Source organism: Acinetobacter baylyi DSM 14961 = CIP 107474 (assembly GCF_000368685.1).
Taxonomy (GTDB): Bacteria; Pseudomonadota; Gammaproteobacteria; order Pseudomonadales; family Moraxellaceae; genus Acinetobacter; species Acinetobacter baylyi.
Genome location: NZ_KB849623.1, coordinates 57672 through 115342, shown reverse-complemented (window position 1 = coordinate 115342; position 57671 = coordinate 57672). Strand labels below are relative to the sequence as shown.

Sequence of the window (57671 nt, the reverse complement as noted above, 5' to 3'; positions counted from 1 at the left end):
CATGGACTACACGGTGTCCAATAGCCTGTGGCTTGTAGTTTGCAAGGCGACCTAGCAGGGTTTCTAATGCTTTTTCATGGTCAGCATACGGGATGGAAAGCTCTAATGGTGCACCGCCAACGGTAATTCCTTTGATGCGCGCATCGGCAGAACCCAGATTTTCTGCCAATCCATAGATCCGATCTTCACGGCGTTCTGAAACCAAGGCATATTTGATTGATGAAGAACCGCAGTTAATAACTAATACTGATGTAGACACGTTATTTTACCCGAATGCTGTTGTAGATTATTTGCTAACTTAAACTTCAAGTCCATGAATGATTAAGACGTTAGATCATAGTTGATGTTTTAGCACGTGTTGTTTTTATGTCCAAGATAGACTTTAGCAGATTAGACTTAAGCACTATCGACCATTACATGATTTGTAACTAATATTTGTTAATTAACCCGAATTTGGGATAAGAAATTGAATTGAAAATAGGGGAATTAAAGCCAAGAGTTGAATTACAACACTAAGCTCACAACGCTAGTCCTGATGTTTAATCCTACCAAACTCTTCTGCTTAATTAATAACGGCTTTCTTGGCTTGAATCGATTTATTCGACATTTATAAAACATAACTTGAGATGCTCAAAATTTCACTTTGCGCGACTCTGTATGTCTAAACTTAATTTTTAATAATTTATTATTAATCAATGTCTTAAATCTAATATTGGTATTGAGATATAGCTTTGTATGAAACAACACTACATCAGTCAAAATAAAAACTCAACCCTTAAAGTCTTAATTTGATAAGCAAGTATCACTCCATAGATCATACAGTCAGTTTAGCTGTGAAAAGAGCATATACATCAATTAAAGCCCTCTAATTAAATTGAAGTATTATTAAGATTATTTAAAATAAAACGTTAAATAATAATACCTAAAATTCAAGAGCGAATAGAATCTTTTATAAGAATTTAGGCATCATTATGGGCAAATCAGCCTTATCATTTTAGTGAAATAAAAAATTAATTAAACATCTGTTGGCTTAAATACAATTTGGATTCGCTTATATCTAATAAATATAAATCCCAATAAAAAGTGATTCTGAAATTGCGTATCGATCATATTTATGTAGTTTATATTTTAATCATTATATTATATTTGTTTTTTCTCATAAATTTATAACCCATGAATTTAAATAATAAATCGTTTCTGGGTTGTATGAATTAAATTCTATTGACTCAGATTGTGATCATCTTGGATTAATTTTATGGAGTATACAGATAAGTATATGCACTATTTAAATTAATAATCTATGAGTATTATAAATATAAAAAATACTAGTATTTCTTTAGGTGTATGATTAGATTTTCTTATTGAATTGTTTGCATAAAATTAAAAAATATTATATTAAATTTTATTTAAATTAATGACTTAATATATTTTTTGATTTTATTTTGTACATTCGTTCAATGATGAAATTTAAATATATTTCTTGGTATTGATATCGAGATAATCTTGCTGTAGTTTTAAAAACCAGTTTTGAGCATAATGATATATAAACTTTATATGAGTCTTTGATTTTAAAAATCTAGTTTCTCTATACCATTTAAAGTATGTGTTTGGGTGATCAAGTTAATATTCATTGAGATTGCACATCACTTTTGCCTCAATAATATTATTTATTTTTTTCAAATGATCATGAAATCATTTGGTCTATTTTGTTTGCCAGCTTATCCAGTTGTAAAAGGAGTGCTTAGCATGGACTTGCTGAATCCGATATTAGTAAAAGTGACCGAACGTGTGACTGCACGTAGTCAAAAAACCCGTGCCGCATATTTAAAGCGTATTGAACATGCGCAAGGTAAATTTCCTGCTCGTGGTGCACTTTCATGTGCCAACTTGGCGCATGGCTTTGCCAGTATGGATAATTCAGAAAAACTAATTATTAAGGTTGGGCGTGAGCCAAATATTGGCATTGTATCTTCTTATAATGAAATGCTTTCCGCGCATGCACCTTATAAATCATTTCCAGATTTAATCAAAACAGCCGCTCGAGAAAATGGCGGTGTGGCACAATTTGCCGGCGGTGTACCCGCCATGTGTGATGGTATTACGCAGGGCAATGCGGGAATGGAACTCTCATTGTTTTCTCGTGAAACGATTGCAATGAGTACCGCAATTGCATTGTCACACAATATGTTTGATGCAGCATTGTGTCTGGGCGTTTGCGACAAGATCGTACCGGGCTTATTGATTGGTGCTTTGCAATTTGGGTATTTACCCACCATTTTTGTACCTGCTGGTCCAATGACCAGTGGTTTGTCGAATGATGACAAGGCCAAGATTCGTCAACAGTTTGCAACTGGTCAGGTGGGACGCGATGTTTTGTTAGAGGCTGAGTCTGCTGCTTATCATGGACAAGGGACTTGTACATTTTACGGTACCGCGAACAGCAACCAAATGCTGATGGAAGTCATGGGCTTGCATTTACCGAGTGCGGCATTTGTTCATCCTCATACGCCACTGCGTGATGCGCTCACCGCAGAAGCAGCCATTCGTGTACTCGATTTAACCGTTGAACGTGGAAACTATACGCCTATTGGTCATGTGGTGGATGAGAAAGCAATTATCAACGGCATTGTCGCTTTGCTCGCTACAGGTGGATCAACCAACCATACCTTGCATTTAATTGCCATAGCCCGTGCCGCTGGCATCTTGATTGACTGGGACGACTTTGATGAATTGTCGGCTGTTGTGCCGCTGCTTGCAAAAATCTATCCAAATGGCAAAGCTGATGTTAATCATTTTCAGGCTGCGGGTGGTGTTGCTTTCCTCATTCGTAATTTGCTTGAGGCTGGATTGTTGCATAACGACGTCAATACGGTAGCGGGCAAAGGTTTGCAGCATTACACCAAAGAACCGAAATTGATTGATGGCAAGCTGATTTGGGTGGATGCGGTCGCTCATAGTTTGGATGAAAAAGTATTACGCAGCATTGAAGCACCATTTCAACCTGATGGTGGCTTGCGTCTAATGCAAGGTCGCCTTGGCCGAGGTGTGATTAAGATTTCTGCTGTTGCGCCAGAACATCGCAAAGTAAAAGCACCTGCAATTGTGTTTGATTCTCAAGAAGCCGTACAGGCGGCGTTTGATCGTGGTGAATTACATCGAGATTTTATTGCAGTTGTTCGTTTCCAGGGTGCACGTGCAAATGGTATGCCTGAATTGCATCGCTTAACTCCTGTATTGGGTGTTTTACAAGATCAAGGTTTTCATGTGGCCTTGGTCACCGATGGGCGCATGTCGGGTGCATCGGGCAAAGTTCCAGCCGTGATTCATTTGTCTCCAGAAGCCTTACTCAATGGTCCGATTGCCAAGGTACAAACCGGCGATATGCTGATCATCGATGCTGAGGCTGGCGTACTTGAGGTAGAGCTTGACGAGCAGGTCTGGCAGGTACGTCCTGTTGCCCAGCCAGCGCATCAGGCGGAAAACGAAGTTGGTTTTGGTCGTGAGTTGTTTGGTGTGTTCCGTGCGGCGGCTGCACCTGCTGAGCATGGCGCTTCTGTATTTGGTGCCTTGGTCGATGAAAACGTTCAAGTTTAGCGTTGAAGAATAAATAATAGGAACATAAAAGTAATGATCAAGATGGAAGATGTTGTTCAATTAGGGCCTGTGATTCCTGTACTGGCATTCGATTCGGCGGAACAAGGGGGACATGTATCCCGCGCGTTGCACGCTGGTGGTGTGAAAGTCCTTGAAATTACCTTACGTACGGCGGCTGGTCTTGCTGCAATTGAGCGTGCGAGCCAGTTGGCTGATGACATTGTGGTCGGTGTCGGTACGATTACCAAACCAGAACACTGTGCTCAAGCCAAAAAAGCAGGTGCACAATTTGGCGTATCTCCTGGTTTAACCAAAGACTTACATTTGGCAGCCCAAGATGCTGGCTTACCACTGTTACCTGGTGTGATGACCCCAAGTGATTTGATTCAGGCAATTGAGCTTGGCTATGAGATTGTCAAGTTTTTCCCAGCTCAGCAAGCGGGCGGTGTCGCGATGCTTCAGGCATTTTATGGGCCATTTCCAAATTTACGTTTTTGCCCAACGGGTGGAATTACAGCAGAGACCGCTCCAGATTTCTTAAAACAACCCAATGTCGTGTGTGTTGGTGGATCGTGGTTAACACCCAAGAAGTTGGTCGCCGCCGAAGAGTGGGCGCAAATTACCCGTTTGGCTCAAATCGCCAGTCAATTACGTAATGAATAACTACAATCTCAAAGAAGTTTTCAGGCGTGGTGTCGACGTGATTAGCGGATGTTAGTCACACTTAAATATAAAAAATAGTGTCTCAACAGCAGGAGTCTAGCTGATTGAAGTCACTCGTTTGGGTGGTTTGCCCAAATTGTACTACTGCAAGGAGAAGTGTCACATGGAGACGGTTCAGGGTGGCATGTTGCTTATTTATACTGTAGTCGCGATTGTTGCTTTGGTCGTGATGATCGCGAAGTTTAGAATTTATCCATTTCTGGTTCTTATTATTGTCTCGCTTGGTTTGGCTTTAGCTGTTGGGATGCCAATGGGTGATATCGTTAAATCATACGAAGCTGGTACTGGTAAAACCTTGGGCCATCTTGCAATTGTAATTGCACTCGGGACCATGCTCGGAAAGATGATGGCAGAGTCGGGCGGGGCAGAACGCATTGCGATTACCTTAATTCAATGGTTTGGAGAGAAAAATATCCATTGGGCCATGATGTTTATTGGTCTTGTGGTTGGGTTACCTGTGTTTTTTGAAGTGGGTTTTGTGCTGCTCATTCCAATTGTATTTAACATTGCTAAACGTACAGGTAAGTCATTATTAATCGTGGGTTTGCCAATGCTGGCAGGCTTGTCGGTAGTGCATGGTTTAATTCCGCCCCATCCAGCAGCGCTGCTCGCTGTACAGGCCTACAATGCTGATATTGGAACAACGATTGCCTACAGCCTCTTGGTGGGGGTGCCAACCGCCGTTGTTGCAGGGCCGTTATATGCACTCTGGATCAATAAATACGTCAAATTGCCTGAAAATAATCCATTAGCAAAGCAGTTTGTTGAAGCAGATACAAACAGAAATCGTGAGCTACCCAGCTTTAGAATTACTTTATTCACGATCATGTTGCCTGTGGTCTTGATGTTGGTGGGGAGCTGGGCAGATTTATTCTTTGCACCCCAAACCTTTGCCAATGATTTGCTGCGTTTTATTGGCACCTCTGATATCGCGTTGTTAATTGCAGTACTGGTGAGCTTTGTTACCTTTGGGACTATGCAAGGTTTTACCCGTGTACAAATTGAAAAATTCTGTGGTGGCTGCTTGGCTTCGATTGCTGGAATCATGCTGATTGTGGGTGCTGGTGGTGGTTTTGGGGGTATTTTACGTGATAGCGGTATTTCTGATGAGATTGTTTCTACAGCCTTAAAGGCCAATCTATCGCCGTTATTGCTGGGCTGGTTTGTTGCAGCATTGATTCGTTTGGCAACAGGTTCGGCAACTGTTGCGATGGCCACAGCCTGTAGTATTGTCGCACCGATTGCGGCGACAGCGGGCGTCGTTGTTAGACCAGAACTCTTGGTACTTGCCACAGGTTCAGGCTCACTGGTGTTTTCGCATGTCAATGATGCAGGCTTTTGGCTGATCAAAGAATATTTCGGTATGACGGTGGGACAAACACTTAAAACCTGGTCTGTACTGGAAACCATTATTTCGGTGCTGGGTTTGTCTTTTACGCTGCTACTGAGCGCTATCTTATAATTAAAGGTGAATATCCATGATTGTGATTGCAATGGGTGTCTGTGGAACAGGTAAATCGCTAATTGGTGAGTTATTGTCAGCGCGTTTGGCTTGTGAGTTTCTTGATGGTGATACGCTGCATTCGGCTGCTAATAAAAGCAAGATGAGTCAGGGTATTCCGCTTACCGATGAAGATCGTTTGCCGTGGTTGCAAGCCATTCGTCAGGCAATCGAAGCGAAACAGAAAATGGGTCAAACGGCGGTTTTTACCTGCTCTTCGCTCAAGAGAATGTATCGCGATATTTTACGTGGTGATGATCAAAATGTGCAGTTTATCTATTTAAAAGGCTCATTTGAGTTATTGCAGCAACGTCTTGCTGAGCGCGCTGGACATTTCTTTGATCCATCATTATTACAAACGCAGCTCGATACATTGGAAGAACCAGATGTGAATGAAGCAATTATTGTTGATATCACGCTGACACCGAAACAGATCATTGAGCAAATTACCCAGAAGTTAGGCATAAGCAACAGTGTCTGTCGCGGTTAATCTCGTTTAAAAACTTTGTAAGTCTTGATGGCTTGTGGCCCGAAGCTGCGAGTCAGGTCAATACCAGTTTTACTACTGGTATCTATAGAAACTGAACCTGAGTCTGAGTAGTCATCAAGGTTTGGACATATAAATAATTGGAGATAACAACAATGGGCTTATCAAATCATTTGCAGCAGAAGTTTCCTACAGTAGATGGCGTGCCTGAAAATATGCGTCTACCCCAGATTCATCAACGCGTCTCGTTAGTGGATGGTGAACTCAAAACATGGGCAGGAGCGACCAAGACCACATTGTCTCCGATCTGGACACGCCAGCCTGATGGTAGCCTAGAGCAAGTTGAACTGGGCAGTTATCCTGTGATGGGTGAAGAAGAAAGTGATGAAGCATTAGAAGCAGCAGTACGGGCTTACAGCAATGGTCGTGGTGAATGGCCAATGATGAAAGTGGCGGAGCGTATTGTGTGCATGCAAAACTTCATCCAGCGTATGGTGAAACAACGCGACCTGATTGTGAAACTGATCATGTGGGAAATTGGCAAAAGTCTGGCCGATTCTGAAAAGGAGTTTGATCGTACCGTCACCTATATGCGTCAAACCATTGATGCCTTAAAAGATCTGGATAATGCCAACTCACGTTTTGTGATGGCTGAAGGCACTATTGGTCAAATTCGTCGTACGCCATTGGGTGTGGTGCTGTGTATGGGGCCATATAACTATCCGCTCAATGAAACCTTTGCGACTTTGATTCCTGCCATGCTGATGGGTAATACCATTGTGTTTAAGCCACCTCAATTTGGAACCTTGTTGTTCGAACCCTTACTAGAGGCGTTTCGTGATTCATTCCCGAAAGGGGTAATCAATACCATCTATGCGCCTGGCTCATTGGTGGTTCCGCATTTGTTGGCATCTGGGAAAATAAATGTACTTGCATTGATCGGTTCAAGTAAAGTTGCCGATTACTTGAAAAAACAACATCCAAAATCACATCGTTTACGCTCAATTTTGGGGCTAGATGCCAAAAACGCAGCGATTATTTTGCCAGATGCGGATTTAGACTTGACGGTCAAAGAGTGCTTGTTGGGCGCGTTATCATTTAATGGTCAGCGTTGTACCGCGCTTAAAATGCTAATGGTGCACCGTTCAATTGCCGACGAATTTGCTCAGCGCTTAACGACTGAACTTGGCAAGCTCAAAGTTGGTATGCCATGGGAGCCAGGCGTATTTATTACGCCATTACCAGGTATGCATCGCACAGCCTATATGACCGAAGTCATCGAAGATGCTGAGGCCAAAGGAGCGAAAGTCATTAATCCAGAGGGTGGTGAACACTGTAAAACCATGTTCTATCCAGCGGTGGTATATCCAGTGACAGAAGAGATGCGACTGTATCGTGAAGAGCAGTTTGGTCCAGTCGTGCCGATCTGTGTATATGATGATGTTGAAACAGTGCTGGACTATGTTACAACATCCGATCATGGTCAGCAGGTGAGTATTTTTGGTAGCGATCCTGAGCAAATTGGTCATTTGGTCGATCCATTGGTGCATCAGGTTTGCCGTGTCAATATTAACAGCCAGTGTCAGCGTGGTCCGGATGTATTCCCGTTCGGCGGTCGTAAAGATTCTGCGGAAGGCACCTTGTCTGTGCATGATGCCTTGCGTGCATTCTCTATTCGCTCAATGATTGCCACCAAACAAACTGATGATAACAAAGGTATGCTGGCTTCTATGGTGTCTGAGCACTACTCTAAATTTGTGAACACCGACTTTATTTTTTAACAAGTAGAGAAGTAAAAAAACCAGCCTTCGGGCTGGTTTCTGATGTGTAGGTATTTGAACAATAATATAAAAGCGCCTGAGATTAATCAGGCGCTTTTATTTAAAGTTATAAATTACTTTCTGACTTAATGGCGAATTTGACCATCGCCAAACACAATCCATTTTTGTGAGGTTAATCCTTCCAAACCGACTGGGCCGCGTGCATGGATTTTATCGGTCGAGATGCCAATTTCCGCACCTAGCCCATACTCAAATCCGTCGGCAAAGCGGGTAGAGGCATTGATCATCACCGAACTTGAATCGACTTCAGCCAAAAACTTGCGTACTTTGCTGTAGTTTTCAGTCACAATTGCATCGGTATGATGAGAACCGTATTTATTGATATGCTCAATCGCCTGATCAATATGTTCGACCACTTTAATGGCTAAAATGGGTGCCAAATATTCGGTGTACCAGTCTTCTTCTGTTGCAGTTTTTACGCTGCTACCCAAAATACGACGGGTTTCCTGACAACCGCGAAGCTCAACATGCTTCTCTGCATATAATTCAGCAATTCGTGGTAAGAACTCTTCTGCAATTTCCTCATGAACCAATAAGGTTTCCATGGCATTACATACCCCATAACGATGGGTTTTTGCATTGAGTGCAATGGGTAATGCTTTGTGAAGATCGGCCTCAACGTCAATAAACACATGGCAATTGCCATCCAGATGCTTGATGACAGGAATGCGTGCTTCGTTACTGATACGCTCAATCAGGCTTTTACCCCCACGTGGTACAATCACATCGACATACTCTGTCATGGTGATGAGCTGTCCAACTGCAGCACGATCTGCTGTTTCTATGACCTGAATGGCATGTTCTGGTAGTCCAGCTACTTTTAGGCCATGCTGAATGGCTGTGGCAATTGCCTTATTCGATTGCAGGGCTTCTGAGCCACCACGTAAAATAATCGCATTACCAGATTTAAGCGCTAAAGACGCAGCTTCAAGTGTTACATTTGGACGTGATTCATAAATCATCCCAATCACACCCAATGGTACGCGCATTTTGCCAAGTTGAATGCCAGATGGTCGATAGGCCAAGTCGGTGATTTCACCAATTGGGTCTGTCAGTGCGATGACATCTTTTAACCCCTGTAACATTCCTTTAAAGCGTGTGGGTGTAAGTTCTAAACGATCTAGCAGGGCACTATCCAGATGGCTGTCACGGCCTTTTTGCATATCGACAGCATTGGCTGCCAAAATTTCGGGCTCATGATTTACCAAAGCAGTATAAATCGCAGAAAGTGCGTTATTTTTAGTATGAGTAGATGCGCTCGAAAGCACGCGCGAAGCCTTGCGGGCTTGCTGACCTACTGCCTGCATGTATTGTTCAATTGAATCTTGCATACGCTTAGAAAGATTGATTCCAGGATCTTCATAGTATCAGGCTATGCAGCAACAATGAATGCTTTAACCGAAAAAACAGATCATTCCTTTAAGATACTTAAATATTTTGAAACTGAATCTGGATGAATGGTCGTTAAACCTATTGCTTAAAAATCCTGCATTTGTTTAGAATGAAAAGTAAAATATGTCACATCTTAATTCACCCAAACAAGTTGCATAAGATTACATCTTTGAGTCAGGATTGAAAAATAGCTTGTACAAATAAAAAATCAACACAAGCAGGAGGAAGGATATGAATTCCATTATCCGCATGGATGAGGAGCTTCATCGAATAGGGACGTCGTCTGTTTTTTTTGATGTGTATCATAAAGACAGTTTTAAGCAGCCTGCACGTGAAACATGGATAGACGGCTGGAAAGTCGAATATATGGCAATTGCCGATCCTCAGACAATCGATCAAACTCCGATTGTGATCGTTGGCGGCGCATTTCAAAATTTTAACTCTTATAAATACTGCGTAGAACAGCTCTTTCATTGTGGCCCAGTTATTTTAATTGATCTGCCTTCGATGGGTGCCAATCAGCAAATTACCAATCGTGACAGTGGTGTGTCTGCTGCAGTACTCGAATTGCCTGATCTTGCAAAGATTCTGGTGGAATGGCTCGATATCATCAAGATTCAAAAAATTTCGATGATGGGTATGTCTTTAGGTTCGGTGGTTGCTTCTTGTTTTGCCGATCTCCGTCCAGACATGATTGATCGACTGGTTTTAATGGGGGTGATGCAAAAAACACGTAAAAGCTGGCGCATGATTCTGGAAGAGTCGCTTAAACTCATGCAGGAAAATCGCATGGAAGAATTTGGGCAAGCGGTCATTTTGTATTTGGTTAATCATGCCAAGCTGGATCAGACCCGTATGTCACCTACAGCGAAGCGTTTGTTTTTTCGTCAAATGGCAGAGTTTAATCCAACTGAACGCTTACGTTATGAAATCAATTGTCAGCGCCTGTTGCGTCTCAAGGATGTGCCTATACCCCAATGTAAAACATTGGTTGCCGCAGGACAATATGACAGCTTTACCTTGCCATTTGAAAATGCCAATTTTGCATTACAATGCCCTGATGTTGAATTCGCCCTGATTGCCAATGCTGATCATGTGCCGCAGCTTCAGCGCCGCAAAGAGACCATGCGATTATTTGAAACATTTTTGAATCATCAATCTATCCAGCATCTGGATGGAATTATTCCCATGACTCGTGAACAGATGCAGGTCATGGAACGCCGTGGTGAAGTCCGTGTCGAAGTGAGTCAGCCAGAGACGATTCTAACGCATCGTTATTTGCAACAGATGATTTCGGTACATATTGCAGATCTGAACTTTTTTGGTGTTTTACTGCATTTAAATTATGCCAATGATCTGACGTTGGTACAGGCTTCACCGCGCGATCTGGCACTTCATCTTCAAGATGAAGAAGGTGATTTTAAAATTGAATGCCTGATTTTTGAGTCAGAACAATCGAGCATTCGTGCGTTGTTTAAGCATGGTGATTTTGGTGTTGCTGATCGCTTGCTCAGATATATTGAGCGGCAAAAGCATCAAGCTCGGCAGTATGCTGCTGTAGTATAAGCAAATAAAATAGCAACGCTAAGTTGCTATTATTTTTGTGCATGTATCATCCAGACCAGATCGCCTAGATGTCGTTTTTGATCGTTAGTAGATGTTGAAGGGGGATTAAAGTACGAAGTCGGTTGAATCACCTGAACTTTAGAAAATTCGTTCTCGTTAAAAAATGTTGTAACTTCCTTCGGTGTCGTAAAGTGAAAGCTAAATGCACTGCGCGAGGCCCATTTTAACAATTTGCTACTGCGCCAGATGATTGTGGCCATTTTATGATGTACAGGTTCTGGATATAGATCGGTCAGATAATGAAGCTGATTGAATTGTTGTGTATAGCTTGCGATAGAGAGTAGTAACTCTGAAAGTAGGGGTTTGCTAAAATAATTAATCAGTCCTTCGCTGATAATTACTAGCGGTTTTTGAGGATCAAACAGCTTAAATATAGATTCAAACTCCTGAGTAAATAAATCGGCAGATAAAACCTCTGGGCTATTCTGCTCGAATTGCTGTAGGGCCGTCTGCTTGATTGCTGCCATATCGGGCAAATCTAGCTCACGGTAATGGATATTGGGATAATGCTGTCGAAACCACCATCCGCGAGGTGAAAGTCCGCAAGCAATTTCGAGTACCTGTAGTTCAGGTGAGAGATTCACGAGTTTTTCAAGGGTTTCATCAAGCATGCTATGACGCTGTTTAAGCGTGCTACGCATACTTCCTCCCACAAATTTTTCTGCCCAGCTTTCTAATGGATGGACCAGAGCAGCCAGTGTTTTGCCTTTTTTTGTGGCAAGTGCCTGATGTGAAATTCCCATGCTGTACCAGATATAGCCAGTATAATGAGCTGTAAATGAAATATGTCGGTGTTTGGAGCGTGTTTGTGTCATGTCGTCCTGAGCTCATTTTTATTTTACTTGATCGATCAGAATATAAATTTCTGTAGAACAGGAAAGTGCGGACACTTTCCATCATGTTTTATCGCATTATTTAATCATGTCCATTCAATTTAGAATGAATCTCGGAAGCATTCAATCGTATTTTGAGTGATTTGCCAAGTTTCGCCTAACGAGAGCTGATCTGTAATTTGAATATTGGGGATTTTTCCGCGCATACGTTCAAGGCGTGACTGATCTGGCAGAGCAAAATTTTCAATACTGTCCAGAGCGAGACAGGCTGCTTCTCGATCATTGCATACCAGTCCCATATCACAGCCTGCGTTAAGTGCAGCTTGCAACCTTGCATCGGCACCACCTGCAACACAAGCAGCCTGCATGGTTAAATCGTCAGAGAAAAGAACACCTTTGAAGTGGAGTTGCTGGCGTAAAACCTGTTGTATCCAAAATGGAGAAAAGCCAGCCGGATGCGCATCAACCTGTTGATAAATCACGTGTGCTGGCATCAGGGCATCCAAATGCGGCATAAGCTGGATAAAAGTTTGCATGTCTTGTTGGTAAATCTCATCGTAACTACGCAGATCAATGGCAGCTGCAACATGCGAGTCAGCTTTGACCGAGCCATGACCAGGGAAGTGTTTACCTGTTGTTGCCATGCCTGCCTGCTTCATGCCTTTCATAAATGCCGCTGCTAAAGGCACGATATCCTGCGGATTCTGGGCAAATCCACGATCTCCGATGACATCGCTGATGGCATTAATATCCAGTACAGGTGCAAAGCTAAAATCGATACCGACCGCCAGTACTTCGCTTGCCATAAGCCAGCCGCACTGTTCGGCAAGTGTAATGGCTTGATCTGGTTGCTGCTGATACAATTCACCAAAACGGCCCATCGCAGGTAAACGTGTGAAACCTGTTTTTAAGCGTTGTACACGACCGCCTTCCTGATCGACAGCAATTAAAATATCGGGACGAATGTCACGCATATGATCTGTCAATTGACGTACCTGAGCGGGTGATTCAATATTTCTTGAAAATAAAATCATGCCGCCGACTTGCGGAACACGCAAGAGTTCAATATCTTCTTGAGTAAGCTCTGTGCCAGCAATATCGAGCATCAATGCGCCAATCATAAGCAAGTCCGTGTTATATTTTTCAGAAAAAGAACGATAACGGAATTTTGCAATGATTTGCTACATTTTGTCAGCACAGAATATGATAAAACTACACGACACAAACAAATTAAGTTGATTAAGATGTTGAATCGGCGATATATAGATCGAAGACTCGGCGTGTGGGGTTCATTGCATTTGAAATCAACATGGCAATTTTCCCTGATATAGGAAAGTTCAGGAAGTATTAAGAATTTATGAAACTTCAAGTTATCGCATGTGCCGTTGCAGTTGCAACTGGCGGTTTTTTTTTCTCCCATGCCATTAATGAGGCGCTTGCTGCTACAGATACTGTTTCTGTTACCCAGTCGATTCAGCCGACCAAAGAGCAGGCATTGGTTTCTCGGCAGCTTGCAACACTGGTCGATCGCCAGCATTATTTGAATATGCGTCTGGATGCAACCACATCCAATCGTATTCTAGATATGTATCTCGATAGTCTTGATCCAGATCATTCTATTTTATTGGCATCAGAAGTCGCCGAATATAAGAAGAAATATGGCCCGACCTTTGGTGCAGCCCTCAAAGCAGGTGATTTGTCTGGTCCATTTGCAATTCATGCACAATACCGCGCCCGCCTTAAGGCGTTTTACGAATATGTACTTGGTGAGTTGAAAAAGCCGCAAAATCTCAAACAATCGAATGTCTATGTCGATACAGATCGTGAGAAGGCGCCTTACTTTAAAACTGTTGCTGAGCAGCAGGATTACTGGCGCAAAATGCTGGTTTCCCAGTTGATTAACCTTACCATCAGTAAAGAAGAAGATCTGGCCAAGCAAAAAGCCTTGAAAGACAATCCTGCTCTAGCCAATGGTCAAGACCTTGCCAGCGCAGAAGATCTCACGCCAGTTCAAACCCTGACCAAGCGTTATACACGTCAGCTCGAACGAATTAATCGTGTGAAAAGTGATGATGTGCTGGATAAGACATTGAATGCCATGATGGCAACTTACGATCCACACAGTAATTATTATCCACCAATCGATGCAATGGAGTTGAATCGTCAGACCACTTTGCAACTTGAAGGTATTGGGGTGTCGATTCGTCCTGAGCGCGGTAATGAAGATTACACCAAAATTGAAACCATCGTTGAAGGTGGGCCTGCGAGTAAATCAGGACAGATCAAATCGGGTGATCGCATTATCGGTGTTGCGCAAGATGGCGACAAAATGGTGGATGTGATTGGCTGGCCTAGCTCTGAAATTGTCGGCTTGATTCGCGGTAAACGTGGGACAAAAGTGACTATCAAGTTACTTGGACCAGGTGCTCAAATGAGTCAGGCACGTACTGTTACATTGGTACGTGATGTAATTCAAGAAGATGATGCAGGGGTGCGTTCACGTACTGTTGAGATTACCCGCGATGGTAAGAAACATGTATTTGGTGTGATTGAAATCCCATCATTCTATTTGAATTATCGCGCGCGTCGAGCAGGCACAGAGTATCGTTCTGTTTCTGAAGATACCAATAATGCATTGAAAGCACTTTCTGCAAAAAATGTGGAAGGCATCATCATAGACTTGCGGAATAATCCAGGTGGTTCTTTAGAAGAAGTTGCTCGTATGCTCGGGCAAGTGATTAAGTCGGGGCCTGTTGTACAAATCCGTGACGGCAATGGCAATGTCAGCGTTTTTGAAGACAATGACGGCGGTGCTCAAACCTATGCAGGTCCATTGGCTGTATTGATTAATCTGGCATCGGCATCGGCCAGTGAGATTTATTCGGCAGCCATTCAAGATTATGAGCGTGGTGTAGTGATTGGAAGTACCACCACGGGTAAAGGGACTGCTCAGGTACAGCTGGATAGTTTGGCCTATGGTCAGGCAACCCTCACGCAGCGTAAATTCTACCGTGTGACAGGCGGCAGTACTCAGAATAAAGGCGTCATTCCAGACGTTAAGCTGGTCGATATTTATGATGAAGAGTTTGGTGAGCGTAAAGCCAAGAATGCTTTGAAATGGGATACTATTCCAACAGCACCGTTCAAACGTGAAGGTTCAATCCAGCCGTATGTAACTAAGTTATCTCAGCTTTCTTTACAGCGTGTTGATAAAGATCCTCAGTTTACTTATCTGGAAACACGTAAGTCGATTGCACAGGAAACCAAAGATCAGAAACGTGTTGTACTCGATATCGACCAGCGTAAGGCTGAAATTTTGTCACTTGAAAAGCAGACATTAGATGCCGAAAACAAACGTCGTCTTGCGACAGGTTTAAAACCGTATGCAAACTGGGAAAGTTATCAGGCCTCTCTGGATGCTCTTAGTGAGTCTAGAGCCAAAATGAAAGCCACGCAGCGTCCTGCACTTCCAGAAGAAGAAGCATTTGTGACAGAAGCGGGTAATGTGTTATTAGACTATTCAAAATTGCAGGGTCATTAATCTGGTCTAGCAAACGCAGTATTTTAAAATAGCTGTAAATTTTTCAAGGCCCGTTTTGTTCTGAGATGATTTGATAGAACGAAACGGGCTTTTTAATGCTCGGGATTGTCAGAAAAGTGTCATGTAAAGATCATGAAAATGTCAAATCTTGTGGCTAAACTTTGAGCTATGACAATAAATCGATGGATGGTTGTATGCCAGGTATATCCGCTACAACACTGCTAAAACAACAAAATATACCAGAAAGCTTTAAGTTTTATTTCAAACGCCGCTTTGCTCCGCTTGTAACTGATGGACCTCATTTAAATGAGCTGGTACGTCCCCGTTTAAAAATTGCAATCGTAACTGAAACTTGGCCACCAGAAATTAATGGCGTGGCGATGTCACTTTTACAATTATGTAAGGGCCTGCAAGAGCAAGGGCATAAAATTTTGTTGGTTCGTCCACAACAAAAGCGAGAATGTTATGAATTTTCGCCTCACAAAGAATGTTTGGTGCATGCACAAAGAATTCCAAAATACCCAGAATTACAATTTGGCTGGCCGCAGTATTTGAAGGTTGCAAAAGCATTTGAAGATTTTACTCCAGATGTTGTGCATGTGGTGACTGAGGGGCCACTGGGTTTGACGGCCTTGTATGCTGCACGTGCCAAACAAATTCCAGTATCCAGTGGCTTTCATTCGCCATTTCAGGATTTCAGCCGATTTTTTGATTTGGCATTTTTACTGAAACCTATTCAAGGATATTTGCGCTGGTTCCATAACCATACCCAAATCACTTGTGTACCAAGTCAGGATACAGAAAAGGCGCTACGCGCTTTTGGTGTGACCTGCCCGCTGAGTATTGTGGGGAGAGGCGTCGATCCTAAGTTCTTTTCACCAGATTTTCGTAACGAAGCGTTACGTGAACGATGGAAAGCTGCATCGGACACCGTCGTCATGTTATATGTTGGACGGCTTTCTCCAGAAAAAGAAATTCATATTCTGATTCAGAACTATGCTGCGATGCGGCGTGTTGAACCCAGGAATGTGAAACTGGTTATTGTGGGCAGTGGCCCAGACCGTGCCAGACTAGAAGCACTGGATGAAACGCAAGAAGTCATTTTTATGGGGAGTTTAAGTGGCAAGAATCTTGCAGAAGCTTATGCAAGTGCCGATGTTTTTGTATTTGCAAGTCAAGTCGAGACATTCGGTAACGTGGTTTTGGAAGCGATGGCAAGTGGTTTGCCTGTTGTAGCTTATGATTACGCGTGTGCACACCAGTATATACAACATGGTGTGACAGGGTGGTTGAGTCCTTTGGGGCAGCCAGCGACATTCATTCAGGCCATGCGACAACTTTCTGGTGTAAAACAACTGAGGCAAATGGGACAGCGTGCTCGTCAATGTGTTGAGCATGATGGATGGCAGTATCCCGTACAACAAATGGAACAGGCCTTATATCGGGTGGTAAAGGAGCCCTACATGAAATGAATCTAAGCGCAAGGCGTGAGGAGTAGTAAACATGATGAATTTTAAAAATGCGAAAATAAGAATGCTTGACCTTGATTTGAGAGGTTGTGTTTACCTGAATCATTTTTCACACTCTCAGCGAGTCGCCTGGTTTTTTAAAGGAATCAGCCGTTTGGGCGATGGTTTTTTTTGGTATGTCATGTTGGCATTGGTCTGGATCAATCAGGGTTTGATGTATGGCTTACAAATCCTGTATTTGGTAGTGGGTGGTTCAGTTGGAACAGGTATTTATAAGTTTCTCAAAAACAAGACCACTCGACCTCGGCCTTATCAGGTGCATCAAGTAATTGTGTTGGGTGAGCGACCATTGGATCATTTTAGTTTTCCTTCAGGTCATACGCTACATGCAGTCATGGCAACCATTACATTAGGTTACGTCCAACCGATATTGGTTGTTTTGATGTTGCCATTTACTTTACTGGTTGCACTGTCCCGGATGATTTTGGGGCTACATTACCCAAGTGATGTTCTGGTTGGTGCATTTATTGGTGCAATTGTAGCCTGTGGAATCGTATTCTGTGCGCCATTGGCGGGCATTGTTCTTTAATAAAGACATTCTCTCGGTTTTAGAAATTTGTTAGAGTAGCTTTAAGTTAAATCATGAAACAGGAAGTAAGAATGGGCTTACGTTGGACAGATACAATAGATATCGCCATAGAGCTTTCAGAAGCACATACAGACGTAGATCCTCAATGGATTCGTTTCACCGACTTACATGCATGGGTGTGTGCTTTGCCTGATTTTAGTGATGACCCATCCAAATCCACAGAAGGGCTGTTAGAGGCCATTCAAATGGCTTGGATTGACGAAGTTAGATAAAAAAATCATAAAAATCGTAACTTTTACATATTCAAAGCTGATTATTACCAGTGACATCGGTATAATGCGGCAAATTTTTTTCACGTTTGAAAGAGTTATAGGAGCCAATCATGGCAGTTGAACGTACTTTGTCTATCATCAAGCCAGATGCTGTAGGTAAAAATCACATTGGTGAAATCATTGCTCGCTTTGAAAAAGCAGGTTTAAAACCAGTTGCGATGAAATATAAACACCTTTCTCAAGCTGAAGCTGAAGGCTTTTATGCAGAGCACAAAGAACGCGGTTTCTTTGCTGACCTTGTTGCATTCATGACTTCTGGTCCAGTGGTTGTATCTGCACTTGAAGGTGAAAATGCAGTACTTGCTCACCGTGAAATCCTTGGTGCAACCAATCCAAAAGAAGCTGCGCCTGGTACAATCCGCGCTGACTTTGCAACAAGCATTGACGAAAATGCTGCGCACGGTTCTGACTCTGTAGCATCTGCTGAGCGTGAAATCGCTTACTTCTTTGCTGCGGACGAAATCTTCCCGCGCACTCGTTAATTAAAAGCATTTAAACCAGATAAGTGTTATTATACTTATCTGGTTTTTTTATTCTCTCTTGATGTGATTGCTTGTTTTTTAGGCAGTCTGATTTCATCTCAATTTTTGGTTTAGGTAATTACATGACTTCTGCAGTGGGCATTTCAGTGCCAAATACAGACGCACAATCCTCTCAATCTGCATCTCAAACGACTGTAGAGCAGGAAGTCTTGAAAAGTAAAGTTAACCTGTTGGGAATGTCGCGGATAGAGCTTGAACAATTTTTTGAGCAAATTGGAGAGAAAAAATTTCGTGCTGGCCAGATCATGAAATGGATCCATCAATATTTTGTGACTGACCTTGCTGAAATGACCAACATATCAGGTAAGTTGCGTACAAAACTTGAGCAAGTTTGCGAAATTAAAGCGCCTGAAGTTGTACATCGTCATTATTCAAAAGATGGTACACGTAAATGGGTTTTTCGGGTCGGTGAAGGAAGTGGTTCTTTGGTAGAAACCGTTTTGATTCCTGCCGAAGACAAAACAGGTTCACGCAAAACGCTATGCATTTCTTCGCAAGTCGGTTGTGCTTTGGATTGCTCATTTTGTTCGACAGGCAAGCAAGGTTTTCAGCGTGACTTGACACCTGCCGAAATTATCGGGCAGTTGTGGGTGGCTAACCAGTCTTATGTTGAAGATGTACCTGTGGCAGAACGTACCCGTGCAGTGACCAATGTGGTGATGATGGGGATGGGTGAGCCTCTACTTAATTTCAAACCAGTCGTACATTCCATGTCAATTATGCTCGATGATTATGCTTATGGCATGTCGAAACGTCGTGTGACGTTATCAACATCGGGTGTGGTGCCTATGATTGATAAACTTGCAGAAGAGTTAGATGTCGCCCTCGCAATTTCATTACATGCACCGAATAATCCTTTACGTGATGAACTGGTGCCAATCAATAAGAAATATCCGCTTGAGCAGTTGATTGCAGCAGCGCAGCGTTACATTACCAAAGATGGTAATGAGAGTGCCCGTAAGCATGTCACGATTGAGTATGTCATGTTAGATGGCGTGAATGATCATCCAGAACATGCTCAACAGCTCGTCAAATTATTAAAAAATTTACCAAGTAAAATTAACTTGATTCCATTTAATCCATTTCCGCATGCACCTTATGGACGTTCAAGCCGTAATCGTATCATGGCATTTCAAAAGACTTTGTCTGATGCTGGATTTGTGTGTACGATTCGTCAGACACGTGGTGATGATATCGATGCAGCCTGTGGACAGTTGGTGGGTCAAGTCGCAGATCGGACACGTCGTGCAGAACAATGGAAAAAGAAAGTTGCTGAGCGACAAGAGATTATTCGCTCGCAAGGATAATTATCTGGGGGTGGTGGGTTGAGCAAGTGGACAATAAACAAAACGTTGGGTTGTGCCGCCATTGTAGGGGCGTTTATTTTGTCTGGATGTCAGACTGTTCCAACCACCAAAGACCCTGAAAAGGGTGTAAAAGTACGTACTCAACTTGCTGCCGAATATATTAAATCTGGTGATCTTGATTCGGCTAAACGTGCTTTAGATCAAGCCTTAAAAGTAAATCCCAAAGATAGCAGTGCCAACATGATGATGGGTGTGCTGCTGCAACAAGAAGGTAGTCGCCCTAACCTTGAAAAAGCAGATGCTTATTTTGAGCGAGCTGTACAGCTTGATCCAGAAAATGCACAAGCGCATAACAACTATGGTACCTATTTGTATCAGATGAAACGTTATCATGATGCAATTCAACAATTGACACTGGCTGGTAGTTCATTAGGATATGACCAGCGCTATCGTGCATTGGAAAATATTGGGCGAATTTATTTGCATCTGGGTGGAGTCGCAAATGCTGAAAAAATGTTCAGTCAGGCGCTTCAGGCAAATCGTGATTCTTCCGTTTCGATGTTAGAGTTAGCAGAGATTTATTATTTGCAACAAAGAATTCCTGCCGCAACAGGTATGTACGAACAATATGTGCGTACAGTTGGGCAGAAAAATCAGGGTGCGCGAGCACTCTGGATTGGTATTCGTGTGGCGAGAGCCAATGCCGATCGGACTGGGGTACAGGTGTTAGTTAATCAGCTTCGTATTTTTTACCCAGATAGTTCAGAATATCAACGTTATTTGAAATTACAGTACAGTACTGAGGCCGTATGGAAATAAATCCTAATTCACAGCAGCCAACTGGCTCAAGTTTACCCACTTCTGCATTAGGAAATGTACAACGTCCCGGTGAGTATTTACGTCAAATTCGTATTGCGAAAAAGCTGGAGCTGGAAAGTGTTGCCGCAGATTTGAAAATGCCAGTTAAAACCTTAACTGCATTGGAAAATGACGATTATAAGGCGCTTCCAGAAGCAACCTTTATCAAGGGGTATTATCGTTCTTATGCCAAGTATCTAAGCGCAGATGCTTCGGTGATTACCCAGCGTTTTGATGAAATTTATGCCAACGATACCGGCTTGCTACCTAATCACGCCTTGACCAACTCACCGATTAAAATCATGGGCAAATTGCCAGGGTCTAACAGTGAGCGTAATCGTAAATGGTTAAAAAGAGGTGTTCTGATTGTTCTAGCCATCGCGTTGATTGCGCTGGTCGTTACAGTAATTCAGAACTGGTCAAATAAAAAGAGTGGGGCAACTGCACCAGCTGCATCTAATGTAGAAGTATTGCCACTCAATTCGGCATCTTCCACGTCGGGTGACCATCTTGTGCTAAACTTTACCCATCCCACTTCTGTACATATCGTGGACTCGACAGGCAAAGTTTTGGCAACAGGTCGTCAGGCTTCAACTTTAGAGTTAACGGGTCAATCACCGTTCCAGATTCGCCTTGATGATGCGACTGCTGTGTCATTAAGCCTGAATCAAGAGCAGATTTCATTGTCTCCTTATACCGTAAACGGTAAAGCAGAATTCCGTTTATCGCGTTAAGACAGAGAAAGTAGAGCAATACGATGATCGAAAATCCAATTAAACGCCGCCCCACTCGCAAAATTCGTGTTGGCTCTGTTTATGTGGGCGGAGATGCGCCAATCAGTATACAAAGCATGACCAATACCGAAACCTGCGATGTCGATGCAACAGTTGCACAGATTCAGCGCTGTGCTGACGCAGGGGTGGATATCATGCGTGTTTCTGTACCTTCTATGGAAGCTGCTGAGGCATTTGGCAAAATTCGCCAGCGTGTATCTGTGCCATTGGTGGCGGATATTCACTTTGATCACCGGATTGCACTTGCTGTTGCAGATTATGGCGCAGATTGTCTGCGTATTAACCCAGGTAATATTGGTTCTGATCAAAAAGTCCGTGAAGTGGTTGCAGCAGCGCGCCATCATGGAATTTCGATTCGCATTGGTGTCAATGCGGGATCACTTGAAAAAGATTTGCAGAAAAAATATGGTGAACCGACAGGTGCGGCTCTGTTGGAGTCGGCCATGCGTCATATTGATATTTTGGATCGTCTTGATTTTCACGAGTTTAAAGTGAGTGTGAAAGCATCGAATGTGTTTTTGACCATGGATGCTTATCGTTTATTATCTCAACAGATTGATAATCCATTGCACTTGGGTGTAACAGAGGCTGGTATTTATCGTACGGGTACGGTTAAATCTGCGATTGCACTGGGTGGCTTGCTGATGGAAGGTATAGGCGATACTATGCGTATCTCGCTTGCTGCTGAACCTGAAGACGAAGTCAAAATTGGTTTTGATATTTTGAAATCACTTGGATTGCGTTCTAACGGGATTAATTTTATTGCCTGCCCGAGTTGTTCGCGTCAGGAATTTAATGTCATTAAAGTGATGCAGGCACTCGAAGAGCGTCTTGAAGATATTCGAACACCGATGGATTTGTCGGTGATTGGTTGTAAAGTAAATGGTCCGGGTGAAGCCAAGGAAGCTGATATCGGTATTGTGGGGGCTTCTCCTCGTTCTTTGGTGTATCGTAATGGTGAAAAAAGTCACTTGATTGATACAGACCAACTGGTTGATGAAATTGAAGATATGGTTCGTCAGCGTGTTAAAGAAATTGAAGAAGCTAAATCTAAAGAAATTATTCGTAGTTCATCATGAGTTCAATTGTCGCAATAAAAGGTTTTAATGACGTTCTTCCTACTCAAACAGCAGCATGGAGACGTCTTGAGCAACATCTCGCATCCTTGATGGATGCTTACGGTTATCAGCAAATTCGTTTGCCAATCGTGGAGCAGACAGGACTTTTCAAGCGTGCCATTGGTGATGCGACAGATATTGTTGAAAAAGAAATGTATACCTTTTTTGACAAAGGAACACCTCCCGAATCACTTACACTACGTCCCGAAGGGACTGCAGGCTGTGTGCGCGCAATGTTGGAACATAACCTTCTGCGTGGCGCAACACCGCGTGTCTGGTATGTGGGGCCAATGTTTCGCTATGAAAAACCACAAAAAGGTCGCTATCGTCAGTTTCATCAGTTTGGTGTAGAAACTTTTGGTGTGGCAACGCCAGACATCGATGCAGAATTGATTTTGATGACAGCACGCCTCTGGAAACGTATGGGTGTTTCAGAGAAGGTTCAACTCGAACTCAACACGCTAGGTGAAATAGATGAACGTGCAGCCTATCGTACGGCGTTGGTTGAATTCTTAACTCAGCATAAAGAGGCTTTAGATGAGGATTCACAGCGCCGTCTTGGCACCAACCCTCTGCGTATTCTGGATTCTAAAGTTGAGTCTACTCAAAAAATTTTAGAAAATGCACCCAAGCTGCATGATTTTCTTCAAGAAGATTCGTTAGCGCATTTTAATCAGTTGCAAGAATACCTAACCCATGCAGGCGTATCATTTGTAATTAATCAAAAACTGGTTCGAGGTCTTGATTATTACAACAAAACTGTATTTGAATGGACCACCACTGCACTGGGTTCTCAAGGTACGGTGTGTGCTGGCGGTCGCTATGATGGTTTGGTCGGACAGCTCAAGGGTAAAGCGGATCAATCGGTTCCTGCTGTCGGTTTTGCGATGGGTATGGAGCGTTTATTATTGCTGCTTGAGCAAGTTGAACAGGCAGAAGTAGTTCGTGATTGTGATGTGTTTTTAGTCGCAGAGTCTGCTTTTCAAGGACATGCACTGGTTTTGGCTGAACAGATTCGTGATCAGTTCGAAGGATTAGCAAGTACAATCCGAGTTAAAACAGGTTCGCAAGGTAGTATGAAAAGCCAGATGAAAAAAGCGGATCAGTCGGGTGCGCATTATGCTGTAATTTTGGGTGAGAGAGAGTGGACTACCCAAGAATTGACAGTAAAAGAGCTAGCAACGTCTGAGCAATCTCAAGTCGCTATTTCGGAACTTGTACCGTTTTTAGTTAAAAAATTTGAAAAATAAGCTGAAGAATTGAAGGATAAAGGACACTCACATGAGCGCATTAAGTGAAGAAGAACAACTCGATAACTTGAAGTCGTTCACGAAAAAATATGGTTCGGCCATTATTAGCGGTATCCTTATTGCGCTCATTGCCTTTTTTGGTTGGCAGTACTGGCAAAAGAAGACCTTGGCTGAAAACCAGACGCGTACAGCAAAAGTTCAACAACTGATTGATCAGGCACAAGCAGCCGAAGCCAATCCTGATGCTTTGAATAATTTATATGCTGCAGCAGACAAAATCGTGAAGGATGCACCTGATTCGATTCAGGCTGTGCAAACCGAATTTTTACTTGCCAAGATCGCTTATGACAAAGGTGATTATGCAACTGCTGAAAAATCATTGAAAAAAATCGAAAATTCAAAAATAAATGATGAAGGGCTTGTGCAACTGATCAAATTACGATTAGCTAATGCGCAACTTGCACAAAAGAAGTATGATGAGGCGTTAAAAACGCTATCACTGGTCACCGATCCAGCATTTAAAGCCACTGCTGAAGAAGCACGTGGCGATGTCTATGTCGCAAAAAATGATATTGCTTCAGCACGCAAAGCATATCAAAGTGCATGGAATGTATTGCTTGAACGTAAACAAGAGCGTCAAATTTTACAAATTAAACTCGAAAGTGTAGGCGTTTTAGTAGATGATCCTGAGATCGAGCGCCCGATTCTAGACACACAGGTGGATGAGTCTTAATGGATATAAAGTATAAATTCCCGTTTGCACTAATCATTGCATCAGCTGCATTAGTTGGCTGTACGAGTAATCAGGTTAAAAAGGAAGAGGCTAAGCCAAATCCATTACCTAAACTTGCTCAAACGCAAACGCAAGCACTCGTTCCTATTTTTTCACAAAGTGTTTCGTCGATGCCAAAGGCAGATCCGCTGCGTTTGCAACTCGACACGCTGAATGGCGTCATTTTTGTACCAGATCCGAAAGGCAAAGTTTCTGCTTATCGTGGAAAAGAACGTCTATGGACGACACGTGTCACGAAGCACCGTTTGACTGCGGGTACGGTTGCGGGTGAAGGTATTGTTGTTGTAGGCAATATCAAAGGCGAATTGATTGCACTTGATCAGCAAACAGGTCAACAAAAGTGGAAAGCACAATTGACGGGTGCCGTGTTGAGTCCATCTCTGATTTATCAGGGGCGTGTGACGACTATTGCGAACGATGGTACTGTGTTTGCACATGATGCGGAAACGGGTCAGCAGGTTTGGACCTATAAAATGCCGACCATTCAGTTTAGCTTGCGTGGTCAGCCATCACCTGTGATGTTAGATGACCGTACTGTGGTTGTGGCAAGTGCCAATGGTTATGTCTATGGTATTGACGTGATTAGTGGTGTGCCTCGCTTCCAGCGCCGTGTTGCGGTAAGCGAAGGACGTTCGGATATTCAGCGCCTGATTGATATTGATGGTGACCCAGTCGTTTCTGGTCAATATCTGGTGACGGTGAGCTATCAAGGCCAAGTGACGGTAACCGACTTGACCAACTTAAGTGTGGTCTGGAATCAGGATGCGAGCAGTAATAAGCGTCCAGCCGTTTATGATAATAAAGTTTTTGTCGCACAAGCCGATGGCAAGCTGACCGCTTATGATTTAGGAACAGGTTCTAAGTTATGGGAAAGTGACGTATTGCTGAATCGTCAATTGAGTAACCCAGTCATGCTTGGAAAAGACTTGGTGGTGGGTGATCTGGATGGTGTGATCCATCTGATTAATCCAGATTCTGGTCAATTGATTGGTCGTGCCAAGACCCGTGGAGAAGTGAGTTCGCTGCGTGTGGTTGATGGTCATTTATATACATCGACCAGAAAAGGTGCCTTAACCATCTGGGAAGTGCGTTAATTTTTCCTCAGCTTGTGTTAAACTAGCCGCTTGGCGAAACGCTTATCAAATTCATCGGGGTATTTTGAATATCTAGACATTCAAAACCCCGTATTTTTATTTGGGCCTCTGGCCTTTTATCTTCCTTAAATTTTTCGTTTCTGATGCAGATGCCATGAGAGATGGCAGATCTTGAAAAAGGTTACTCTATGAAACCCGTTATTGCGCTCATTGGTCGTCCGAACGTCGGAAAATCAACATTGTTTAACCAGATTACCAAGAGTCGTGATGCACTCGTGGCTGATTTTGCAGGGCTTACCCGTGACCGTAAGTATGGTGATGCGGTTTACCAAAATAAATCATTTATTGTGGTTGATACTGGTGGTATTGGTGAGGGTGAAGCGGGCATTGACGCTTACATGGCTGAACAATCTAAAACAGCCATTCATGAAGCAGACATCATTATTTTTGTGGTTGATGCACGTGCAGGCTTGCTGGCATCGGATGAACAGATCGCGCGTGAAATCCGTAGCTTAGGTAAAAAAGTCTACCTCGTGGCCAACAAAGTAGACGGTGTTCATGCAGAAGCTGCTGTGGTGGAATTTTACAAGCTTGGCTTTGGTGAGCCGTTACATGTAGCGGCGAGTCATGGTCGTGGCGTGGCGCAAATGCTTGAAGATGTGCTGGTAGATGTACCAGAAGATGAAAATCCTGAAGACCACGATAAAGCTACAGGCCTGAGACTGGCAATTATTGGTCGTCCAAATGTGGGTAAATCAACCTTAGTCAATCGCCTGTTGGGCGAAGAACGTGTGGTGGCGTTTGACCAGCCAGGCACAACGCGTGACTCGATTTATATTCCATTTGAGCGTGATGGGCGTCAATACACGCTGATCGATACTGCGGGTGTGCGTCGTAAAGGTAAAGTCGATGAAATGATTGAGAAATTCTCGGTCGTTAAGACGCTACAAGCCATGAAAGATGCACATGTGGTCGTGGTGGTGGTCGATGCGCGTGAAGGAATTGTTGAGCAAGACTTGCACTTGATCGGTTATGCACTCGAAGCTGGCCGTGCCATGGTGATCGCCATTAATAAATGGGACAACATGACCGAGTATGATCGTAAACAATGTAAACTTGATGTTGAACGTCGCTTTGACTTTATTCCTTGGGCGAAGATTCACTTGATTTCTGCGCTGCATGGTACGGGTGTAGGTGAGCTTTATCCGTCCATTCATCGTGCATATGAGTCGGCTAATCTCAAAGTTTCACCAGCCAAGCTGACCCAGATTTTAAATGATGCAACAGAGGCGCATCAGCCTCCAATGATCAGTGGTCGTCGTATCAAAATGCGTTATGCGCATATGGGTGGACAAAATCCACCAACGATTGTGATTCATGGCAATAAGGTTGATAAAACGCCAGCGGATTACCGCCGTTACCTCGAAAATGTATTCCGTAAAGTCTATAAGCTTGAAGGTACGCCTGTACGTATCGACTTTAAAACGTCTGAAAATCCATTTGAAGGTCGTAAGTCTCAAGTCGATGAGCGTGTGGCTGCACGTCGTCGTCGTTATGTGCAAAAATTTAAGAAAGCAGAGAAAAAGTTTAAGCGTTAATTACCAAATTGCTAAGCCCCGAAAATGTTCGGGGCTTTTTTATACACTGTATTTATTTTTATTAAATAATATCTTAAAGAAAATAAAACGTAATTTTTTGTTAATTTAAGTACTAGTGGTATAATTTCGCTCCAAATTTTTATGTTTTGTTCATTTGATTATTCAAGGCACGGTCGAGCATGCTGCAACTTCATCTTTCTAACTTAAGAGTTTATGATGCTCAACAAGGCCTACCTGTGCTTGAACATATTCCAGCCATCCAACGACGTCGGCTTTCTGCTTTAGCCAAGTTAGCATTGAGTGCTGCCTCTGAGGCAAAGCAACAGCAATCTGTTGATTATATCGTTTGGGCTTCCCGTTATGGTGATGAAGCCAAAACCTTAAATATTTTAAAGGATGTGCTAACGGAGCAGACCCCATCACCCACCCAGTTTTCGACTTCTGTACATAACGCAATTGCTGGCTTGTATTCCATCTTGTGTAAGGATGAAACGGTATCGACGAGTCTGAGCTGTTCATGGACTCAGGCAATGATTGAAGCCTATGCGATTTTAAAAGCACAGCCTGACATTCAACAGGTGTTACTGGTATATTACGAGGCAGCTTTACCTGATATTTATCAGGATCGGGAAGATTTTGAACCATTTGCCCTATCTACAGTATTAAGTTTAAACCAGGCCAATATTAAACTGTTGTCAATTGAGCAAACTGATCAACTCGATGTCATCGATTTTTATCATTTTTGGCAAGATAAAAATCGATCAAAATTGCTAGGATGGCAAAAATGCTCAAGTTAAAAACAATAAAGCAAAAAGCAAATTACGTCTGGCGTGTCGGTGCGACAGGCTTGAGCTTTGCCAGTTTTGGCATTGGAGGAATGACGATAGCAACCGTGATTGCTCCGCTCGTCAATATCTCCACACGGGATCCTCATACGCGTCAGCAACGTGCCCAAAAAGTCATTAAAACCAGCTTTAAAGGCTTTACCGAGATGATGGTTAAGCTCGGTATTATGACGTATTCGGTAGAAGGTCTGGAAAAGTTACAGCAGAGCCGTCAGGAATTGGTGATTGCAAATCATCCGACGCTCATTGATGTGGTGATTTTGATTGGATTGATGCAACAGGCCAACTGTGTCGTGAAAGAGTCTCTCTGGTCTAATCCTTTTACAAGTGGGCCTGTACGTAGCGCAGGTTACATTTTAAATGCAGGATCTAATCAATTTATTCATGATTGCGTGACACGTTTACAGCAAAATAATGCCGCTTCTCTGTTAATTTTTCCAGAAGGAACTCGAACCCAGAAAGATGAACAGATTAATGAGTTTCAGCGAGGTGCTGCCAACATTGCGATTCGAGCCAATGTGCCGATTCGACCAGTGCTGATTCGCTGTACACCCACCACATTAACCAAAAACGAAAAATGGTATCACATTCCATCAAAACCTTTTCATATTGAAATAAAGGTGTTAGATGCAATTTCCATTTCAGATGCCTTAACTGATTTGAGCGTAAATCCTAAAAATGTACGACTATTAAATCAGTATTTACAACACTTTTTTAAGCATGAGTTATCCCAATGAGCAATCTTGCTGATGAAATAAAACAGATGATTATTGATGTTTTGGCCCTTGAAGATATCCAGATTCAGGATATCGATGAGACCGCACCTCTATTTGGTGATGGACTTGGCCTTGATTCGATTGATGCCCTTGAGTTGGGACTTGCGCTGAAGAAGCGTTATCACATTCATTTAAATGCGGAATCGGATGAAACCAAGCAGCATTTTCGTTCAATCCAAAGTTTGGTGACTTTGGTTGAAGCACAACAAAAAGCATAAGAGGTCGCTATGTTAAGTCAAGAACACATTCTTTCTACTTTGCGTGAATGGATGGAAGATTTATTCGAGATTGAACCAGAAACGATTCAACTCGATTCAAATCTTTATTCTGATCTGGATGTTGATAGTATTGATGCTGTTGATTTGATTGTAAAAATTAAAGAGTTAACAGGTAAGCAAGTCAAACCTGAAGATTTTAAAAATGTTCGTACAGTACATGATGTCGTGACTGTCATTCAAAATATGACGGCCTAATGAACAGCCTATTCAAATGGATCATCGCGATATGCTTTATCGCGTATCCATTTATTGTAGGGTGGAGTCTGGCGCATGGACATTTCTATGTGGCGAGTTTGCTATTGATTGGGATAGGACTGATTCGATTCCTCAGCAAATCTAATTCATTATTGTGGCCATTAACTGCATTTGCTGTGTTGTGCGGCAGCTTAAGTTTAATCCTCAATGATCATGCTTGGTTGAAGGTCTATCCTGTATTGATGAGTTTAGGTGCATTTTGCATTTTTGCTTCTACATTATGGCGACCACCCTCTATGATTGAACGCTTTGCACGGATTATGGAACCCGATTTACCTGAGTCGGGTGTGCAGTGGACGCGAAAAGTCACCATGATATGGTGCGGTTTTTTTCTGATCAATGCCAGTATTGCATGGTGTACGGTCATATGGATGTCGACCCAAATCTGGGTCATTTATAATGGTTTTATCTCCTATGTGTTGATGGGGATTCTTTTACTTGGCGAATTTATATTAAGAAAACGTTATCGACGTTTACACCATAATGATGAACAATCACTTGAATGATTTTATTCGGTCACCCCGAACCTTGGCGATCAATGCTCAACTAAAAGCAATTTCTTTTGCAGAGTTTTGGCAGGATGTTGCAGCACAGGCGGCCTGGATTCAACCATCCCCCCAATCTGTCTGGGCGTTATGGGAACAGGACAGTTATGATTTTTTAGTCCTGTTATTTGCAGGGCTGGTCGCCAAGAAACGTATCCTTCTTCCACCAAATCGTGTCGCACAGCTAGAACAAGACTTTCGTAGGCAGGACATTCACTTTCTCTCACGTCAGTTGAGTATTTCACCAGTACAGATGATACCAATTCCTGAATGGAACACTGAAACACTCAATCAGGCACATATCGATTTTTATACATCAGGTTCGACAGGACAGCCCAAACGTATTGAGCGAAATTTGGCGCAATTACTCTCTGAAGTACAGGGACTAGACCAGACTTTTGGTTTAGCCGAGAACAGCATTGCGCTGGCAACTGTGAGTCACCAGCATATCTATGGTTTACTGTTTAAAGTGCTCTGGCCACTTGCCACGGGACGATGTTTTTACAGTCCACAATTGGGATTCCCGGAAGATGTGGTGATCATGCAACAGCGCTTCACTACGTCTAATAGGCAAAATTATGTGATCTCCAGTCCAGCATTATTAAAACGCTGGAATAAAGATATGGTATTGCAAGCGTGTGAAGCTGTGTTTTCTTCAGGTGGCAAGCTGGAGTCTGGAATCCGACCTCAACTGAATGATGCCATTACTGAAATTCTGGGAAGCTCCGAGACGGGTGGTATTGCTTATCGACATCAGGATCATGCCGCATGGCAGGCTTTTGCTGATGTTGATATCCAGATTGAGCAAGCACATTTGCAGGTTAAAACGGCGCATGCTTATACCGAGCAATGGATTGAAACAGGCGATTTGGCACAATGGCAGCAATTAGACAATACCACACTCGGCTTTGAACTTTTAGGTCGTGCAGATCGTTTAATCAAGCTTGAAGAAAAGCGGCTGAGTCTGGATGCAATTGAGCAGGGGATTCAGTCACAACCTCAGGTTGAGCAGTGTCATGCCTTGGTGGTTGAGCATGAGCAACGGCAGCTTCTCGCCTGCATCGTGGTACTCAACGCTGATGCACGTGCATCTTTAAAGCAGTTGGGCAAGCGCCAGTTTGTATCGCAGTTAAAACACCAGTTATCCCATGGTCTTGAGCGCATTGCGATTCCGCGTCTTTGGCGTTTTCTCACGGATATTCCGCACAATAGTCAGTCCAAGCGAGATAAACATTATTTAAAAAGTTTGTTTCAGCCGATGCTATATCCCGTTGTTTTACAACGTACAGCACTTGAAAACGAGCATTGCTGGACACTTGAATTTTCACCAGAACTGGAATGTTTTAAAGGGCATTTCCCAACACAACCGATTTATCCTGGTGTCGGGCAGATTGGTTTTGTTGAGGCTTTTGCCAAACAGATTTGGGCCGATCTGGACTGGTGTAGTGGCTATGAGCAACTTAAGTTTCAGCATGTGATTGTGCCTTATAGTGTGATCGCGATGAAATTGACACGTAAGCAACATAAAATCAGTTTCGAGCTGCACCAGCAAGATCAAACCATGGCATCTGGACGCTTGCTATTTGCGCTAAAGATTGCAGGTGAGGAGCGTTCGACATGACAGCTTATGGTTTTATTATTCCAGTGTTTAATCATCCGCACTATCTGGATCAGTTGGTGGAAACTTTAAGCCGTTATCAATTGCCTATGATTTTGGTTAATGATGGCAGTAATGAAGAATGTAGCACTAAGCTTAGAGTGCTGGATCAGAGCTATACTCAAGTACATCTGGTTGAGCATGCTTATAATCAAGGTAAAGGACAGGCGGTGATCACTGGGCTACACTATGCTGATCAGCTTGGACTCAGTCATGCCTTGCAAATCGATTGTGATGGTCAGCACCAGTGGGCGGATGTCGAGCAGTTTTTACAGTTGTCGCAGCAATACCCAGAAAAAGTCATTATTGGACAACCCATTTTTGATGCATCGATTCCTAAAAAGAGATTGTATGGACGTTATTTAACTCACGTCTGGGTCTGGATCAATAGCCTGTCTTTTGAGATTAAGGACAGTATGTGTGGCTTTCGAGTTTATCCGCTCGGACCCACTTTAAAGGTCATCAAGCAGGCCAAGTTTCAGCCACGTATGGGCTTTGATAGTGAAATTCTGGTCCGTCTGAAATGGGAAAATCTCGCATTTATAAATGTGCCGACAGCTGTGATCTATCCAGAACATGGTATTTCTCATTTTCATGCATGGCGTGACAATGTCGGAATGAGTCAGGCGCATGCCCGTTTGTTCGCGGGGATGCTATGGCGATTCCCCAAACTCTTAAAACAAAAGATTAAGGCCTAAACATGCAACGCCAGACCCAACACTGGAACCAGACCAAAGAGCGTGGTGGCCTAGGCTTACTCACCCTGGTTCTGTATTTCTATCGTTTGGGTGGGCGCTGGCTGTGTAAGGCGATTTTGTATTTTATTATTTTGTGGTACTGGATGTTTGCGGTGACAGCGCGTGAAGCATCGCTGACTTATTTACGTCAATTGCATGATTTCGCAGGTCAGCAATCTCCTTTTTCTGCAACGCCCACCTGGATCAATAGTTATCAACATTTTATGCAGTTTGGACTCAGTATTCTGGATAAGATGGAGGGCTGGCTTGGTCAGATCCCCGAGCAGCAATTACAATTGTTGGGGCATGAGCATTTTCAGCAAGCCTATCAAAAGGGCACACTGCTGGTGGTCTCTCATTTTGGTAATATTGAATTATTGCGTGCTATCAAAGCTGAACATCCACAGAAAATTAATGTGTTGGTGTATCAAAAGCATGCCACACAATTTAATGCATTTTTAAAAAAGCTCAATGATCAGGTGGATGTTAATTTAATCTCGGTCGATGAACTCGGGCTAGAAACCGCGATTTTACTTGAAGAAAAAATGCAGCAAGGTGAATGGGTCATTGTGGCAGCAGATCGGGCACCTGTGCATTCAGATCGCGTCCAACATATTGAATTTTTGGGTAAAGAAGCAATATGGCCACAAGGCGCTTGGATTCTGGCAAATTTGCTGAAAGTGCCTGTGCTGGCCGTGTTTTGTTATCGTGAGCAGCAACAGTTTCAGGTACATATTCATAAACTTGCTGATGTGGTGAATTTGCCCCGTCAGACACGACAACATGCCATGCAAGAGATCACCAAACGATATGTGCATTTATTAGAACAACATTGCCTGCGTGCGCCTTATCAGTGGTTTAACTTTTATCATTTTTGGACGAAGTAGCGTGAATACGACTTTGAATATCACCCAGCCGCAGACACTGACGGTTGGCTTAGAGCCTTTGAGTATTGAAGATGTTGTTCGTGTGGCTCAGGCAAAGTGCCGTGTTGCATTACCTGAACAACAAGACTGGCGCGATTTGATTCAGAAAGGTGCAGATTTTCTGGATACTTTGCTTCAAGAAGAAGGCGTCATTTATGGGGTGACCACAGGTTATGGAGATTCTTGTCTGGTCGAAGTGCCGACTCATCAAGTGCATGAACTGCCGCTACAGCTTTCACGCTTTCATGGTTGTGGACTTGGGCAAAATCTGGATCTGGTGACTGCACGCGCTGTGGTCATTACACGACTCTGTTCGCTGGCACGTGGTTATTCTGGTGTTTCATTGGCATTGCTGGAACGTCTAGTGTGGTTGCTCAATGAAAATGTGATTCCTGTAATTCCTTCCGAGGGCTCGGTAGGGGCAAGTGGTGATCTGACACCGTTATCTTATATCGCTGGAGTATTGGTCGGTGAGCGAGAGGTGTATTACCAAGGCAAGATTATTCCTGTGCAACAGGTGTATCAGCAAAAAGCTATCCAGCCTTTAACCTTGCGTCCTAAAGAAGGTTTGGCCTTGATGAATGGCACTGCGGTGATGACCGCAATCGCTTGTTTAAATTATAAGCGGGCTGAACAGATTGCACAGACAGCCACATTAGTCACAGCAATCAATGTACTGGCACTCGAAGGTAATCCGACACATTTTGATGAGGTGTTGTTTGCTCAGAAGCCGCATACAGGTCAGCAAAAAATTGCAGCCCAATTGCGTGACTGGCTTAACAGCGAGGTACAAACCGCACATCAAAGCCCACGATTACAAGATCGTTATTCGCTGCGCTGTGCGCCGCATGTGATTGGTGTATTTGAAGATTCAAAAGTCTGGCTACGTCAGTTTATCGAAAATGAATTGAATTCTAGCAATGACAACCCGCTGATTGATCCTGTGAATTTGAGAGTGCTGCATGGTGGACATTTCTATGGCGGGCATATTGCACAGGCGATGGACAGTTTGAAAATCATGATCGCAAATATTGCAGACCTGATGGATCGTCAGTTGGCACAATTGGTCGATCACAAAATGAATCATGGTCTGCCGCGCAACCTGACAGGTGCAACCGCGGAACGTTTACCGCTGAATCATGGATTCAAGGCGGTACAGATTGGCGTATCTGCATGGACGGCTGAGGCATTAAAACAGACTTTGTCGGCATCGATCTTCTCACGATCTACCGAGTGTCATAATCAGGATAAAGTCAGTATGGGCACCATTGCTGCGCGTGATGCGACACGAATTATTGTATTGACTGAACAAGTGATGGCTGCACTGTGCTGTGCCAGTATACAGGCAATACATTTGAAGCAGTTGGCACAACAATTAAGTCCAACCCTCCGTGCATTTAGTGCATGGACCTTACACAGTCTTGCACTGGTGATCGAAGACCGACCATTACAAACCGAATTGCAACAGATTGTTGATCGTTTTGCCCATTTTGAGCTGTCTAATGCAGATTGGATGCAGCAACAGGAGCAGCTTTATGCAGGCTGAAGTCGTTATTGAAGTTCCGTTTCATGATGTGGATACCATGAATGTGGTCTGGCATGGACATTATTTAAAATATTTTGAAATTGCGCGCTGTAAGCTGCTGGACCAGTTTCATTACAACTATAACCAGATGTTGGCTTCTGGCTATGCATGGCCAGTGATAGAAAGTCATGTCCGTTATGCACAAGGCATTCAGTTTGAACAAAAAATTCGGGTACGTGCCATATTAAAAGAATGGGAAAATCGTCTCAAAATCGATTATCTGATTTTTGATGATGCAACGGGTAAGCGTCTGACCAAAGGCTATACCATTCAGGTCGCCGTCGAAATTGCGACGCGTGAAATGTGTTTTCAGTCTCCACAGGTTTTATTTGATTGTTTAAACCAGTGGCCTGCATTTCAAGCGCTGAAAGGAGGGGAGTCGGCATGTTAAGTCATCGTGTATTCACCCGATCAGCTTTAAATCGATGGATGAACATCTTCATCAGTGTTTTTGCAGTGCTGTGGTTTATTTTGCCTGCACACGCAGTGACGCCACAAAGTGAACAGATATTCAAACAACTTTCGCAAACATCTCTGGTACGCGCTCAGTTTGAACAGCAAAAGAAACTGGCCTCACTCAATAAAACGTTTGTGTCGAATGGAACGGTGGTATTTTCAAAAACCAATGGCGTGTTGTGGCAATTACAACGACCTGTACAGGCCGATCTGATTGTCACACCCAAAAAACTGGTTCAAAAAACCGCAAAAACCATGAGTCAACTGGATGTGAGTAAATCACCTTATGGATCTGTAGCAACATTATTTTTGCAATTGATGTCGGGCAATCAGGCTGTACTTGATCAGCATTTTAGTATTGCTCAAAGTCGTATCACGCCACAGGGCTGGTCAATCCGTTTGATGCCGAAAAGTACATTATTCAAGAAACTATTTGTACAGGTCGATATTCAAGGACAGCAATACGTCAACCAGATTGTTATCCTTGAACAGGGCAATAACAGTACCACCATTAATTTTAGTCAACAACGCTCACAGCCTGTAACACTCTCTGCAAATGAACAAGCACTTTTCCAGTTGGCAAAATAAACTGAGCGCACTTTGGCTCATCATTTTAATCGTGATTGGTTTAGTGATGGGCGTGGCATGGCTTAAAAAAGACATTCACATTCAAACCAATATTTTTGCGTTGTTACCTGAGCTGAGTCAGGATGCCGATTTGGTCAAGACGCAGCAGTATGTCAGTGAGCAACTGAATAGTCGGGTATTTTTAGTCATAGATGCCAAAAATGCAGCGCAACTACAGCAAGCCACGATGTATTTACGGCAAGCAGTTGCTCAAAGTACGCTGTTTGAGCCATTACAGCCAGAAGTTAATACCGAACAATTAGGGCAAACGCTGTATCAGCATCGTGCTGGTCTGATCAGTCCAGAAGATCAGCAATTACTGGATGATCATGACTATCAAAGCCTGACTGAAAAAAGCCTGATGCAACTGTTTACGCCTGGACTACCTGTCAATGCTGAAAGTCTCAAGCATGATCCCTTGATGTTGTTTAGTCGCTATGTACTTGCCAGTTCGCAACATTTACAGAATAGTCAGGTGGAACTGGAAAATGGTTTTGCCACGATTCATGACGCAGATAAAATCTCGCGTTTGTTTACGCTTAAATTGAAGCAAAGTCCGTATAACATTGATTATCAAGAGAAGGCAACAGCCTGGATTGAGCAGAGCAAACAGCAACTTCATGCGATGCAGGTCACGAGCCATTGGACAGGTACTTTACTATTTTCGAACTACGGCACACAGTCGGCTCAAAAAGAGATTTCGACCATTGGTTTGGGGTCGACTTTAGGACTAATTTTATTGGTCTGGTTCGGTTTTCGTTCCTTCCGCCCATTACTCACAGAGTTTATTGCGGTTTCTACGGGCTCTTTGGTGGCTTTCGCTGTAACACATTGGGTCTTTGGTGAAATCCATCTGATGACGCTGGTCTTTGGTGCGAGCCTGATAGGTGTATGTGTCGATTTTTCTTTTTATTTTATGGCAATGCAATCACAGCATCGCAACATTACAGGATTTGAGGTATTAAAACCGTTATTACCCAGCTTGTTTATGGGCTTGATGACCACAGTCGTGGCTTATGTGTTTTTAAGTTTTACGCCTTTTCCTGGCTTTAAGCAGATTGCAGTGTTTTCGATTGTTGGACTGGTATCTGCTTGGATCACCAGTATTTTATTGCTTCCGCGTTTACCTGCACTCAATGCAGAGCCTGCAATCCGCCGTCTGAAATGGATTGGAACATTTCGAGTCTGGTTTCAGTCAAAGCGATTGCTGGGTTATGTTTCGGTCATCTGTATTTTGGTGGCGGGTCTGAGCAGTCTTTTCTTCTTAAACAGCAATGATGATATTCGAAATCTGCAAAGTATGGATCGTGGCCTAAAACAGGAAGATCAGTATGTACGTGAGCGTTTTATGGGGGAGCAAGGCAGTGACTATTTTGTGGTGCGCGGCGCAACCCCAGCGCAAATGCAGCGCAATGAGCAGACTCTCATTCAGCATTTACAAAATTTGCAGCAACAAGGCAAGCTGGGGAGTTTTCAGGCTTTAGGACAGTGGATTCCGACACAAGACCAGCAACAACAGAATATACAGCGTTTAAAAGCAATTCCTGTTCAGGTTTTACAGCAATATGCCCAGAATATTGGGTTGACCTCATCGGATGTCATGGCTTGGCAGCAACAACTTGATCATTTACCGCTACTAAAATTACAGGATTTTCAACAACATCCACTTGCATTTTTACAGGTTAATCCTGAAGAACGTTTGGTGATGCTCAGTGGGGTTAAAGACAATACAGATGTGCTGGCGATGCAAAATAAGCAAGTGACGTTGCAACAGCCGATCCATGATTTGTCAATGCTGTTTAAGCAGCATCGTATACAGGCACAAAGCTTGTTTATGTATGCTTTACTGGCTTTAGCTGTAGGGTTAGGGCTGATTTATGGTTGGCGTTCAGTATTTCCGCTGGTTTTACCTGTGAGTCTGGCACTTTTAACCACCTTTGCCATTCAGGCGTGGTTAGGTGTAGAAATCAATTTGTTTAGTATTATGGGGACGTTCCTGATTGTAGGGATTGGGGTGGATTATGCGATCTTTTATCGACATGGTCATGATCATCCTCAAGTGGTGGGTATGGCATTATTCTTATGTATGATGTCGACCTTGCTGGGCTTTGGTTTATTATCGCTCAGTCATACTTACGCCATACATTGCTTTGGTTTAACGGTATTGTTTGGTGTTATTTTTTCGTTTATCTATGCCACATTGTTTACCCGAGCGGATGAACAGCATGGGGTTATTTCACACTATCAGTCAAAGAACTGAGATTTTAAGGTCATTTTGATCATGCAACAGATTCAAGACAATAACTTACAACAAACCGATGTCATTATTATTGGGGCAGGACCGTCAGGAAGCTCAGCCGCAGCGCTGTTACGACACAAGGGCATACAGGTCACCATCATTGAAAAACAACATTTTCCACGTTTTTCAATTGGAGAATCCTTGTTGCCTCAGTCGATGGTGTTTTTAGAAGAAGCGGGTTTATTAGAAATTGTAAAAGATCATGTTGAACGCTGTGCTTTCCAGTTTAAAAATGGTGCTGCTTTTTTAAGGGGGCAGCAACGTAGTTTTTATGATTTTACCCAGAAATTTAGTGATGGGCCGGGGACCACATGGCAGGTGCGCCGAGGGGACTTCGACCATCTCTTGGCCAAGCAGGCACAAAAATATGGGGCAGATATTCGCTTTGGTCATGAAGTCTTGGATGTCAATGTTGAGCTAGCTCATCCTGTTGTCACTGTAAAATCTGAGCAAGGTGGGGTTTATCAGCTGCAAGGCAAGTTTTTACTGGATGCCAGTGGTTTTGGTCGAATTTTACCAAAGTTTCTAAATTTAGAATCGCCATCAAACTTTCCAGTACGTCGTGCCTTGTTTACTCATATTGAAGATGGGATAGCTAACGATGCCTCATTTGACCGTAATAAGATTTTGATCACGGTACATGAAAAAGATCATCGTGCATGGTACTGGCTCATTCCATTCGCAGATGGTCGAAGCTCGTTTGGTGTCGTGGCAGAACAGGACTTTTTCGATGCTTATCTGACAGGCAATGCAGATCTCGATCAACATGAGCAATTACTTAAGCGCATACTGGCAGATGATCCGAGCTTATCCCATGTTTTAAATGCTGCCAAGTTTGACACACCTGTGAGAACACTGGTTGGCTACTCGGCCAACGTCAAACATTTGGCACAATCCAATTATGCGTTGCTAGGCAATGCGGGTGAATTTCTAGATCCTGTATTTTCATCGGGTGTAACCATTGCGCTTAAGTCTTCAAGTTTGGCGATTCCTTTGGTTGAGCGTACCCTGAATGGTGAACAGATCGATTGGCTGACCGAATACGAGCAACCCTTGAGACAGGGAATCCAGATCTTTCGTGCTTATGTTGAAGCATGGTATTCGGGGGAGTTTCAGGATGTGGTATTTTCTACGCTGAAAAATCCTGAAATTGAACGTATGATTGCATCATTACTGGCAGGCTACGCATGGGATATGAATAATCCAATGCATAAAAATGCCAAACGACGTTTAGCAACGCTGGCTGAATATTGTCGTGATGATCAACCCCAAGCAAAAGTACTGGATGTTTAAAATGGCATGGATGCGCTTATTATTAATGACAAGTTTAGCTTTTGGAATCAGTGCTTGCCAAAGTATCATTCCGAAAGCATCGGGATTGTCACAGTCAAATTGGTCAGCATGGTCACATTCCGATTATCAACGTCAAGATCAAGTCGATGTGCAGTGGCGAAAGCAAAGTTTTAGTTTTCTGCTTTATCAGCAACAGCAGGGCCAGGTGCTTGAATTAGTAGCATTAAGTTTGACTGGACAACAACTGTTTCAGGTCGATTATGATGGACAACAAGTTTTAGTTAAACAGCGGATTGAGCAAATGCGGTTATTGCCATTTGAATTTGTAGTTCGAGATATTCTGCTTGCAACTTATCCAAATTTTGCCGAGCAACAACATACAGCAATTTATACTCAACCCACGGTCAATGGTCAGAATATTTATATTAAACAACAACTGGCTTTAAAAATAAGCGCATTAGAACAACACATTGAGTTGGATAATGTACAAGTGCCGTATCAAATGACGTTTTCACCGATTGAAAATACATTGCAACCTAATTAAAAAAATCTGGTGAGAAAAACCGTGACGCATCAACAACAACATTCTGCCGCAGTGGGTATTCAGTTAAGTGCAAGTCTTTCTGCTTTGGGCAGTTCATCTCAGCAAGTGCGCCAGAATTTAACCCAGCCCAACTCGACTCAACAAACTACATTATCATTACAACAGCATTGGCTTTCAGAGCACGCAGTCTGGGTGGGGGCCTATCAAGAGAACTTCATTGAACAATTGCCTGAGCGCTGTGCGCCGTGGCAATCCCGTAATTTACGCTTTGCTGTCACTGCACTTTCGCAAATCGAAACAGAGCTAAGACAACGTACAGCCCATATAAATCCATCACGCTTAGCGATTGTGGTGGGGACATCGACATCAGGCATTGCTGATAATGAGTCATTATTGGCAGAATATTTTCAAGGTAAAACTGAGGTGGTGATTGATCATCACAAACAGGAAATGAATGCGCTGGCCAAAGGCTTGCAAGCGTATTTGGGCTGGTGTGGCGCTGCATATACGATTTCAACAGCCTGCTCATCCAGTGCCAAAGCGTTTATCGCGGGACAGCGTTTACTCAATGCGGGTTTAGCAGATGCCGTACTGGTCGGTGGTGTCGATACACTTTGCCGCTTAACCTTAAATGGATTTAACAGTCTGGAGAGCTTATCGGCGAGTATCTGTCAGCCTTGTGGTGCAGAACGTGATGGAATTAATATTGGTGAAGCTGCCAGTTTGTTTTTATTGACCCGTGATATCGCACCTGTCATGTTTTTGGGTGGGGGGGAGGCCATGGATGCATGGCATATTTCGGCACCTCATCCTGATGGGCTGGGTGCTGCACAAGCCATGCAGCGCGCATTAAAGGCTGCAAATCTTGAAGCTGCACAGATTGATTATTTAAATTTGCACGGTACTGCCACACCGCAAAATGATGCCATGGAAATTAAGGCCGTACGACAAGTGTTTGCAGGTCATCCGATCAAACTCAGTAGTACCAAGCATCAAACTGGGCATTGTCTGGGAGCAGCAGGCGCGGTTGAAGCATTTATCTGTCAGCAGGCTTTACTCGATCAGAGCTGGTTACCCTGGCATCAACAGGGACAACTGGATCATGAGCTTGCGGATCAGACCTATGTCAATGCCAGTACCAAAATCGAATCACTTCATTATATGATGAGCAATTCATTTGCGTTTGGTGGTAGCAATGTGAGTCTGATTTTTGGCCGAAACTTTGAACAAAACCTCTTGGGGACAGCATCGACATGAACATCAATGAAAATGCCAGCCAATATATTCCACATGAAGCACCCATGGTGTTTGTGGATGATCTCATTGAAATCTTTGATCAAGGGGCTTTGGCCAGTTTAACCATCCGTCCAGAACTTTTATTTTGTACAGCGCAAGGCTTACCGAGCTGGACCAGTATTGAATTGATGGCACAGACCATTAGTGCATATTCGGGACGTAATGGACGTCAGCGAGGCCATACGCCCAGAATTGGATTTTTATTGGGAACACGCAAGTTAAATTTGCCTGTTGCATTTTTTGAATTGGGTTCAACACTAATCATTCGTATCGAGCAGCAATACTTACATGAAGGTTTGGGACAATTTGCCTGCGAGATTGAGTATCAAGCGCATAAAATTTCAGCGTTGTTAAGTGTTTATGAGCCTACAGTAGATCAAGATAATAAGGAAAATACGTGAGTAGACGAATTTTAGTCACAGGTTCAAGTCGCGGAATTGGTAAAGCCATTGCTTTGCAATTGGCCCAGGCGGGTTTTGATATTACGGTACATGCGCGTTCACGTTTGGACGAGGCCCAAGCGGTGGCAGAGCAAATTAAACAGCTTGGAAGAAACAGCCATGTATTGATGTTTGATGTCAATGCACGAGATACCGTACGCGAAATGCTTGAGCAGGACATTGAAGTCCATGGTGCATTTTATGGGGTGGTATTAAATGCAGGCTTAACCCATGATGCCGCGTTTCCAGCATTGAGTGATCATGAGTGGGATGACGTGATTTCAACCTCACTGGATGGTTTTTATAATGTATTAAAACCACTCATTATGCCGATGATTCACCTGAAACAGGGCGGGCGTATTGTGACCTTATCTTCGGTGTCTGGCATCATGGGAAATCGTGGGCAGGTCAATTACAGTGCGGCCAAAGCCGGTCTGATCGGCGCAACCAAAGCGTTATCGCTGGAACTTGCCAAGCGTAAAATCACGGTGAACTGTGTGGCGCCAGGTCTGATCGAAACTGAAATGGTCACAGAAGAAGTCAAACAGCATGCATTAAAGATGATCCCCTTACAACGTATGGGACACGTAGATGAAGTTGCCAGTGTGGTGAAATTTTTGTGTTCAGATGAAGCCTCGTACATTACCCGTCAGGTCATCTCCGTCAATGGAGGACTGATTTAATGAAACGCGTAGTGGTTACAGGAATGTCGGGGATTACCTCACTGGGTGAAACTGCAGATGCAATTTTTGAAAAGTTTGCTCAGGGCAAAAGTGGCATTCGCTACATGGCCGATTGGGAACAATATACGGACTTACGTACCAAACTGGGTGGGCCTGTTGAAAGTTTTAGTATTCCTAAGCATTTTAACCGTAAAGTAACACGTGGCATGGGACGTGTGGCGCTGATGTCGGTCATTGCTGCCGAGGCTGCGCTTAAAGATGCAAAACTGTTCGATGATCCGATATTGAAAAGTGGTGATACAGGTGTTGCATTCGGTTCATCTGCGGGGAGTGTTGATGCGGTACGAGAGTTTGGTTGTATGCTCATTGACAACGATATGACCAAAATGAATGCCACCACGTATATCCGTATGATGTCACACACCAGTGCAGTCAATATGACCGTATATTTTGGTTTAAAAGGCCTCACCTTACCAACCTCAAGTGCTTGCACATCGGGTTCGATGGCAATCGGACAGGCTTATGAGGCGATTAAATATGGCAAGCAAACTGTAATGCTGGCAGGTGGAGCTGAAGAAATTAGTGCGGCTGGCGCAGCGGTATTTGATGTGTTACTTGCAACCAGTGGTATGAATGACCATCCTGAGCAGTCACCGCGTCCTTTTGATGCAAAGCGCGATGGCTTGGTTATTGGTGAAGGCGCAGGATGTTTAGTTTTAGAAGAATATGAGCATGCGCAAGCACGTGGTGCCACCATTTATGCCGAAATTGTTGGCTATGGTAGCAATACCGATGGACAGCATGTCACCCGTCCTGATCAAGCCATGATGGCGCGCTGTATGCAACTCTCGTTAAAAGATGCAGGCTTGAGCGCAGAGCAGATAGGATATGTCAACGCACATGGCACTTCTACCGATCAGGGTGATATTGCCGAAACTCAGGCCACTGCTCAAGTACTTGGTAAGAAACCGATTAGCTCATTAAAAAGCTATTTTGGACATACCTTAGGTGCTTGTGGTGCCATTGAGGCTTGGCTTAGCATTGAGATGATGCAGCGTAACCAGTATATTCCAACCTTGAATCTGGATGACGTAGATCCATTATGTGGGGATTTGGATTACATTACAGGGCAGTCGCGTGCGTTGGGTGCCGATATCGTAATGAGTAATAATTTTGCTTTTGGAGGGATTAATACCTCCCTGATTTTTAAACGTGTTGAATAAGAGGAAAACAACAATGTTATTGAAACAACAACTCACGATCGCTGTACTTTGCCTTGGGGCAATGGGTGCGGCACAAGCAGCAGACAATGTCCATAACCTTGATTTTAAATCTGCTGTTGAGCGTGCAGTGGCAGATGGAACACTGGATGGCTCAGTAAAGTTTTATCTGAATGGTACTAAATCGGGTGGAAAGGTTATCCAGCCAGGTATTGTCACCAATAAAAAAACCAATGGCTTTGGTAAGTCGGCAGAAAATGCATGTGACTGGGTACTGCGTTCAGCGCTGATTCAGTTACAAAATGCAGCCAAAGCGAAAGGTGCTAATGCGGTGACCAATATTGTGAGTTACTACAAATCGAATGAAACCAAAAGCACCACAACTTACGAATGCCACAAAGGCACGGCTGTGGCTGGCGTTGCTCTAAAAGGCGATATTGTTAAATTTTAAATCGAGATACAAGGTGAGTCAGTGTTCATGAAAAGCATACAGGTTTATGTACGATCATTGGCTCAGCTTGTGGATATGACGATTCAGGATTTCCCGAGTCGTCGTGATTATAACCATTACCAAAAACAAAAGATTCATCAGTATCGTGATGAGTTGATTGCACAGTGCTTAAATGTTCCTGTAAATAGCTTGAGGTATATCATTGCAGAGCAGGGCAAACCCTATCTGGCAAATTCAGGACTTCAGTTTAATCACTCACATAGTCAGCAAAACTACGCGCTGGCCATCAGTCAAAACTTACAAGATATTGGTGTAGACATTGAAAGTCTGGATCGAAAGATTCGTTTTGAAGCGCTGGCACAGCATGCATTTCATCCCGATGAATACCAATGCTGGAAAGCCTTAGATGAAGATGTCCGATACTGGTTTAAAGTCTGGACCACCAAAGAAGCGATTTTAAAAGCGCACGGGATGGGGATTCGACTCGATTTAAATACACTCAATACGCATATGCATCCTGTACATGATCAGGGACAAATTTTAGATGATCGATTGGGTGTTTTTGCCTATCAGTGCTTTGATATGAAAGATTCGATGTTAAGTGTTGCGTGGCGTTCAGATATCGGATGCGGTCAATTTATCCTGCCACAGATACAAATTTTTCATACTCAAAATTAAATTTTTTCGTCGCATTAAAACATTGGATCATAACAATGAAATTAAAATTACGTGATAAAGATATCCGATTTCTCTATTATTTCTTTGCAACAATGATGATCATTTCATTACTTGCTGCGTGTTATGCAAGACTTTTTCAGAATGGCGAAACACTTGATCTATCTGCATTTTATACCTTTTTTGTCATGATGTTATTTGCCCGATTTTACTATGCGATTCAGTATGGACTCGAAAAGATTGAGCAGATTAATCGGCGAGAGCGCCAGCGTCAGCTCGATCTAGAGGCAAAAACCAAAACACAATCTTAAATGTGTTGATTAAAAAAATGCCAGCAGATTGCTGGCATTTTGAATAACATTCAAATTTAAAGATTATGGAATATCATCTTCAAATTCAGGTTTGACTTGAACCACAAAGTCTTGACGGTTCAGACCACGCCACAATGCAAATGCTGTTCCGATATAAATCGAAGAGTAGGTCCCGACAAAGACACCTACAAACATCGCAACAGAGAACCATTTCAAACCATCACCACCCAAGAACATCATGGCAAGAACCACGAGTAATAGGGTCATGGAGGTATGAATGGTACGTCGTAAGGTTTCGGTCAATGCAATGTCGACAATTTCACGTGGTGTTGCACCGCGAATCTTACGGAAATTTTCACGGATACGGTCTGATACCACGATGTTATCGTTGAGTGAGAAGCCAATGACCGCCAATACAGCCGCAAGCACGGTTAAATCGAACTGCCATTGAAACAGCGCGAAAGCACCAATGATAATAATGATGTCGTGAAATAACGACATCACGGCGCCCATCGCAAGCTTGAATTCAAAACGAATGGTCACGTAGACTAGCATCAGAATCAATGCCAAAGCCACAGCGCCAGCAGAGCGAATATAAAGCTCGTTACCGACCTGACCGCCAACAGCATCGACCTTATGCACTACTGCCGTATTATTTGGCAATTGCACGGCCTTGGTCAGCGCGTTACTAAGATCATCGACTTTGAGATCGTCTTGTACAGGCATACGCACGATCAGATCTTTATTACTGCCGAGTGTTTGCACCACAGCATCTTTAAAGCCGGCTTTATCAAGCGCTTGTGAAACAGCGGACTGATTCACCGGTTGCGAATAATTCAGCTCTGCCGAAACGCCGCCAGTAAAGTCCAAACCGAGGTTAAGGCCCTTGGTTACAATAAAGAAGATACTGGCCAAAGTCAGCAAGACCGAGAAAATTGCCGCTGGTTTGGCAATTTTCATAAACGGAATCACCCGCTCGTTGTCTGGACGGCCATACTGCTTGGGTTTAGGTTGAGTCATATCAGTCATCATCGATCTCCTTATATGCTCAACTTTTTCAAGTTACGACGTTTGCCATAAATGAGCTGTACAATTGCACGGGTCACGGTAATGGCAGTAAACATCGAGCAGACAATACCAATCATCAGCGTCACTGCGAAACCTTTGATTGGACCTGTACCAATTGCAAACAAAATGAACGCCACCAAGAATGTGGTTAAGTTCGAGTCAAAAATGGTGTTGTAGGCACGATCATAGCCGGCCACAATGGCCTGCTTGGGCGAAGCCCCCCATTTGATTTCTTCACGTATTCGTTCACAAATCAGTACGTTCGCATCGACCGCCATCCCGATGGTAATGACGATACCGGCAATCCCCGGTAGGGTGAGCGATGCACCAATCCACGACATTACAGTAAGAATCATTGCCAAGTTAAACACGAGAGCAAAGTTTGCAATCAAACCGAACAAGCGGAAGAACACGATCATCCAGATCGCGACCAGAATAAAGCCGACTTCAGTAGACAGAATCCCTTTGTCGATATTTTCCTGACCAAGACTTGGACCAACCACGCGTTCTTCAACAAAGTACATCGGTGCTGCAAGTGCACCCGCACGAAGCATCAACGCCAGTTCAGCCGCTTCTTGAGGAGAATCCAGACCGGTAATTCGGAACTGTGAGCCCAAAACAGCTTGGACAGTCGCGGCGTTGATAATGACCGATTCCGTAAATGGTGTACGCACTTCAGTTTGTGCACCAGTTGCCGGATCCGTCACATAACTGACGCGTTGTTTATTTTCGATAAACAACACCGCCATACGTTTACCCACTGCATTTCGTGTCGCATCTGCCATGAGCTTACCGCCAGCGCTGTCGAGCGTGATATTCACTTCGGCACCGCCTGTATCCTGACTAAAGCCAGAACTTGCGTTTTGCACGCGTTCACCGGTCAAGATGCGGTTGCGATTGAGCAACAACTGACGACCACTGTCGAGTGACTCATAGGCAAACAACTCTGTGCCCGGTGGCAATGGCTGACCATTATATTTACCGGTATATGGGTCGATATATTGATCATTTTGATCGGCAACCAAACGGAACTCAAGATTGGCCGTACGACCCAGAACACGCTTGGCTTCAGCAGTATCCTGAACGCCCGGCAATTCCACCACAATACGGTTGCTGCCTTGGGTTTGAACCAAAGCTTCAGCCACGCCCAACTCGTTAATACGATTACGCAATGTGGTTAAGTTTTGGTTAACCGCATACGACTCGATTTCCTGACGACGAGCATCGGTATAGCTCAGACGCAGTGATGCACCAGTTGCCGTTGCGACCGCCTGTTGTGTGTATTCGTTGCCATTACGACGTAAAAAGTCCATCGCCGTGTCGCGATCTGCGTTATTTGCAAATTGCAGCACAATCGCATTGTTGTTAAGCGATAAGCTATTGAACTTGATATTGTTGTCGCGGAATTGGCGGCGAATATCACTGACCGACGTTTCCATGCGCTGCGCAATCGCCTTGTTCATGTCCACTTCGAGCAAGAAGTGTACGCCACCACGTAAGTCGAGGCCCAGTTTCATTGGTTTGGCACCAATTTTCTGAAGCCATTCTGGCGTGGTTGGGGCAAGGTTTAACGCCACCACATAGTTGTCGCCTAAATCACGACGCAATACATCCTGTGCCTTGAGCTGATCTTCCGATGAGTTAAGACGTAACAGGGCAGCATTATTGGCAAAGCTGTTGTCATGACTGGTGATGTTGGCAGTTTTTAAAATTTGCTCTGCTTTTTGCACCATGCTCTGGTCGATTTGAGTACCGGCTTTGGCACCAGAAATCTGAACAGCAGGCTCGTCTGGATACAAACTTGGCAGTGCGTATAAAGTGCTGATAATCAAGACAACAATGATCAGCACATATTTCCATGCAGGGTAACGCATTCGCTTTCTTCTTAAAATGAAAAAGTCGTGCGGGGTGCACGACTGTCTTTTTGATTAAAGGTTATTGAGTGTGCCTTCAGGTAACACTGAAATCACACTAGCGCGTTGAATTTTAACTTCTACGCCACGGCTCAATTCAACCACAGCATAATCGCCTTCGATTTTGGTGATACGGCCCATTAAGCCACCAGCAAAAACAACTTCGCTGCCTACACCTAGGCTCTCAACCAAAGTACGATGTTCTTTGGCACGTTTCGATTGAGGACGCCAGATCAAGAAATAGAAGATTGCAACAAATACAACAATCATCAATATGTTAGCCATCATGCCTGGACCTTGCGGCGCCGCATCTGCAGCGTGAGCAGTAGAAATTAAAAAGCTCATTTTGGTTTCCTAAAGTTAAAAAATGGGCGTCAAATCATGACAAAAATACCAGTTCGCTCTGCAATTTACCTTGTCTTTTTGTTGAGCGCAAATTCTGATGAATTAATCCACCGGTGCGGGTGGTACATCTAAACCACGACGCGTGTAGAAGTCGGTGACAAACTCATCAAAGGTACCCTGCTCAAGTGCATCACGAATGCCTTGAGTCAGGCGTTGATAATACCGTAAGTTGTGAATTGTACCGAGCATTGATGCCAACATTTCACCACATTTTTCAAGATGGTAAAGGTAGGCACGGGTAAAGTTTTTGCAAGTATAGCAATCGCAATGTGGATCGAGCGGGCTTTGATCATGACGATATTTACTGTTGCGGATACGTACTAAACCGTCTGTCACAAAGTAATGACCGTTACGTGCATTACGGGTCGGCATCACGCAGTCAAACATATCGACACCACGGCGCACCGCTTCGACGATATCTTCTGGTTTACCCACACCCATCAGGTAACGCGGCTTATCTTCAGGCATTTTAGCCGGCAGATAATCGAGTACCTTGATCATTTCTTCTTTCGGTTCGCCTACCGATAACCCACCGATGGCATAGCCATCAAATCCAATTTCGAGCAAACCATTGAGGGATTCATCACGAAGATCTTCATACATACCGCCCTGAATAATTCCAAATAGCGCATTGGTATTATTGAGTTGCTCATGATGATGGGTTTTACAACGTTTGGCCCAGCGCAAAGACAACTGCAACGATTTTTGCGCTTCTTCGTGAGTGGCTGGGTAGGGCGTGCATTCGTCAAAAATCATCACGATGTCGGAATTGAGCACTTGCTGGATTTCCATAGAAATCTCAGGTGACAAAAACACTTTTGAACCGTCAATCGGTGAGCGGAAGGTCACACCTTCTTCTTTGATTTTACGCATCGCGCCAAGGCTAAACACCTGAAAGCCGCCTGAATCGGTCAGAATCGGTTTATCCCACTTGATGAATTCATGTAATCCACCATGCTCTTTAATCACCTCAAGGCCCGGACGCAAGTACAGGTGAAAGGTGTTGCCTAAAATAATTTGCGCTTGAATTTCTTCGATATCGCGCGGTAACATACCTTTTACAGTGCCGTATGTGCCAACGGGCATAAACACAGGTGTTTCGACCACACCGTGTGCAAGGGTTAAACGACCACGGCGGGCGCGGCCAGATTGACCTAATTTTTCAAACTTCATGCAACTTTCCAAATCAAGGCGAAAAAACAGTTCGCTGATTAACCTATTTAAAGGCGGCTATTTTCCTTGATTTGGACGTGTAGCGCTACTACTAAATGTAGTGTGTTTGATAAATGGCAAATGAAGCTAAAAGAGGACGGGATAAATGATTTACCGTTTACCAGCTTGATTGGTATAAATGGCCTTGATTCATTCAATTTCGGGCAGATCGGATAACCAAATCCGATCTGACTAAAAGACATCAGATTTTCACAAACTAGCGGGCTGTGTTTCCTACAAAAACAACGACACTATAATTAAAGAGGCAAGCCTCATAATTTAGACCGCTTGATCAATCAGCATCGCATCGCCGTAACTAAAGAACCGATATTTTGATTGAACTGCATGTTCGTAAGCAGACAAGATATTGTTACGATTAGAGAGCGCCGAAACTAGCATAAGCAGGGTGGATTCTGGTAAATGGAAGTTGGTAATCAAACGATCAACTACACAGAACTGATAACCTGGATAAATAAAAATTTGAGTATCACCAGTCCATGCATCAATTTTACCACCATTTGCTTGTGCGGCACTTTCAAGTGCACGTGTAGCTGTTGTACCTACAGCAATCACTTTATTGCCACGTGCCTTGGTCTGACGGATCAGCTCGGCGGTCGATTCTGGTACATCACACCATTCGCTGTGCATAATATGGTTTTTAATGTCATCTGTTCTTACAGGCATGAATGTACCTGCCCCCACATGTAGCGTGACAAAGGTTTTTTGGATATTTTTAGCTGCGAGTTTTTCTAGTAAATCCTGATCAAAATGCAGGCTGGCTGTGGGAGCAGCAACACTGGCAATTTTTTGAGGATCGTGAAAAACAGTTTGATAACGTTCGGTATCAATTTCTTCTGCTTCACGATTAAAATAAGGTGGAATTGGCAGTTGGCCATAACGATCCAATACCGATAAAATGGGTTCCGAAAACTCCACTACAAACAAATTTTCATGACGGCCCTGAACCGTAACTTTAATGCCGTTTTCCCCTACAAATAATTCTGCACCTGCTTTGGGAGTATTACTGGCCTTAATATGACAATGTGCAATCTGATTGTCCAACATCCGCTCGACTAAAATTTCAATGGCACCACCTGAAGCGCGTTTTCCTTTGAGCCGTGCTTTCATTACTTTGGTGTCATTAAGCACCAGCAAATCGCCGTCATTGATCAAATCTAGAATATCGGTAAAAGCATGATCGTGATAATGACCATGCGCATCTAAATGCAGTAAGCGAGAAGCAGAACGTGTGTCGAGTGGATAGCGAGCAATCAGCTCATCAGGCAGATCAAAATTAAAGTCGGAAAGTTGCATAACTCAAGTACAGGCCAAAACTTGGCGATAGTATAGTGCTTTTCAAAGTGATTGGGCAGCGACCTTTTTTTATTGAAACTTATTGTTTGTATTAAAAGTGAGCAAAAGTCAATATGTTAGCATTGACAAGTTTTGGAATTCATATAATATACGCATCACAAAGCAAACATCATGCTCTTCCCGAGGTGGTGAAATTGGTAGACGCGGTGGACTCAAAATCCACTGTTCGAGAGAACGTGTCGGTTCGAGTCCGACCCTCGGGACCACAGTTTAGACTGTACAGAATTCTAGAACCCTGAAACTATATGAATGTTTCGGGGTTTTTTATTTTTTATACTTTTAAAAAATCATAGTCTAAATATCTTTAAATATGACTTCGATATATCTTATTCAATAATGTTGACTTTAATTTTTGTCACGCCATGATCTAGGCAGCTTATAAAGAATAGACTGATCAAAAAATTAAAACTTCGATAAGACAGCTTCTGTTTGAATACTGACCAACAATAATCTGAATATCTTTAAAAATGCCGCGAATGTTTTAATAAAGAATTTGATTAAAAAATATATGGCTTAATCTGACAGTGATCTTTTCAATTTAAATTCAACTTTTCGAGTAAACAAATTTTACATTCTTAATTCACTTTATCTTAATGAAACTAAGATGAATAATTGAGCTATGTCTATATGGATGTAGATACAGTTATTGCGCAAAATATTTTTATAAGTAGCTGTATTCTACGATCAAAATTGGTTATTACATACAGAAACAATGCCATAAAATTTAACAACTTAACAATTATTTTGAATAAAAAATATGCTATACAAAAGATCAAGCACAAATTGAGGTATGGAAACATGAATGTTATTCAGGTTAGGGTAAAAGATCAATTTGATAAAACGTATTTGGCTAAGGCACGTTTGAATGAACAGCTTAAGTCCACATCAGGTGCGGATTTGAGTTTGTATCAGCGTGTTCAGGAAATTCAGGTAGAGGATGAGATTCTACTTCCATCAACAGAGCTATTATTTGAAAGTCAGGAAACAAATCGGATTTACCGAATTATTGGTCAGTAGATATTTCAATTAATTTTTCAACTTTTAGAAAAACCACTTTGATTTGGCTCAAAGTGGTTTTTTATTATGATTCATTGAGTTGTTACATTAATGGATGAGTTAGAAGATCATTCATTTGAACTTGGGGTGTTTAATGATTGCTTTTTTAAGGAAAATTTGCTAAATGTATTAAATAAATTCTTGTTTTGTTGTTCTGTTGTTTCCATTTATTAATTTTTCTTAATAATAATCAAAATCACTGCGAGGCGAGCATGGAAATGCAAGTGTTACGACTTGATCAAGTTGATCAACTGAGTGCGTGTCGTTTATCCCTCATGCTTGGCCTAAATAGCGATAATGATTTGATAAAACGCTATCTTGATTTTACAACAAAGTTGTTAAAATCTGGAAAAGCCTTATTAAGTTTTCATGAAGAACCTTATTTCTGGTATAGCGATACTCAAAGTATTTGTGCAATTCCCAAAGTAGAAGGTATTGATATTGCTGCTTTTCATCATTGCGATCATATCAATTTGAATGAACACGCTTTTAATTCTTTATCTGGCTTGCCAGGATTTATCAATACAGCCCATAAGCGTATTTTAGCAATCAATCTACAAAAAACGGATCAAGAGTCAATCGGCTTTGCCTTGTTTTTTGATGATGAAATCAATGCATTTGATTCGAATTTAATTGATCTGGTTAAGGACTATACTGCTGGTTTTGTTCGACATATTGAACTGAAATTTAACTTTGAAGAGCTAAACGAGCTATATGAGCAACAAGCCGCATTAAATTTTAGTAAAACCAAGTTTTTCTCCATTATTTCACATGATTTGCGCGCACCTTTTCACGGTTTGCTCGGCTTTTCTGAGGTTTTGGCAAAAGAACGAGAAACACTTGATGATTCAAGTATTCAAAATATTGCCGATTACCTATATGAGACGTCTCAATCGACCTATAATTTGCTGGAAAGCTTGCTGAATTGGGCAATGGCTGAGGGTGGTCGCTTTGTATATCATCCAATCAGTTTTAATTTGAAACAAGTCACGACCATCGTAAAAAATATTCTAAATACCTTTGCCCTGAAAAAAAATATTGAGTTGATTGATCACGTAGCTGATGACATCAAGATCTACGCTGATATCAATATGATTACTTCCTTGATTCAGAACCTAGTATCCAATGCCTTAAAGTTTACTCAGACAGATGGCACGGGTAAGGTGATTATTGATGCGATAAAGGTTGCTGATCATGTTGAAATTACGATACGTGATACAGGTATGGGAATGTCCGAGTCTAAAATACGGGATATTTTTCAACCAAGAATCACAGTGAGTTTTCGAGGGACAAGTGGTGAGAAAGGGGCTGGTCTTGGTCTTGTCCTGTGTAAGCGTTTTGTCGATCTTAATCTCGGTGCAATTTCAGTCACCTCCAAAGAAGGTGAAGGTACTGTATTTACGGTGACCTTACCTATTGCCCAGAATGTTGCAGAGATTTATGCGGAAAAGCAGGTGAGTGAAGAAAAATTGGTTTAAATAGAACTCCCTAAACATGCCTGCAACTGCTATAACTATGCAAACAAAAGGTTGCAGGTTTTTTATGAATACTGAGCAGTTGCAAAAAACATTAAGATCAAGTCAGTACGCAGAACAGGTTTTAGGATTACATCAGCTTTATTTAGAACAAGATTATCAAATTGATCAGTTTGCTGCTCCGCTTTCGAGAGAGAATATTTTCCAGTCAGTTGAAAATGAATTAAAAGACATTCAGGATGAAAGTCAGTGGATGCGAGTAGTTCGTATTCTGCGTGCGCGTTTAATGTTCCGTTGGATCTGGCAAGATGCCAATCGACTCACCAATGTGGTGAGTTTGACGCGAGAGCTTTCAGATTTTGCAGATGCCTGCATTTGTGCAGCCAAGCAGTTTGCACGTGCTCCTTTGGTTGCCAAACATGGAGAGCCTGTAGGATATGATGGTCAGATTCAAGATTTGATCGTCATTGGTATGGGTAAGCTAGGGGCACAAGAGCTGAACTTATCCAGTGATATTGATCTGATTTTTGCCTATGATGAGCAGGGCGAAACAAATGGTCGTAAATCAATTGATGTGCAGCAGTTTTGTATTTTGTGGGGACAAAAGCTGATTTATTTGCTGGATCATATTACCGCAGATGGTTTTGTATTTCGTGTGGATATGCGATTACGTCCCTGGGGTGATGGTTCAGCTTTGGCAATTAGCCATATGGCATTAGAGAAATATCTGATCCAGCATGGACGCGAATGGGAGCGTTATGCGTGGATCAAAGCGCGTATCATCAGTGGTGGAAAGCACGGCGATGACCTGCTGGAAATGACCCGACCATTTGTGTTTCGGCGCTATGTCGATTATTCCGCTTTCGCAGCCATGCGTGAAATGAAAAGTATGATCGAACGTGAAGTGGCACGTCGTAATATCGCAGATGATATTAAGCTAGGCGCGGGAGGAATACGTGAAGTTGAATTCATTGTTCAGGTATTTCAGCTTATCTATGGTGGATCGAAACGTGAGTTGCAAGATCGCCAATGTTTGGTCAGCCTAAATCATTTAGGTCAGGCTGGCTTACTTCAGTCACAAGATGTGATTGAGTTAGAAGATGCCTATTTGTTTTTAAGACGTGTAGAACATGCCATTCAAGCCTTGAATGATCAGCAAACCCAGATGTTACCGATGGAGCCTGAGCTACGCCAACGTATACTAGATACGCTTGAATACCCAACTTGGGACAATTTTATTGAGGCTTTAAACGAAAAACGTCATAAAGTGAGTGAACAGTTTAAAAAACTGATTCAGGAAGAAGTCACTTCACCAGACGAAACCGATACAGAGCTAGAACAACAACTTAATGCTATCTTGGATGAGACAGCCCAAAATTTAGTGCATGAATTTTGGCAGAGTAATGCATTAAAACGGCTTCCTTCTAAAGCGGTACAGCGTCTAAAAGATTTCTGGCCTCATTTTATTGAAGCTATTTTACAGTCTGAACATCCACAAATGGCATTTATGCGTTTGATGCCCTTGATTGAATCTGTCATGCGCCGCACTGTATATCTGGTGATGCTGATGGAAAGTCGAGGTGCCATGCAGCGACTGGTCAAAATGGCCACCGTGAGCCCCTGGATTTGTGAGGAGCTAACGCAATATCCTGTGTTACTGGATGAATTTCTTTCTATGGATTTTGAACTGCCACAGCGTAAGGATCTGGAAGATTCTTTACGTCAGCAGCTTCTTCGGATTGAAATTGATCAGGTCGAAGACCAGATGCGTGTACTGCGGCTGTTTAAGAAAAGTAATGTCCTTACCGTTGCTGCAAGTGATGTTTTAGCCGAAAGTCCTCTCATGAAAGTTTCAGATGCATTGACCGATATTGCTGAAGTCAGTGTCGCAGCAACCTTAAATTTGGCCTATCAGGCTGTTGTTAAAAAACATGGTTATCCCAAAGATGCCAGTGGTGAACGTTGCTCACTGGAGCATACAGGTTTTGCAGTGATTGGTTATGGGAAGCTGGGGGGGATTGAGCTGGGTTATGGTTCTGATCTGGACCTGGTTTTTATTCACTATTTTGATGAACAGGCCGAAACAGATGGATCAAAATCCATCACAGGTTTTGAATTTGCCATGCGTGTGGCACAAAAGTTTTTATCACTCATGACAACTCAAACCTTGGATGGTCGTGTGTATGAAATTGATACTCGACTTCGACCATCTGGAGAAGCAGGACTACTGGTAACAAGTTTAAAAGCATTTGAACAATACCAACTCAAAAGTGCATGGCTTTGGGAGCATCAGGCCTTGGTGCGTGCTCGTTCAATCGCAGGTGAAGCACAGTTACGTCAGAAATTCGAAAGTTTACGCTGCCAGATCTTGACGCAGAGCAGAGATGAAAATGAAGTACGTGATGAAGTATTAAAAATGCGCCAGAAGATGAAAGATCATCTGGGATCATCCAATGAGCAAAAAAAACATGGCATTTTTCATTTAAAACAGGATGCAGGTGGTATCGTTGACATCGAATTTATGGCACAGTATATGGTGCTTGCATGGAGTGGAGCGAATCCTGATCTCGCCCATTTTTCCGACAATGTAAGAATTCTAGAAGATGCTGCTCAAGCAGGCTGCTTATCCAGTGAAGATGCCACAGCATTAATGCATGCTTATCTACGTGAACGAGCCGAAAGCCACCGTTTAGCCCTTGCAAATCAATCCATGCAAGTGAATGCTGCACAGTGGCGCCATACCCGAGAGGTCGTTTGCAAGTTATGGCAAAGATTAATAGATCCAGCGTCTACAATGGCGTTGGAGAGTGAATGATTGTGTAAAAATTTGGAGTGTGTGCCATGAATTTGGCTGATCGTGATGGTTTTATTTGGCAAGATGGACAATTGGTTGACTGGCGTGATGCAAAAATTCACGTTTTAACTCATACGCTACACTACAGTATGGGTGTCTTTGAAGGTGTCCGTGCCTATGAAACTCCTAAAGGCACTGCAATTTTTCGTCTCCAAGATCACACTAAGCGTTTGTTAAACTCTGCAAAAATTTATCAAATGAAAGTTCCATTTGATCAAGCGACACTTGAGCAAGCTCAAATTGATGTGGTTCGTGAAAATAAATTAGCATCTTGTTACTTGCGTCCATTGATCTGGATCGGTTCTGAAAAATTAGGTATTGCTGCCACTGAAAATAGTATTCATGCTGCCGTTGCGGCATGGGGCTGGGGTGCTTACCTTGGTGAAGAGGCAATGGCACGTGGTATTCGTGTAAAAACATCTTCGTTTACGCATCATCATCCAAACGTGACGATGTGTAAGGCAAAAGCATGTGGCAACTATACTGTGTCGATCTTGGCACATCAGGAAGTAGCGCGTTCAGGTTATGATGAAGCGATGTTGCTAGATCCACAAGGCTTTGTGTGTCAAGGTGCAGGCGAGAACGTGTTCTTGATTAAAGATGGCGTGTTGCATACCCCTGATTTGGCTGGTGGTGCATTAGAAGGGATTACCCGTCAAACAGTTATTACCATTGCAAAAGATTTAGGATACGAAGTGGTTGAGCGTCGTATTACCCGTGATGAATTCTACATTGCAGATGAAGCATTCTTTACTGGTACTGCCGCAGAAGTGACGCCAATTCGTGAATACGATGACCGTGAAATTGGTGAAGGATGCCGTGGCCCAATTACCACAGAAATCCAGAAAACCTTTTTCGATGCGGTTCAGGGCAAAAATGCAAAATATGAACACTGGTTAACTTACGTGAAGTAAGCGAATCCGTTAAGATCAAGGCGAAACACATGTTTCGCCTTTTTTATTGATGTTTTTAGGAAAAAATATGCATGTTGTGTATGTGAGTGATGGAAAAGCAGGACACCGATCACAAGCTTTAGGCCTGTATCAGGCAATGCATAAACTCGTTATCCATAGCCGTTTTGAGGAAATTCCTCTACAGCAGTTGCCATTATTAACGATCTTGAAGGGGCTGTT

54 protein-coding genes and 1 tRNA gene (2 of these 55 cut by a window edge) are annotated in these 57671 nt (G+C 43.0%); 46 read left to right on the top strand and 9 right to left on the bottom strand.

The genetic code is table 11. From position 1 onward, the window contains the following. On the bottom strand, positions 1-259 hold the beginning of the coding sequence (locus F952_RS00560; protein ID WP_004920049.1) for an acetate/propionate family kinase. It extends 947 nt beyond the left edge of the window; the window shows 259 of its 1206 coding nt (coding positions 1-259); it begins with the start codon at positions 257-259; the stop codon falls past the left edge of the window. Positions 260-1746: 1487 nt separating this feature from the next. Between F952_RS00560 and edd the strand changes: the two genes are divergently transcribed. The 5 genes from edd to F952_RS00535 all read left to right on the top strand — a co-directional run bounded on the left by edd (position 1747) and on the right by F952_RS00535 (position 8086). After that, on the top strand, positions 1747-3594 hold the full coding sequence (gene edd / locus F952_RS00555) for a phosphogluconate dehydratase (RefSeq protein ID WP_004920045.1): 1848 nt from the start codon (positions 1747-1749) through the stop codon (positions 3592-3594). A 33-nt stretch (positions 3595-3627) separates the two neighbouring features. After that, on the top strand, positions 3628-4257 hold the full coding sequence (gene eda, locus F952_RS00550) for a bifunctional 4-hydroxy-2-oxoglutarate aldolase/2-dehydro-3-deoxy-phosphogluconate aldolase (RefSeq protein WP_004920042.1): 630 nt from the start codon (positions 3628-3630) through the stop codon (positions 4255-4257). 163 nt (positions 4258-4420) lie between these two features. Then, the gene (locus tag F952_RS00545) at positions 4421-5779 is read left to right on the top strand and encodes a GntT/GntP/DsdX family permease (protein WP_004920040.1); all 1359 of its coding nucleotides are present in this window, start codon (positions 4421-4423) and stop codon (positions 5777-5779) included. A 16-nt stretch (positions 5780-5795) separates the two neighbouring features. Continuing rightward, the gene (locus tag F952_RS00540; RefSeq protein WP_004920035.1) at positions 5796-6308 is read left to right on the top strand and encodes a gluconokinase; all 513 of its coding nucleotides are present in this window, start codon (positions 5796-5798) and stop codon (positions 6306-6308) included. A 152-nt stretch (positions 6309-6460) separates the two neighbouring features. Continuing rightward, positions 6461-8086, top strand: coding sequence for an NADP-dependent glyceraldehyde-3-phosphate dehydrogenase (locus F952_RS00535; RefSeq protein WP_004920032.1), 1626 nt, complete (start codon positions 6461-6463; stop codon positions 8084-8086). A gap of 125 nt (positions 8087-8211) precedes the next feature. Here the strand turns inward: F952_RS00535 and F952_RS00530 are convergent, their stop codons facing one another. Continuing rightward, positions 8212-9477 carry a glutamate-5-semialdehyde dehydrogenase gene (locus F952_RS00530; protein WP_004920029.1) on the bottom strand — a complete coding sequence of 422 codons (1266 nt, stop codon included), beginning with the start codon at positions 9475-9477 and terminating at the stop codon, positions 8212-8214. A gap of 292 nt (positions 9478-9769) precedes the next feature. On the opposite strand from F952_RS00530, the gene F952_RS00525 reads away from it, so the two are divergent. Further along, a complete protein-coding gene (locus F952_RS00525) occupies positions 9770-11104 on the top strand; it encodes an alpha/beta fold hydrolase (RefSeq protein WP_004920026.1) in 1335 nt (444 codons plus the stop codon). 29 nt (positions 11105-11133) lie between these two features. Here the strand turns inward: F952_RS00525 and F952_RS00520 are convergent, their stop codons facing one another. Next, positions 11134-11979 carry a class I SAM-dependent methyltransferase gene (locus F952_RS00520; RefSeq protein WP_004920024.1) on the bottom strand — a complete coding sequence of 282 codons (846 nt, stop codon included), beginning with the start codon at positions 11977-11979 and terminating at the stop codon, positions 11134-11136. Positions 11980-12098: 119 nt separating this feature from the next. After that, positions 12099-13118: a beta-N-acetylhexosaminidase gene (nagZ, locus tag F952_RS00515; protein ID WP_004920023.1), complete on the bottom strand. Its 1020-nt coding sequence runs from the start codon at positions 13116-13118 to the stop codon at positions 12099-12101. Positions 13119-13354: 236 nt separating this feature from the next. Here nagZ and F952_RS00510 point away from each other — a divergent pair, with 236 nt between their 5' ends. From F952_RS00510 to F952_RS00345, 34 genes are all read left to right on the top strand, one after another. Next, positions 13355-15538 (top strand): carboxy terminal-processing peptidase, encoded by a 2184-nt coding sequence (locus F952_RS00510; protein ID WP_004920021.1) that lies wholly within the window; start codon positions 13355-13357, stop codon positions 15536-15538. 182 nt (positions 15539-15720) lie between these two features. Continuing rightward, positions 15721-17010, top strand: coding sequence for a glycosyltransferase family 4 protein (locus tag F952_RS00505; RefSeq protein WP_011182072.1), 1290 nt, complete (start codon positions 15721-15723; stop codon positions 17008-17010). Positions 17011-17044: 34 nt separating this feature from the next. Next, a complete protein-coding gene (locus F952_RS00500) occupies positions 17045-17596 on the top strand; it encodes a phosphatase PAP2 family protein (protein WP_026056982.1) in 552 nt (183 codons plus the stop codon). A gap of 71 nt (positions 17597-17667) precedes the next feature. Next, entirely contained in the window at positions 17668-17868 is a 201-nt protein-coding gene (iscX, locus tag F952_RS00495; protein ID WP_004920012.1) for a Fe-S cluster assembly protein IscX, read from the top strand. Positions 17869-17978: 110 nt separating this feature from the next. Continuing rightward, positions 17979-18410: a nucleoside-diphosphate kinase gene (ndk, locus tag F952_RS00490; protein ID WP_004920009.1), complete on the top strand. Its 432-nt coding sequence runs from the start codon at positions 17979-17981 to the stop codon at positions 18408-18410. Positions 18411-18532: 122 nt separating this feature from the next. After that, positions 18533-19777 (top strand): dual-specificity RNA methyltransferase RlmN, encoded by a 1245-nt coding sequence (rlmN, locus tag F952_RS00485; RefSeq protein ID WP_004920007.1) that lies wholly within the window; start codon positions 18533-18535, stop codon positions 19775-19777. Positions 19778-19795: 18 nt separating this feature from the next. Beyond that, entirely contained in the window at positions 19796-20596 is an 801-nt protein-coding gene (pilW, locus tag F952_RS00480; RefSeq protein ID WP_011182074.1) for a type IV pilus biogenesis/stability protein PilW, read from the top strand. Continuing rightward, entirely contained in the window at positions 20587-21369 is a 783-nt protein-coding gene (locus tag F952_RS00475; RefSeq protein WP_004919996.1) for a helix-turn-helix domain-containing protein, read from the top strand. Before pilW ends, F952_RS00475 begins: the two co-directional genes overlap by 10 nt. Positions 21370-21392: 23 nt before the next feature. Further along, the gene (gene ispG / locus F952_RS00470; protein ID WP_004919993.1) at positions 21393-22508 is read left to right on the top strand and encodes a flavodoxin-dependent (E)-4-hydroxy-3-methylbut-2-enyl-diphosphate synthase; all 1116 of its coding nucleotides are present in this window, start codon (positions 21393-21395) and stop codon (positions 22506-22508) included. Then, complete coding sequence (hisS, locus tag F952_RS00465) at positions 22505-23797, top strand: histidine--tRNA ligase (RefSeq protein WP_004919990.1); 1293 nt, start codon at positions 22505-22507, stop codon at positions 23795-23797. The genes ispG and hisS overlap by 4 nt, the downstream gene beginning before the upstream one ends. A gap of 31 nt (positions 23798-23828) precedes the next feature. Continuing rightward, the gene (locus tag F952_RS00460) at positions 23829-24530 is read left to right on the top strand and encodes a YfgM family protein (RefSeq protein ID WP_004919988.1); all 702 of its coding nucleotides are present in this window, start codon (positions 23829-23831) and stop codon (positions 24528-24530) included. After that, the gene (gene bamB, locus F952_RS00455; RefSeq protein WP_004919986.1) at positions 24530-25684 is read left to right on the top strand and encodes an outer membrane protein assembly factor BamB; all 1155 of its coding nucleotides are present in this window, start codon (positions 24530-24532) and stop codon (positions 25682-25684) included. Before F952_RS00460 ends, bamB begins: the two co-directional genes overlap by 1 nt. Before the next feature lie 188 nt (positions 25685-25872). Continuing rightward, positions 25873-27282, top strand: coding sequence for a ribosome biogenesis GTPase Der (gene der, locus F952_RS00450; protein WP_011182075.1), 1410 nt, complete (start codon positions 25873-25875; stop codon positions 27280-27282). 179 nt (positions 27283-27461) lie between these two features. Further along, positions 27462-28079: a beta-ketoacyl synthase chain length factor gene (locus F952_RS00445; RefSeq protein WP_004919980.1), complete on the top strand. Its 618-nt coding sequence runs from the start codon at positions 27462-27464 to the stop codon at positions 28077-28079. Then, complete coding sequence (locus F952_RS00440; RefSeq protein ID WP_100222861.1) at positions 28058-28864, top strand: lysophospholipid acyltransferase family protein; 807 nt, start codon at positions 28058-28060, stop codon at positions 28862-28864. The genes F952_RS00445 and F952_RS00440 overlap by 22 nt, the downstream gene beginning before the upstream one ends. After that, positions 28861-29121, top strand: coding sequence for a phosphopantetheine-binding protein (locus F952_RS00435; RefSeq protein ID WP_004919976.1), 261 nt, complete (start codon positions 28861-28863; stop codon positions 29119-29121). The genes F952_RS00440 and F952_RS00435 overlap by 4 nt, the downstream gene beginning before the upstream one ends. A gap of 9 nt (positions 29122-29130) precedes the next feature. Further along, complete coding sequence (locus F952_RS00430; protein ID WP_004919972.1) at positions 29131-29376, top strand: acyl carrier protein; 246 nt, start codon at positions 29131-29133, stop codon at positions 29374-29376. Continuing rightward, positions 29376-29942 carry a COG4648 family protein gene (locus F952_RS00425; RefSeq protein WP_004919970.1) on the top strand — a complete coding sequence of 189 codons (567 nt, stop codon included), beginning with the start codon at positions 29376-29378 and terminating at the stop codon, positions 29940-29942. Before F952_RS00430 ends, F952_RS00425 begins: the two co-directional genes overlap by 1 nt. Continuing rightward, positions 29923-31602 (top strand): ApeI family dehydratase, encoded by a 1680-nt coding sequence (locus F952_RS00420; RefSeq protein ID WP_017385262.1) that lies wholly within the window; start codon positions 29923-29925, stop codon positions 31600-31602. Before F952_RS00425 ends, F952_RS00420 begins: the two co-directional genes overlap by 20 nt. Further along, a complete protein-coding gene (locus tag F952_RS00415) occupies positions 31599-32336 on the top strand; it encodes a glycosyltransferase family 2 protein (RefSeq protein WP_004919966.1) in 738 nt (245 codons plus the stop codon). The genes F952_RS00420 and F952_RS00415 overlap by 4 nt, the downstream gene beginning before the upstream one ends. A 2-nt stretch (positions 32337-32338) precedes the next feature. Continuing rightward, the gene (locus tag F952_RS00410) at positions 32339-33262 is read left to right on the top strand and encodes an LpxL/LpxP family acyltransferase (RefSeq protein ID WP_004919962.1); all 924 of its coding nucleotides are present in this window, start codon (positions 32339-32341) and stop codon (positions 33260-33262) included. Positions 33263-33281: 19 nt separating this feature from the next. Next, entirely contained in the window at positions 33282-34847 is a 1566-nt protein-coding gene (locus F952_RS00405) for an HAL/PAL/TAL family ammonia-lyase (RefSeq protein WP_171056898.1), read from the top strand. Next, positions 34837-35277: an acyl-CoA thioesterase gene (locus tag F952_RS00400; protein ID WP_004919957.1), complete on the top strand. Its 441-nt coding sequence runs from the start codon at positions 34837-34839 to the stop codon at positions 35275-35277. The genes F952_RS00405 and F952_RS00400 overlap by 11 nt, the downstream gene beginning before the upstream one ends. 38 nt (positions 35278-35315) lie before the next feature. Then, complete coding sequence (locus F952_RS00395) at positions 35316-35930, top strand: LolA family protein (RefSeq protein WP_026056979.1); 615 nt, start codon at positions 35316-35318, stop codon at positions 35928-35930. Further along, entirely contained in the window at positions 35899-38229 is a 2331-nt protein-coding gene (locus tag F952_RS00390; protein ID WP_004919952.1) for an MMPL family transporter, read from the top strand. Before F952_RS00395 ends, F952_RS00390 begins: the two co-directional genes overlap by 32 nt. A gap of 21 nt (positions 38230-38250) precedes the next feature. Continuing rightward, entirely contained in the window at positions 38251-39561 is a 1311-nt protein-coding gene (locus tag F952_RS00385; protein WP_004919950.1) for an NAD(P)/FAD-dependent oxidoreductase, read from the top strand. 1 nt (position 39562) lies between these two features. Beyond that, positions 39563-40105, top strand: coding sequence for a DUF3261 domain-containing protein (locus tag F952_RS00380; RefSeq protein WP_004919948.1), 543 nt, complete (start codon positions 39563-39565; stop codon positions 40103-40105). Positions 40106-40126: 21 nt separating this feature from the next. Next, the gene (locus F952_RS00375; protein WP_004919946.1) at positions 40127-41362 is read left to right on the top strand and encodes a beta-ketoacyl-[acyl-carrier-protein] synthase family protein; all 1236 of its coding nucleotides are present in this window, start codon (positions 40127-40129) and stop codon (positions 41360-41362) included. Further along, on the top strand, positions 41359-41802 hold the full coding sequence (locus F952_RS00370) for a hotdog family protein (protein ID WP_004919943.1): 444 nt from the start codon (positions 41359-41361) through the stop codon (positions 41800-41802). The genes F952_RS00375 and F952_RS00370 overlap by 4 nt, the downstream gene beginning before the upstream one ends. Next, positions 41799-42524, top strand: a complete 726-nt coding sequence (locus F952_RS00365) for a 3-ketoacyl-ACP reductase FabG2 (RefSeq protein ID WP_004919939.1) — start codon at positions 41799-41801, stop codon at positions 42522-42524. Before F952_RS00370 ends, F952_RS00365 begins: the two co-directional genes overlap by 4 nt. Continuing rightward, positions 42524-43747, top strand: coding sequence for a beta-ketoacyl-ACP synthase (locus tag F952_RS00360; protein ID WP_004919936.1), 1224 nt, complete (start codon positions 42524-42526; stop codon positions 43745-43747). The genes F952_RS00365 and F952_RS00360 overlap by 1 nt, the downstream gene beginning before the upstream one ends. 13 nt (positions 43748-43760) lie before the next feature. After that, entirely contained in the window at positions 43761-44195 is a 435-nt protein-coding gene (locus F952_RS00355) for a hypothetical protein (protein ID WP_004919933.1), read from the top strand. A 27-nt stretch (positions 44196-44222) separates the two neighbouring features. Continuing rightward, a complete protein-coding gene (locus F952_RS00350; protein ID WP_004919930.1) occupies positions 44223-44873 on the top strand; it encodes a 4'-phosphopantetheinyl transferase family protein in 651 nt (216 codons plus the stop codon). 35 nt (positions 44874-44908) lie between these two features. Next, a complete protein-coding gene (locus F952_RS00345) occupies positions 44909-45181 on the top strand; it encodes a hypothetical protein (protein WP_004919928.1) in 273 nt (90 codons plus the stop codon). A 63-nt stretch (positions 45182-45244) separates the two neighbouring features. Here the strand turns inward: F952_RS00345 and secF are convergent, their stop codons facing one another. From secF to queA, 5 genes are all read right to left on the bottom strand, one after another. After that, positions 45245-46213: a protein translocase subunit SecF gene (gene secF, locus F952_RS00340; RefSeq protein WP_011182082.1), complete on the bottom strand. Its 969-nt coding sequence runs from the start codon at positions 46211-46213 to the stop codon at positions 45245-45247. Positions 46214-46221: 8 nt separating this feature from the next. Next, positions 46222-48123: a protein translocase subunit SecD gene (gene secD, locus F952_RS00335; RefSeq protein WP_004919923.1), complete on the bottom strand. Its 1902-nt coding sequence runs from the start codon at positions 48121-48123 to the stop codon at positions 46222-46224. Positions 48124-48177: 54 nt separating this feature from the next. Further along, positions 48178-48507, bottom strand: coding sequence for a preprotein translocase subunit YajC (gene yajC, locus F952_RS00330; RefSeq protein ID WP_004919921.1), 330 nt, complete (start codon positions 48505-48507; stop codon positions 48178-48180). Positions 48508-48609: 102 nt separating this feature from the next. Continuing rightward, complete coding sequence (gene tgt / locus F952_RS00325) at positions 48610-49740, bottom strand: tRNA guanosine(34) transglycosylase Tgt (protein ID WP_004919919.1); 1131 nt, start codon at positions 49738-49740, stop codon at positions 48610-48612. 318 nt (positions 49741-50058) lie between these two features. Beyond that, on the bottom strand, positions 50059-51093 hold the full coding sequence (queA, locus tag F952_RS00320) for a tRNA preQ1(34) S-adenosylmethionine ribosyltransferase-isomerase QueA (RefSeq protein ID WP_004919916.1): 1035 nt from the start codon (positions 51091-51093) through the stop codon (positions 50059-50061). 179 nt (positions 51094-51272) lie between these two features. Between queA and F952_RS00315 the strand changes: the two genes are divergently transcribed. The 6 genes from F952_RS00315 to F952_RS00290 all read left to right on the top strand — a co-directional run. Then, a tRNA-Leu gene (locus F952_RS00315) sits at positions 51273-51359 on the top strand. Positions 51360-51951: 592 nt separating this feature from the next. Then, positions 51952-52170: a hypothetical protein gene (locus F952_RS00310; RefSeq protein ID WP_004919913.1), complete on the top strand. Its 219-nt coding sequence runs from the start codon at positions 51952-51954 to the stop codon at positions 52168-52170. Positions 52171-52421: 251 nt separating this feature from the next. After that, the gene (locus F952_RS00305) at positions 52422-53687 is read left to right on the top strand and encodes a sensor histidine kinase (RefSeq protein WP_004919910.1); all 1266 of its coding nucleotides are present in this window, start codon (positions 52422-52424) and stop codon (positions 53685-53687) included. A 64-nt stretch (positions 53688-53751) separates the two neighbouring features. Further along, positions 53752-56499 carry a bifunctional [glutamate--ammonia ligase]-adenylyl-L-tyrosine phosphorylase/[glutamate--ammonia-ligase] adenylyltransferase gene (gene glnE / locus F952_RS00300; protein ID WP_004919907.1) on the top strand — a complete coding sequence of 916 codons (2748 nt, stop codon included), beginning with the start codon at positions 53752-53754 and terminating at the stop codon, positions 56497-56499. 26 nt (positions 56500-56525) lie between these two features. Next, on the top strand, positions 56526-57452 hold the full coding sequence (locus F952_RS00295) for a branched-chain amino acid transaminase (RefSeq protein ID WP_004919904.1): 927 nt from the start codon (positions 56526-56528) through the stop codon (positions 57450-57452). Positions 57453-57519: 67 nt separating this feature from the next. Further along, positions 57520-57671, top strand: the 5' portion of a protein-coding gene (locus F952_RS00290) for a mitochondrial fission ELM1 family protein (RefSeq protein ID WP_004919903.1). The gene runs 736 nt beyond the window's last position; only the first 152 of its 888 coding nucleotides appear in the window; its start codon is at positions 57520-57522; its stop codon lies beyond the right edge, outside the window.

What these genes read in the sequence shown, in the direction of transcription:
- edd (WP_004920045.1), top strand. Translation starts at nt 1,747, where the DNA reads ATGGACTTGCTGAATCCGATATTAGTAAAAGTGACCGAACGTGTGACT.
- eda (WP_004920042.1), top strand. Translation starts at nt 3,628, where the DNA reads ATGATCAAGATGGAAGATGTTGTTCAATTAGGGCCTGTGATTCCTGTA.
- F952_RS00545 (WP_004920040.1), top strand. Translation starts at nt 4,421, where the DNA reads ATGGAGACGGTTCAGGGTGGCATGTTGCTTATTTATACTGTAGTCGCG.
- F952_RS00540 (WP_004920035.1), top strand. Translation starts at nt 5,796, where the DNA reads ATGATTGTGATTGCAATGGGTGTCTGTGGAACAGGTAAATCGCTAATT.
- F952_RS00535 (WP_004920032.1), top strand. Translation starts at nt 6,461, where the DNA reads ATGGGCTTATCAAATCATTTGCAGCAGAAGTTTCCTACAGTAGATGGC.
- F952_RS00530 (WP_004920029.1), bottom strand. Translation starts at nt 9,477, where the DNA reads ATGCAAGATTCAATTGAACAATACATGCAGGCAGTAGGTCAGCAAGCC.
- F952_RS00525 (WP_004920026.1), top strand. Translation starts at nt 9,770, where the DNA reads ATGAATTCCATTATCCGCATGGATGAGGAGCTTCATCGAATAGGGACG.
- F952_RS00520 (WP_004920024.1), bottom strand. Translation starts at nt 11,979, where the DNA reads ATGACACAAACACGCTCCAAACACCGACATATTTCATTTACAGCTCAT.
- nagZ (WP_004920023.1), bottom strand. Translation starts at nt 13,118, where the DNA reads ATGATTGGCGCATTGATGCTCGATATTGCTGGCACAGAGCTTACTCAA.
- F952_RS00510 (WP_004920021.1), top strand. Translation starts at nt 13,355, where the DNA reads ATGAAACTTCAAGTTATCGCATGTGCCGTTGCAGTTGCAACTGGCGGT.
- F952_RS00505 (WP_011182072.1), top strand. Translation starts at nt 15,721, where the DNA reads ATGGATGGTTGTATGCCAGGTATATCCGCTACAACACTGCTAAAACAA.
- F952_RS00500 (WP_026056982.1), top strand. Translation starts at nt 17,045, where the DNA reads ATGAATTTTAAAAATGCGAAAATAAGAATGCTTGACCTTGATTTGAGA.
- iscX (WP_004920012.1), top strand. Translation starts at nt 17,668, where the DNA reads ATGGGCTTACGTTGGACAGATACAATAGATATCGCCATAGAGCTTTCA.
- ndk (WP_004920009.1), top strand. Translation starts at nt 17,979, where the DNA reads ATGGCAGTTGAACGTACTTTGTCTATCATCAAGCCAGATGCTGTAGGT.
- rlmN (WP_004920007.1), top strand. Translation starts at nt 18,533, where the DNA reads ATGACTTCTGCAGTGGGCATTTCAGTGCCAAATACAGACGCACAATCC.
- F952_RS00475 (WP_004919996.1), top strand. Translation starts at nt 20,587, where the DNA reads ATGGAAATAAATCCTAATTCACAGCAGCCAACTGGCTCAAGTTTACCC.
- ispG (WP_004919993.1), top strand. Translation starts at nt 21,393, where the DNA reads ATGATCGAAAATCCAATTAAACGCCGCCCCACTCGCAAAATTCGTGTT.
- hisS (WP_004919990.1), top strand. Translation starts at nt 22,505, where the DNA reads ATGAGTTCAATTGTCGCAATAAAAGGTTTTAATGACGTTCTTCCTACT.
- F952_RS00460 (WP_004919988.1), top strand. Translation starts at nt 23,829, where the DNA reads ATGAGCGCATTAAGTGAAGAAGAACAACTCGATAACTTGAAGTCGTTC.
- bamB (WP_004919986.1), top strand. Translation starts at nt 24,530, where the DNA reads ATGGATATAAAGTATAAATTCCCGTTTGCACTAATCATTGCATCAGCT.
- der (WP_011182075.1), top strand. Translation starts at nt 25,873, where the DNA reads ATGAAACCCGTTATTGCGCTCATTGGTCGTCCGAACGTCGGAAAATCA.
- F952_RS00445 (WP_004919980.1), top strand. Translation starts at nt 27,462, where the DNA reads ATGCTGCAACTTCATCTTTCTAACTTAAGAGTTTATGATGCTCAACAA.
- F952_RS00440 (WP_100222861.1), top strand. Translation starts at nt 28,058, where the DNA reads ATGGCAAAAATGCTCAAGTTAAAAACAATAAAGCAAAAAGCAAATTAC.
- F952_RS00435 (WP_004919976.1), top strand. Translation starts at nt 28,861, where the DNA reads ATGAGCAATCTTGCTGATGAAATAAAACAGATGATTATTGATGTTTTG.
- F952_RS00430 (WP_004919972.1), top strand. Translation starts at nt 29,131, where the DNA reads ATGTTAAGTCAAGAACACATTCTTTCTACTTTGCGTGAATGGATGGAA.
- F952_RS00425 (WP_004919970.1), top strand. Translation starts at nt 29,376, where the DNA reads ATGAACAGCCTATTCAAATGGATCATCGCGATATGCTTTATCGCGTAT.
- F952_RS00420 (WP_017385262.1), top strand. Translation starts at nt 29,923, where the DNA reads ATGAACAATCACTTGAATGATTTTATTCGGTCACCCCGAACCTTGGCG.
- F952_RS00415 (WP_004919966.1), top strand. Translation starts at nt 31,599, where the DNA reads ATGACAGCTTATGGTTTTATTATTCCAGTGTTTAATCATCCGCACTAT.
- F952_RS00410 (WP_004919962.1), top strand. Translation starts at nt 32,339, where the DNA reads ATGCAACGCCAGACCCAACACTGGAACCAGACCAAAGAGCGTGGTGGC.
- F952_RS00400 (WP_004919957.1), top strand. Translation starts at nt 34,837, where the DNA reads ATGCAGGCTGAAGTCGTTATTGAAGTTCCGTTTCATGATGTGGATACC.
- F952_RS00395 (WP_026056979.1), top strand. Translation starts at nt 35,316, where the DNA reads ATGAACATCTTCATCAGTGTTTTTGCAGTGCTGTGGTTTATTTTGCCT.
- F952_RS00390 (WP_004919952.1), top strand. Translation starts at nt 35,899, where the DNA reads ATGAACAAGCACTTTTCCAGTTGGCAAAATAAACTGAGCGCACTTTGG.
- F952_RS00385 (WP_004919950.1), top strand. Translation starts at nt 38,251, where the DNA reads ATGCAACAGATTCAAGACAATAACTTACAACAAACCGATGTCATTATT.
- F952_RS00380 (WP_004919948.1), top strand. Translation starts at nt 39,563, where the DNA reads ATGGCATGGATGCGCTTATTATTAATGACAAGTTTAGCTTTTGGAATC.
- F952_RS00370 (WP_004919943.1), top strand. Translation starts at nt 41,359, where the DNA reads ATGAACATCAATGAAAATGCCAGCCAATATATTCCACATGAAGCACCC.
- F952_RS00360 (WP_004919936.1), top strand. Translation starts at nt 42,524, where the DNA reads ATGAAACGCGTAGTGGTTACAGGAATGTCGGGGATTACCTCACTGGGT.
- F952_RS00355 (WP_004919933.1), top strand. Translation starts at nt 43,761, where the DNA reads ATGTTATTGAAACAACAACTCACGATCGCTGTACTTTGCCTTGGGGCA.
- F952_RS00350 (WP_004919930.1), top strand. Translation starts at nt 44,223, where the DNA reads ATGAAAAGCATACAGGTTTATGTACGATCATTGGCTCAGCTTGTGGAT.
- F952_RS00345 (WP_004919928.1), top strand. Translation starts at nt 44,909, where the DNA reads ATGAAATTAAAATTACGTGATAAAGATATCCGATTTCTCTATTATTTC.
- secF (WP_011182082.1), bottom strand. Translation starts at nt 46,213, where the DNA reads ATGATGACTGATATGACTCAACCTAAACCCAAGCAGTATGGCCGTCCA.
- secD (WP_004919923.1), bottom strand. Translation starts at nt 48,123, where the DNA reads ATGCGTTACCCTGCATGGAAATATGTGCTGATCATTGTTGTCTTGATT.
- yajC (WP_004919921.1), bottom strand. Translation starts at nt 48,507, where the DNA reads ATGAGCTTTTTAATTTCTACTGCTCACGCTGCAGATGCGGCGCCGCAA.
- tgt (WP_004919919.1), bottom strand. Translation starts at nt 49,740, where the DNA reads ATGAAGTTTGAAAAATTAGGTCAATCTGGCCGCGCCCGCCGTGGTCGT.
- queA (WP_004919916.1), bottom strand. Translation starts at nt 51,093, where the DNA reads ATGCAACTTTCCGACTTTAATTTTGATCTGCCTGATGAGCTGATTGCT.
- F952_RS00310 (WP_004919913.1), top strand. Translation starts at nt 51,952, where the DNA reads ATGAATGTTATTCAGGTTAGGGTAAAAGATCAATTTGATAAAACGTAT.
- F952_RS00305 (WP_004919910.1), top strand. Translation starts at nt 52,422, where the DNA reads ATGGAAATGCAAGTGTTACGACTTGATCAAGTTGATCAACTGAGTGCG.
- glnE (WP_004919907.1), top strand. Translation starts at nt 53,752, where the DNA reads ATGAATACTGAGCAGTTGCAAAAAACATTAAGATCAAGTCAGTACGCA.
- F952_RS00295 (WP_004919904.1), top strand. Translation starts at nt 56,526, where the DNA reads ATGAATTTGGCTGATCGTGATGGTTTTATTTGGCAAGATGGACAATTG.